The sequence below is a fragment of the Alloprevotella sp. genome, assembly GCF_057240785.1.
Map to the genome: position 1 here is coordinate 115,343 of NZ_DBHHRH010000002.1, position 57,671 is coordinate 173,013.

At 48.7% G+C, this 57,671-nt stretch carries 39 protein-coding genes (1 of these 39 cut by a window edge); 23 read left to right on the forward strand and 16 right to left on the reverse strand.

All coding sequences use genetic code 11. The features are described 5' to 3' along the window. Positions 1 to 158 precede the first annotated feature (158 nt). The 3 genes from ACO4R2_RS00795 to ACO4R2_RS00805 form a co-directional block, all read right to left on the reverse strand. Positions 159 to 680 (reverse strand): hypothetical protein, encoded by a 522-nt coding sequence (locus ACO4R2_RS00795; RefSeq protein ID WP_484768814.1) that lies wholly within the window; start codon positions 678 to 680, stop codon positions 159 to 161. Then, complete coding sequence (locus ACO4R2_RS00800) at positions 667 to 1,260, reverse strand: thymidine kinase (protein WP_484768815.1); 594 nt, start codon at positions 1,258 to 1,260, stop codon at positions 667 to 669. The genes ACO4R2_RS00795 and ACO4R2_RS00800 overlap by 14 nt, the downstream gene beginning before the upstream one ends. Positions 1,261 to 1,536: 276 nt before the next feature. Next, positions 1,537 to 5,388 (reverse strand): TIM-barrel domain-containing protein, encoded by a 3,852-nt coding sequence (locus ACO4R2_RS00805; RefSeq protein WP_484768816.1) that lies wholly within the window; start codon positions 5,386 to 5,388, stop codon positions 1,537 to 1,539. 704 nt (positions 5,389 to 6,092) lie between these two features. On the opposite strand from ACO4R2_RS00805, the gene ACO4R2_RS00810 reads away from it, so the two are divergent. After that, a complete protein-coding gene (locus ACO4R2_RS00810) occupies positions 6,093 to 6,578 on the forward strand; it encodes an ArgR family transcriptional regulator (protein WP_311490711.1) in 486 nt (161 codons plus the stop codon). A 78-nt stretch (positions 6,579 to 6,656) separates the two neighbouring features. Here ACO4R2_RS00810 and ACO4R2_RS00815 read toward each other — a convergent pair whose 3' ends face one another. Then, entirely contained in the window at positions 6,657 to 7,283 is a 627-nt protein-coding gene (locus ACO4R2_RS00815) for a TetR/AcrR family transcriptional regulator (RefSeq protein WP_484768817.1), read from the reverse strand. Between the two features lie 222 nt (positions 7,284 to 7,505). On the opposite strand from ACO4R2_RS00815, the gene ACO4R2_RS00820 reads away from it, so the two are divergent. From ACO4R2_RS00820 to ACO4R2_RS00840, 5 genes are all read left to right on the forward strand, one after another. Continuing rightward, the gene (locus tag ACO4R2_RS00820) at positions 7,506 to 9,809 is read left to right on the forward strand and encodes an NADP-dependent malic enzyme (RefSeq protein WP_484768818.1); all 2,304 of its coding nucleotides are present in this window, start codon (positions 7,506 to 7,508) and stop codon (positions 9,807 to 9,809) included. A 149-nt stretch (positions 9,810 to 9,958) separates the two neighbouring features. Continuing rightward, positions 9,959 to 10,447: a calycin-like domain-containing protein gene (locus tag ACO4R2_RS00825; protein ID WP_484768819.1), complete on the forward strand. Its 489-nt coding sequence runs from the start codon at positions 9,959 to 9,961 to the stop codon at positions 10,445 to 10,447. A gap of 117 nt (positions 10,448 to 10,564) precedes the next feature. Beyond that, positions 10,565 to 11,230 (forward strand): hypothetical protein, encoded by a 666-nt coding sequence (locus tag ACO4R2_RS00830; RefSeq protein WP_484768820.1) that lies wholly within the window; start codon positions 10,565 to 10,567, stop codon positions 11,228 to 11,230. 38 nt (positions 11,231 to 11,268) lie between these two features. After that, positions 11,269 to 11,463: a hypothetical protein gene (locus tag ACO4R2_RS00835; RefSeq protein WP_484768821.1), complete on the forward strand. Its 195-nt coding sequence runs from the start codon at positions 11,269 to 11,271 to the stop codon at positions 11,461 to 11,463. A 117-nt stretch (positions 11,464 to 11,580) separates the two neighbouring features. After that, positions 11,581 to 12,246, forward strand: a complete 666-nt coding sequence (locus ACO4R2_RS00840) for a hypothetical protein (RefSeq protein WP_484768822.1) — start codon at positions 11,581 to 11,583, stop codon at positions 12,244 to 12,246. A gap of 133 nt (positions 12,247 to 12,379) precedes the next feature. Here the strand turns inward: ACO4R2_RS00840 and ACO4R2_RS00845 are convergent, their stop codons facing one another. The 3 genes from ACO4R2_RS00845 to ACO4R2_RS00855 all read right to left on the reverse strand — a co-directional run bounded on the left by ACO4R2_RS00845 (position 12,380) and on the right by ACO4R2_RS00855 (position 18,545). Further along, a complete protein-coding gene (locus tag ACO4R2_RS00845; protein WP_484768823.1) occupies positions 12,380 to 12,904 on the reverse strand; it encodes a flavin reductase in 525 nt (174 codons plus the stop codon). A 64-nt stretch (positions 12,905 to 12,968) separates the two neighbouring features. After that, complete coding sequence (locus tag ACO4R2_RS00850) at positions 12,969 to 14,360, reverse strand: threonine/serine exporter family protein (protein ID WP_484768824.1); 1,392 nt, start codon at positions 14,358 to 14,360, stop codon at positions 12,969 to 12,971. 174 nt (positions 14,361 to 14,534) lie between these two features. Continuing rightward, positions 14,535 to 18,545 (reverse strand): glycoside hydrolase family 2 TIM barrel-domain containing protein, encoded by a 4,011-nt coding sequence (locus tag ACO4R2_RS00855; protein ID WP_484768825.1) that lies wholly within the window; start codon positions 18,543 to 18,545, stop codon positions 14,535 to 14,537. A gap of 758 nt (positions 18,546 to 19,303) precedes the next feature. Between ACO4R2_RS00855 and ACO4R2_RS00860 the strand changes: the two genes are divergently transcribed. From ACO4R2_RS00860 to ACO4R2_RS00885, 6 genes are all read left to right on the forward strand, one after another. Further along, positions 19,304 to 20,077, forward strand: a complete 774-nt coding sequence (locus tag ACO4R2_RS00860) for an ABC transporter ATP-binding protein (protein WP_484768826.1) — start codon at positions 19,304 to 19,306, stop codon at positions 20,075 to 20,077. A 97-nt stretch (positions 20,078 to 20,174) separates the two neighbouring features. Then, positions 20,175 to 22,247: a DNA topoisomerase 3 gene (locus ACO4R2_RS00865; RefSeq protein ID WP_484768851.1), complete on the forward strand. Its 2,073-nt coding sequence runs from the start codon at positions 20,175 to 20,177 to the stop codon at positions 22,245 to 22,247. Positions 22,248 to 22,326: 79 nt separating this feature from the next. Then, positions 22,327 to 23,025, forward strand: a complete 699-nt coding sequence (locus ACO4R2_RS00870) for an HAD family hydrolase (protein WP_484768827.1) — start codon at positions 22,327 to 22,329, stop codon at positions 23,023 to 23,025. Between the two features lie 128 nt (positions 23,026 to 23,153). Further along, a complete protein-coding gene (locus ACO4R2_RS00875; protein WP_484768828.1) occupies positions 23,154 to 24,062 on the forward strand; it encodes a M48 family metallopeptidase in 909 nt (302 codons plus the stop codon). Between the two features lie 79 nt (positions 24,063 to 24,141). Next, a complete protein-coding gene (recJ, locus tag ACO4R2_RS00880; RefSeq protein ID WP_484768829.1) occupies positions 24,142 to 25,860 on the forward strand; it encodes a single-stranded-DNA-specific exonuclease RecJ in 1,719 nt (572 codons plus the stop codon). Further along, a complete protein-coding gene (locus ACO4R2_RS00885) occupies positions 25,857 to 27,974 on the forward strand; it encodes a RecQ family ATP-dependent DNA helicase (RefSeq protein ID WP_484768830.1) in 2,118 nt (705 codons plus the stop codon). The genes recJ and ACO4R2_RS00885 overlap by 4 nt, the downstream gene beginning before the upstream one ends. Positions 27,975 to 28,900: 926 nt before the next feature. On the opposite strand, the gene ACO4R2_RS00890 is transcribed toward ACO4R2_RS00885, so the two are convergent. The 5 genes from ACO4R2_RS00890 to ACO4R2_RS00910 are packed head-to-tail and all read right to left on the reverse strand — an operon-like array spanning position 28,901 to position 33,423. Beyond that, on the reverse strand, positions 28,901 to 29,941 hold the full coding sequence (locus tag ACO4R2_RS00890; RefSeq protein ID WP_484768831.1) for a BspA family leucine-rich repeat surface protein: 1,041 nt from the start codon (positions 29,939 to 29,941) through the stop codon (positions 28,901 to 28,903). A 51-nt stretch (positions 29,942 to 29,992) separates the two neighbouring features. Continuing rightward, a complete protein-coding gene (locus ACO4R2_RS00895; protein WP_484768832.1) occupies positions 29,993 to 30,742 on the reverse strand; it encodes a toxin-antitoxin system YwqK family antitoxin in 750 nt (249 codons plus the stop codon). Then, positions 30,739 to 32,091 carry a transposase family protein gene (locus ACO4R2_RS00900; RefSeq protein WP_484768833.1) on the reverse strand — a complete coding sequence of 451 codons (1,353 nt, stop codon included), beginning with the start codon at positions 32,089 to 32,091 and terminating at the stop codon, positions 30,739 to 30,741. The genes ACO4R2_RS00895 and ACO4R2_RS00900 overlap by 4 nt, the downstream gene beginning before the upstream one ends. A gap of 13 nt (positions 32,092 to 32,104) precedes the next feature. Further along, entirely contained in the window at positions 32,105 to 32,443 is a 339-nt protein-coding gene (locus tag ACO4R2_RS00905; RefSeq protein ID WP_484768834.1) for a transporter, read from the reverse strand. Then, a complete protein-coding gene (locus ACO4R2_RS00910) occupies positions 32,440 to 33,423 on the reverse strand; it encodes an SPFH domain-containing protein (RefSeq protein ID WP_484768835.1) in 984 nt (327 codons plus the stop codon). Before ACO4R2_RS00910 ends, ACO4R2_RS00905 begins: the two co-directional genes overlap by 4 nt. 273 nt (positions 33,424 to 33,696) lie before the next feature. Here ACO4R2_RS00910 and ACO4R2_RS00915 point away from each other — a divergent pair, with 273 nt between their 5' ends. The 5 genes from ACO4R2_RS00915 (at position 33,697) to ACO4R2_RS00935 (ending at position 42,676) form a co-directional block, all read left to right on the forward strand. Continuing rightward, on the forward strand, positions 33,697 to 35,184 hold the full coding sequence (locus ACO4R2_RS00915; protein WP_484768836.1) for a glycoside hydrolase family 10-like protein: 1,488 nt from the start codon (positions 33,697 to 33,699) through the stop codon (positions 35,182 to 35,184). Between the two features lie 155 nt (positions 35,185 to 35,339). Beyond that, positions 35,340 to 37,787, forward strand: a complete 2,448-nt coding sequence (thrA, locus tag ACO4R2_RS00920; RefSeq protein ID WP_484768852.1) for a bifunctional aspartate kinase/homoserine dehydrogenase I — start codon at positions 35,340 to 35,342, stop codon at positions 37,785 to 37,787. A 369-nt stretch (positions 37,788 to 38,156) separates the two neighbouring features. Next, a complete protein-coding gene (locus ACO4R2_RS00925; protein ID WP_484768837.1) occupies positions 38,157 to 40,304 on the forward strand; it encodes a M3 family metallopeptidase in 2,148 nt (715 codons plus the stop codon). Positions 40,305 to 40,473: 169 nt separating this feature from the next. Further along, entirely contained in the window at positions 40,474 to 40,959 is a 486-nt protein-coding gene (locus ACO4R2_RS00930; RefSeq protein ID WP_484768838.1) for a 50S ribosomal protein L19, read from the forward strand. A 205-nt stretch (positions 40,960 to 41,164) separates the two neighbouring features. After that, positions 41,165 to 42,676 (forward strand): sulfatase-like hydrolase/transferase, encoded by a 1,512-nt coding sequence (locus ACO4R2_RS00935; RefSeq protein WP_484768839.1) that lies wholly within the window; start codon positions 41,165 to 41,167, stop codon positions 42,674 to 42,676. 223 nt (positions 42,677 to 42,899) lie between these two features. Here the strand turns inward: ACO4R2_RS00935 and ACO4R2_RS00940 are convergent, their stop codons facing one another. Beyond that, complete coding sequence (locus tag ACO4R2_RS00940) at positions 42,900 to 45,944, reverse strand: leucine-rich repeat protein (protein ID WP_484768840.1); 3,045 nt, start codon at positions 45,942 to 45,944, stop codon at positions 42,900 to 42,902. A 369-nt stretch (positions 45,945 to 46,313) separates the two neighbouring features. Between ACO4R2_RS00940 and ACO4R2_RS00945 the strand changes: the two genes are divergently transcribed. From ACO4R2_RS00945 to ACO4R2_RS00960, 4 genes are all read left to right on the forward strand, one after another. Continuing rightward, complete coding sequence (locus ACO4R2_RS00945) at positions 46,314 to 46,658, forward strand: MerR family transcriptional regulator (protein WP_311490179.1); 345 nt, start codon at positions 46,314 to 46,316, stop codon at positions 46,656 to 46,658. A gap of 7 nt (positions 46,659 to 46,665) precedes the next feature. Continuing rightward, positions 46,666 to 48,042 carry a DNA repair protein RadA gene (gene radA, locus ACO4R2_RS00950; RefSeq protein WP_484768841.1) on the forward strand — a complete coding sequence of 459 codons (1,377 nt, stop codon included), beginning with the start codon at positions 46,666 to 46,668 and terminating at the stop codon, positions 48,040 to 48,042. 88 nt (positions 48,043 to 48,130) lie between these two features. After that, positions 48,131 to 49,756 (forward strand): NAD(P)/FAD-dependent oxidoreductase, encoded by a 1,626-nt coding sequence (locus ACO4R2_RS00955; RefSeq protein ID WP_484768842.1) that lies wholly within the window; start codon positions 48,131 to 48,133, stop codon positions 49,754 to 49,756. Positions 49,757 to 49,910: 154 nt separating this feature from the next. Next, complete coding sequence (locus tag ACO4R2_RS00960) at positions 49,911 to 50,822, forward strand: glycosyltransferase family protein (RefSeq protein ID WP_484768843.1); 912 nt, start codon at positions 49,911 to 49,913, stop codon at positions 50,820 to 50,822. A 398-nt stretch (positions 50,823 to 51,220) separates the two neighbouring features. Here the strand turns inward: ACO4R2_RS00960 and rpmA are convergent, their stop codons facing one another. The 3 genes from rpmA to ACO4R2_RS00975 form a co-directional block, all read right to left on the reverse strand. After that, positions 51,221 to 51,484: a 50S ribosomal protein L27 gene (rpmA, locus tag ACO4R2_RS00965; RefSeq protein WP_183693503.1), complete on the reverse strand. Its 264-nt coding sequence runs from the start codon at positions 51,482 to 51,484 to the stop codon at positions 51,221 to 51,223. A 21-nt stretch (positions 51,485 to 51,505) separates the two neighbouring features. Further along, the gene (rplU, locus tag ACO4R2_RS00970; RefSeq protein WP_009348338.1) at positions 51,506 to 51,823 is read right to left on the reverse strand and encodes a 50S ribosomal protein L21; all 318 of its coding nucleotides are present in this window, start codon (positions 51,821 to 51,823) and stop codon (positions 51,506 to 51,508) included. A gap of 90 nt (positions 51,824 to 51,913) precedes the next feature. Continuing rightward, entirely contained in the window at positions 51,914 to 52,159 is a 246-nt protein-coding gene (locus ACO4R2_RS00975; RefSeq protein ID WP_484768844.1) for a hypothetical protein, read from the reverse strand. A gap of 30 nt (positions 52,160 to 52,189) precedes the next feature. Here ACO4R2_RS00975 and ACO4R2_RS00980 point away from each other — a divergent pair, with 30 nt between their 5' ends. Both ACO4R2_RS00980 and alaS read left to right on the forward strand, forming a co-directional pair. Further along, positions 52,190 to 54,859 carry a transglutaminase family protein gene (locus ACO4R2_RS00980; protein ID WP_484768845.1) on the forward strand — a complete coding sequence of 890 codons (2,670 nt, stop codon included), beginning with the start codon at positions 52,190 to 52,192 and terminating at the stop codon, positions 54,857 to 54,859. Positions 54,860 to 55,054: 195 nt separating this feature from the next. Then, positions 55,055 to 57,671 carry the 5' portion of an alanine--tRNA ligase gene (gene alaS, locus ACO4R2_RS00985; protein WP_484768853.1) on the forward strand. 11 nt of this gene lie beyond the right edge of the window, so 2,617 of the gene's 2,628 nt are visible here — the first part of the coding sequence; the start codon lies at positions 55,055 to 55,057; its stop codon lies off the right edge, out of view.

Consider the following 57,671-nt stretch of genomic DNA (forward strand, 5'->3'; position numbering starts at 1 on the left):
GCCTTTCTCTTTGCCAATTGTGTCTCGTTCTTTTATTCTTATTGCTTACTACTCTCCTATTCCGTTTTATGACTCAGTAGATTGCAAATCCCTTTTTGATAATGAAAGTGAAGCGTCTAAAGTTATCTTACAGAAGTTTCTGAAGGCGAGAATAAAACTTATTTGTCAGCCGACGGAGTATTTTTAAGCTGTTTCTTCTTCCATTTGGTGCGCAGCCAAATAATAAGGGCGAGGACGAGAAGAACAACTTTCTTTCCAAACTTCCAAGCAATGTAAATCCAAGCCCATTCTTGAGGGAGTTTTTCTAAATAAGTATCGAGAAAGAAGAAAGCAGCAAAGCCCATAGATATGATAATGATGAACCATGCTATCTGTATCCAAAAATTCTGATACCATTGCTTCGGTTTTTCGCTTTCTTCCGCATCTTTGTCTTTTCCCAAGAGATGATAAATAATGGCAAAGATGAGAAAGGCAAGGAGCATAAGAGCAATGACGATCAGCATTCTTGTGCTCGAGGAGGGATGCCCATACCCCATTTTTTCAGAAAGGAAATCGATCAAGAAAAACAATCCGAATGCGCTCCCAAAGGTTAGTAGGAAGATGCCGAACTGATAGAAGATATATTTCCAAAACTGATGTTTGTTCTGCCGATAGAGTTGTCTCAGTTTATTCCACTTCATGAGGATGATTGTTGATGGCTTTGCTAAAGCAATCGCGGCAGAGCGGTTCGTATTCATCCTTTTCGCCAAGCATCACCTGCTTTTCGCCTTTCACGATGCGGTGACTAAATTGTGCCAGATTGCCGCAGCGCACACAGATAGCGTGAACTTTCGTAACGTCCTCGGCAATAGCCATCAGTGCGGGCATTGGGCCGAAAGGATTACCTAAGAAGTCCATATCCAGTCCTGCCACAATGACGCGCTTGCCCGCATCAGCCATTTTCTTACACACATCTACGAGCGTTTCGTCGAAGAACTGCGCTTCATCGATTCCCACCACTTCAGCATCGGAAGCCAGCAGCAGAATACTATTTGGGGCATCCACTGGCGTTGATTTGATATCGTTGGAATCATGAGAGACCACGTTTTCTTCGCTATAACGCGTATCAATAGTGGGCTTATAGATTTCCACGTTCTGATGGGCAAACTGGGCGCGTTTCAGGCGACGGATGAGTTCTTCCGTTTTGCCCGAGAACATAGAACCGCAGATCACTTCAATATGTCCGTGGCGCATGTATTCGTGTTGAAAATAGTGATTCATTCCTCTGAGTTGATTTTCGGAGAGCGAAGATAATAAATTATTCTGTTTGTTTCTCTATAAGAGAGACTCTATGCTACTGATAAATTTCCTAAAATTATTGGGGCGCACAACTCATTTGATATTTCTTATTTGAAACAACCGTAATGAAACGTGCCATTATGGAGCGTTTCATATTCTATATATAGATTATTTCCTATGGATGTACCGCCCAAAAAGAAACAGCCACCAGTCGATAAAGAACTGGTGGCTGTTGGGAAGTATTCAGTCTTTTGTAATTCAGAAGGCGTTACAAGTGCCCAAGCTACGATCTACAAGAAGACCGTCCTTAGCTTTAAGGTTGAATTTGCCTGCTTTCTTAGCTTTGAGCTTGATGACGAAAAGTTTACCATCTTCCAGTAAGAAATTGTTACCGCGGTTCACAAAACAGGGGAAGAGCTCCTTCTGACCGTTAGTATGTAAACGGTCGTAAGTGAGGTTCACCATGTCTTTCATATTGATAAGTTCGATACCTTGGTATTCAAACTCACTTGTGCTATAAGGCAGAGCGAAACTCAAACCATTAACGCATTTCAGATCCTTACCGCTCACAGTGATACGAACCTCATCGCCAGCAGCGAAGCTGTTCTTGTCTGCTGTCAGGAGCAGTTTTCCGCTCACCTTGTCGCTCGCGCGTTGTGCCGCACCTCCGTCAAGCTGAGTTGTCACAATAGAGATGTCGTAGGCGTCAATAAGACCATTCTTATTGATGTCGCCACTGCTCACATAATCGAAGTCAGCATCACCGCGGCGCAGGCCTGTGTAGTTCATGTAGCTTGTCAAGTCGTTCTCGTCAATACGCTTGTCGTGGTTGATGTCGCCTTGCAAGATGCTTTCGCTACCTGGAACTTTGAACACATACATTTGGCGTCCGCTTGCGAAGTTGCCAGCGGCTTCCGTCACATTCAAGCGGATGTAGCGAGCTGAGGGATTGCCTTCGAAAGCAAAGGTCTTCGTCTCTCCATCGCGGTTCCACGTAAAGTCAATAGGCTTCGACCACGTTTGGCGGTCTGTGGAGTAAGAGATTGTTCCCTTTGTCAGCGTACCATTGCCGCCGTCTTCGCGTGGGAGATACTCCAGTTTGTCGAGTTCATTCACAGAGCGGAGATCCAGTGTAAGCGTAAAAGGCACTGCATCGCCTTTGCCCCATTTCGAGTGCCATGTTGAGCGCTGGTCGTAGTCGAAGAGTTTGTTAACTCCCATTCCGGGTTGGTTCTCACAAGTGGTTTGTCCCATGATGTTCTTCACGGCGAACTGATAAGGATCAGCCTTTGTGCGAGCTTTCACTGCGCACCAAGGAGAGAAACCCTCCTTGTTGACAGCGCGCACCTTAAAGCTGTAGTCAGTTTCGGGTTTCAAGCCGTCGAAGGTAAGTTCCTGGTCGGTAATTGTAGAATAGAGTTGACCGTCATACTCTATTTCGTAGTAGTCTGCATTCTGCACCTTTTCCCATGAAGGCGTGAGCGTGTACGTCTTTACGTTGTCGTCTGTAAACGTTACGTTGGGGACAGACAGCGGGCCAGAAGTTTTCAGCAGTGCACTGACGGGCGCAAATTCGTAACCTTTCACTTGTAGCTCTACTGTATTCTTCGTTACGTCAGTCTTACCAAGCTTGACGAGCAACTGCGGGTTCTTCGTAATCTCTTTTTTCTCAAATTCACTACCTGCTGTGGCGAAACGATTCAGATTAGGGTACGGATTGAAGAAAAAGACATTCTGACCATTTTCATAAGCCTGCAAGCTGGTAACCTTAGTGAGTTTCACATTCTTACCACCCACTTTAGCCACCACCTTTTTGGGGGCACGCGTAGCATTGATGAAGAATTCTGTTTCCTTGTTAGCTTCAAAGCCTTTATAGTTGCCTACAGTTTTCTCCACCTTCACGTTGAGTACATCCTTCACCAAGCTACTCATGATATCGGTGTGCGTAGCGTCACCCTTGAGATATGCCTGCGTTTCACCATCGTCGTCGTATTCCGTAAAGCAGTTTGCACCATCGGGATAAAGCTCGTAGGCGCGATAGTCCTTGCGGATTTCAGAAGGATTGTTGTTGGGGTTCGTCATCGGTATGATGGCGCCCGCTTTCACAAAGACGGGGAGTTTCCAAAGCGGCGCATCGTAGTTGTTGATAATGCGACCACCAAAGAAAATCTGTCCGTCGTAATAGTCCACCCATTTGCCTTCGGGCAGGTATATACCGTTGCGTATATCGTTGCCCTCCTTGTCGGCTTTGGTGTCCTTATAGATAGGAGCTACTAAGAAACTCGGACCGTAGAGATATTCGTACTCCGTCTTCGTGCCGAGCGTGTAGTCGTTAGGATAGTCGAGGAAGAGCGCACGAATCATGGGCTTGCCGTAAACTGCCTCCTCTGCGATGCTGTAAGTATAGGGCATCAGCATTGATTTGAGCTTCAGATAAGAGCGGTTGATACTCGTAGCGGGTTCACCAAGCACCATCGGATATTTCGGGTTTGCGCCCCAACCGTCCATATTGAGCTCCATCGGTGTAAACGTTTTCCATTGGAATTCGCGTACATTCACCGGCACGTTCTTACCGCCAAAGATGCCGTCCACATCGCTTGTGATATTGGGCTGCCCAGAAAGTCCCGAACCGATGAAGGTGGGGATGTGGAAGCGAATATATTCCCAGTCGCCTCCTGTTTGGTCGCCCGACCAGATTCCCGCGTAGCGCTGCGTACCTGCCCAACCATCGAGGCTGATGATAAAGGGGCGCGCATCGTGGCCGTACTTCGGCATGATTTCGCCTACATCGGCCACACCGTTGAGGCCGAAGCTGTAGCCGGCACCTACCCAAGCCACGTCGGTCTTTAAGACACGGACGCCTGCCACGCCTACTTCCTTTTTGATGTCGCGTTGTAGCAGAGCTTCAATGCCGTCTTTCGGGTGGAGATCGCTTTGTGTCCACAAACCAATCTGTACCCCCTTCGAGCGCGCATAATCGCCAAAGCTTTTCAAGTTGGCAATGTTGCCATCAAGCGTGGCTGTTTGGCCATAGCCTGCTCCGTAGCCGTCGTTAGGTAAGAACCATCCGAGCGGCATATCGTTTTTCAGATAGCGATCTATAGCGGCGCGAGCTGAAAACTGATAATTATTTTTCTCACCATTGAGACTTTCTTTGATACCTCCGTTGTCCTTTTGGCTCTCGTTGTAGCGTTTGCCGTCCTCATAAGCCATGAAGCCGTTTTCATTCTCCGTCCAGTAGTCACGATTATAGGCATTGAGATGACCTTCGTAGAAACCAAATTTTGGCAGTAGCACGGGATTTCCCGTCAGCTGGTAGAAATCGGAAAGCAAAGATGACGGTTCTTTATCTACCATGAGGAATACGTCGAGATAATTCTCCGAGTGGGAAAGCGTCACTTTCTTAGCATCTTCTGCTCCGAAATCGTAGCGACCAGGCTTGAAAGTATGCCACAAAAGGCCGTACCCCTTTGTTGACCAATAGAAAGGAGTGGGAGAAGCCACACCGCCATCCACCCAGTTGTTCGTGTTTTCGATGGCAATAGACTTTCCTCTATGGGAGAAACGACCATTTTGCACGCCGCCACCATAGAAATATTCATTGGGTTGAGCAGCAAATGTGAGGGTGGTTTTTGCATCCGTGATATTGGCAGCTGCCAGCTCGCGCACCACTTCTGTTCCCTCACCGTTGAGCACGGAGAGAAGCCCTGAAGTAGCATTTAGGCGAAGTTGTACTTTCGGCGTAGCAATGATATAGTAGCCATTGTCTTTTGTCAAGTTGATATGCTCCACGCTCTTTCGCGGATTGTCCACGAGGATTTGTGCGGGCGGCTGTGCCTGCGGATTGCGCACCTTTCCGCCCTTGTTGTCCTGGAACAGACGGAAGATGTTCTCACCGTAGAAGTCGATGGTGAGCACCTGTCCGTTCTGATAGCGCACCTCAAAGGTGGTAGCGTTCAGTTGATTCACTCCGCTGATTGCGCTAGCAGTCTGGCTGATAGTGACCATGGAGGACGGAACGAAGGCCATAGCCGGAACGCCGGCCACGAGCGGCAGAGCGAGCGCCAAAGCTGCGCAACGTCCTCGTCCTTTTGATGTGTAATGTTTCATCGGGTGTATAATTGTTATTTCGATTTTCCAAATTAGGCACAAATTTACAAAGAATATCCATTCAATACAAGGGGCGAGCAGCTTCCTCCCTTCGAGAGTGAGCGAGAGTTGAAGGATAAGGCCGCAAAACAAAGCTATTGCAGTGAGAGTTCTGCTGGATTATGAGCCGCATAAAGGCCATGATAGTTGCACAGCACTTTGTCAAGAGAATTCGTATTCTGCGGCTCTGAGAATCTCTCGAAATCAAAACCGAAATAGAGCGGTGCACCTGCAAGTCTTGCTGAGTTGCCCGTCCGATAAAGCTACCCATGGATACAATAAGGATATTTTGAAATGCAATAAGGCTGTCAGCTGACATCCTTATTGTATCGGCCGACAGGATAAGGAAAAATACGAGCGTTTTAATGAAGAAAGAGGGCGTTTTTGTGTTGTTGAGCGTCAAAAAGCAGGTATTTTTCCAAAACTTAAAGGTTAAGGTGGATATTTTAATGCGGTTTTTTGCTTCCTCCCCACTTTTTGCACGCTATATTGAGATAGTGGTTTGTCAAGTAATAGGGCGGTTTTACTTGTGGGAGATAAGATGTAGTTATCGAGCTTTTCGGACGAATAGGACACATAAAATTATAGCGAGATTTGAGAAAATCTGATATTGCCCAATTCTAATCTTTGCTTTATCTTTGCTATCCGAAACGGTAATAAGAGAAATGGCAAAGAAAATAACGCGGTTGGAGGCTCTGAGGATCATTCTTTCCAACAAAGTGGTGAGGTCGCAAGCTGACATACAACGCGAATTGGCGCGCGCAGGCTTTAAGGTTTCACAACCTACGGTGTCGAGCGATTTGCAGAAGCTTCACGCCTTGCGACAAAAGACGCCAGATGGCTACCAACTGATTCTTCCCAAGACAGAAGGTTACCGCCGACCGATACCTATTGAGGCTTTACCAGAATATTTACAGAACACGGGCGTTGTAGGCATCACCTTTTCGGGCACTTTGGCCGTTCTCCACACACGTCCGGGCTATGCGGCGGGGCTTGCTGCCGATATTGATAGCCATCATTTGCCTGAAGTGGCAGGTACGGTGGCGGGCTACGACACCTTGTTTGTGGCGCAAGCTGAAGGTATCGAACGCCAGCAGCTCATTGACGCACTCTCCAGCGTGATTCCCGCACTCAAGGCTGTGCTCTTATAAATTTTGAGAAATAACAATGGCGTCGGTCAACACTCATGAGATGTTGACCGACGCCGTTATATATCTTCAAAAAAATACTTATTCTTCTGATTTGTATTTGCCAACAAACTCGTTGAGCAACTCAATGCCTTTCTCGGTGGAAATACCGCGGAGATAAGCGATAGTGGAAGAAGAGAGAAGTTCAAAGAGAGGAACGGTGTTGTAAAACCCTTTTTCTATCAAGGCATCTATGATAGCCACACCCACTTCATAAACCATTTCTGGATTGATCTCGGAACGGAAAAGTCCCTGACTGATGCCGCGCTCGATAAACTCAAGGGCGTTGGCCTTGTTCTCCTTTCGATGGCACAACATATTCTCCCGCAGTTTGTCGTAGAGAGGAAGATCGTTGAGAAACTCTTTTGAAAATTTCTGGATTTCCATCATGTTGAGTTGGAGATCGCTGAGAATGATTTCTATGACGTTGTCAGTCTCCGCCATGATATTTTCAATTTGCTGTTGGTGCTCTGCCATCGCTTTTTGCTGGCACGCAAGGAGCAAGCTCTCTTTTGTATCGAAGAGTTGATAGAGTGTGCGCTTAGATATATGGAGCTGATGCGATACATCGTCCATCGTAACGGCTCGGATACCGCGTTTGTGAAACAGTTCCTGCCCCGCAGCAATCACTCGCTCCCGTAGTAACGCTTTATCATTTATCGCTTTCATTTGTTCCCTTAAATTGTATAATTCCAAATGTCTTATCCGCAAAGTTAAGATAAAAACTTCTGTATTAGCTATAAGTTTTAGTCTTTCTTTACTTTTAGCAGCAAGGATTTCTTCTAAAAAGAATGATTCTTGCAGTACATCTGTTAGTCAGTGGGTGCTTTCTAATGAAAAAATGTATCTTTGCAAAATAGAGATACATTATAAAGAACAAACCAGATAAGTATGGTGAAAATTACTAAAGAAGCTGCCTTGCATTATCATGCAATGGGCAAGCCCGGCAAGATTGAGATTGTTCCCACAAAGCCTTATCGCACACAGACAGATCTCTCTCTGGCCTATTCACCTGGTGTGGCTGAGCCATGCCTTGAGATTCAGAAAAATCCGCACGACGTTTATCGCTATACCAACAAAGGTAACCTCGTTGCTGTGATCAGTAACGGCACGGCCGTTCTCGGCTTGGGCGACATCGGCGCTATGAGTGGCAAACCCGTGATGGAAGGAAAATCACTCCTCTTCAAAATCTACGCTGGCGTGGATGCTTTCGATATAGAAGTGGACGAGAAAGACCCCGAAAAGTTTATACAAGCGGTCAAAGCTATCGCCCCCACTTTTGGCGGTATCAACTTGGAGGACATCAAAGCACCTGAGTGTTTCGAGATTGAACGCCGACTGAAGGAAGAACTCGATATTCCCGTGATGCACGATGACCAGCACGGCACGGCCATTATTTCGGCCGCCGGAATGCTAAATGCCGTGGATGTGGCAGGAAAGCGTATGGAAGAAGTGAAAGTAGTGGTAAACGGTGCCGGTGCAGCCGCTATCAGTTGTTCCCGTCTTTATTGTGCTTTCGGTGTGCGTAAGGAAAACATTGTGATGCTTGATTCTAAAGGTGTGATAACGGCAGATCGCCCCAATCTCACCGAACAAAAGCGCGAATTTGCCACCACTCGCACAGACGTACATTCCTTGGCCGAAGCAATGGTTGGGGCTGATATTTTTGTAGGTCTTTCAAAAGGAAATATCGTATCACAAGAGATGGTTCGCACAATGGCTAAAAATCCCATCATCTTTGCATTGGCTAATCCTGTGCCCGAGATTTCTTACGAAGAAGCTAAGGCGGCTCGTCCAGACGTGCTGATGTCTACGGGGCGCACGGACTATCCCAATCAGATCAATAATGTCATTGGTTTTCCCTATATTTTCCGCGGTGCGTTGGACGTGGCTGCTACGGCCATCAACGAAGAAATGAAAATGGCTGCGGCGCGCGCCATTGCCGAACTGGCTCGCCGCCCTGTGCCCGATATTGTGAATCGTGCCTATCATGTGCGCAACTTCACTTTTGGCCCTGACTATTTCATTCCGAAGCCCGTTGATCCGCGCCTCATCACGGAGGTGAGCATGGCGGTGGCAAAGGCCGCTATCGATAGTGGCGTGGCACGAAAGGACATCTCCGACTGGCGCGCTTATCGTCAGCACTTGCGCGAACTCATGGGGCAGGAAACTAAATTCACGCAGAATCTATATGCCGCGGCAAAGCTCCACCCGAAGCGCGTGGTTTATGCCGAGGGTACTCACCCTACTATGCTCCAGGCTGCAGTGCAGGCAAAGGAGGAGGGATTCTGCGAACCTATCCTTTTGGGTAACGAAATCAAGATTAAAGCCTTAGCGGCTGAATTGCATCTCGACTTGACGGGTTGCCAGCTGCTGAATCTTCGCGACGATTCGCAGATTGACCGCCGCCACCACTACGCCCGTCTGTTGGCCGAAAAGAAGCAGCGCGAGGGGTACACCTTGCAGGAAGCAATGGACAAGATGTATGAGCGAAACTACTTTGGCATGATGATGGTGGAAACTGGCGACGCTGACGCTTTCATTACTGGATTATACACCAAATATAGTAATACGATCAAGGTAGCAAAGGAAGTGATTGGCATACGGGAGGGCTACTCGCACTTTGGTACTATGCACCTGATTTCCTCTAAAAAAGGCATTTTCTTCATAGCCGACACGCTCATCAACCGCGACCCAGACGAGGAAACACTCTACGACCTCGCCAAGCTCTCGGCTTCAACGGTACGCTTCTTCAACCGCACTCCGACTATAGCCATGTTGAGTTATTCCAACTTTGGTTCGGACAATGAAGGCAAGCCTGCTGTCGTGCACGATGTAGTCAGTCGGATGCAACAAGAATTCCCCGACTTAGCGATAGATGGAGAGATGCAGGTAAACTTCGCCCTCGACCGCCAGCTTCGCGATGAGAAGTATCCCTTTACGCGCCTCAAAGGACAGGACGTGAACACACTTGTTTTCCCCACTCTCTCAGCGGCCAATTCGGCTTATAAGATGGTGAAAGCTATCAATATGGCCGATGATGGAGAAGTGATAGGCCCTATTCAGATGGGACTGAACAAACCAATCCATTTTACAGACTTCGAAAGCAGCGTGCGCGACATCGTCAATGTCACAGCCGTTGCGGTGCTCGATGCAACCGTACAGAGTAAACTCGAAGAGTTGCCCAATTTGTAAAAAGTTTCTTCTTGTATAAGAAAGGGAGTAATCGCTCGGTTGATAACTGGCTGCGGTTGCTCCTTTCTTTTATACCTAAAAAAGGGTATTGTAAGGGATAAGGAAATGCTTTATTTTTGCATCCGAATTTAATTTAACTTAAAATTTTTATGAAACTAACTAAATTTTTCGCCATTCTGGGACTCGGTCTCTGCTTGATGGCTACGAGCTGCTCAAAGGATGAAGACAAAGCTCTCACGGCTGAAGATGTTTGTGGTACCTATTCAGGTGCATTCACTGTTTCTTTAGGTGACGCTCCTTATGCTACTGATAATACAGAAGTGAAAGTGGAAAAGGCTGGAAACAACTTGGTGAACATCACCTTTACTGAAATTACGGGTAGCCCTGCAAGTCCTGGTCGTCCGGCTTCTAAGATGACAAATCTGAAGCTTACTAATGTGAAGTTGACGCTCAATGGTACTACTGCTTCTTTCGAGGCAGATCCTGTTGAAGGTGCTGGCATGATGAATGGTAAGAGTGCTGCCATCAATCATAGCAAAATCTCTGGTACGTTCGCCAATAAGAAGCTGAATCTCAATCTTGATTTCTCTTTCGGCCGTATGTACAAAATGATGAAAGCGCTTTTGAACGGTAAATAGGAAGGTACGAAGAAGTAATATTATCCTTATTCCATAAATGTTGCAGTCCGATGTAAGCAATGCTTGTCGGACTGCTTTTTTTATTACTTTTGCCGGAATTTTAAAAGATACACTCTTATGTTACACTCTTTACGCATGGTCCTGTTAGCAACCATTTTCTGTTTAGCAACATCCGCCTTCTCGCAAAGAGAGGCTGTTATCGGGATATCCCCTGACTACTCCAGTTATGCCACGCTAATCAGCCAACAGGATACCTCCCTTGTTTTTGTCACCGACCAGCGAGACACAATTTCACTCACCATTCTGAAAAAGCCGTGGAAGATGATGAGCCGGATAGGCACATTGCGCCCTGGCGATCGTTATGCTATTGTTGTTCATCCCGATGTGCTGCCAGGTGTAGTTTTTTCTTATTTGAATATCACACAGCTACAGCAGCGTTGGATTTCGCTTACAGATGGGAATAGATTAGATTTTTTACCTGGAGGAAGGTTACGCGGAAGTTCTTCGGTAGCTCTAAAAAATTATCGTATAGATGACTATTGGGGTACAATTTTCGTGAACTTCGATCACTTTTATCCCGCGGGTGATGGAACGTATAGGCGCACAGATGGAGAGGCCTTACTGGAAGTGAAAGAACTTACAGACACCACGCTCGATGTTGTTTTGAAACTGAGCGATTTATCCTATATAAAGCTGGACGATTGGCACATGAAATACCGATGCCAAACACCTGAGGAGCGACAAAACGAGCTGCTCAAACGCTATGGTGTAAGAAAGCAGTGATACAATAAGGGCGTCAGTTGACAGAATAAGGCTGTCAGTTGACGCTCAATGGTTCTACTGCTTCTTTCGCGGCAGATCCTGTTGAAGGTGCTGGCATGATGAACGGCAAGAGTGCTGCCATCAATCATAGCAAAATCTCTGGTACGTTCGCCAATAAGAAGCTGAATCTCAATCTTGATTTCTCTTTCGGCCGTATGTACAAAATGATGAAAGCGCTTTTGAACGGTAAATAGGAAGGTACGAAGAAGTAATATTATCCTTATTCCATAAATGTTGCAGTCCGATGTAAGCAATGCTTGTCGGACTGCTTTTTTTATTACTTTTGCCGAAATTTCAAAACCGATAGATTTATGTTACACTCTTTACGCACGGCTCTTTTAGCAGCTCTTTTCTGTTTGGCAACATCCTCCTTCTCGCAAAGAGAGGCTGTTATCGGGACATCCCCTGACTACTCCAGTTATGCCACGCTAATCAGCCAACAGGACACCTCCCTTGTTTTTGTCACCGACCAGCGGGACACGATTTCGCTCACCATTCTGAAAAAGCCGTGGAAGATGATGAACCGGATAGGCACATTGCGTCCTGGCGATCGTTATGCCCTCATTGTCCAGGCAAATGATCTGCCTGGTGTGGTCTATTCTTATGTAAACCTTACGCAGCTACAGCAGCGTTGGATTTCGCTTACAGATGGGAATACATTAGTGTTTTCTCCTGGTGGAGGATTATGTGGAAGTGCATCGGTATCCCTGGATAATTATCGGATAGATAATTTTTTTGGTACCATTTTCGTGAAATTCCATTACTTTTATCCCACAGGTAGAGGAACCTATGGAATAGAAGAATCAGAAACCTTACTGAAAGTGAAAGAACTTACAGACACCACGCTCGATGTTGTCTTGAAACTAAGCGATTTATACAAGAGCAAGCTGGACGATTGGCACATGAAATACCGATGCCAAACACCTGAGGAGCGACAAAACGAGCTGCTCAAACACTATGGTGTAAGAAAGCAATGATACAATAAGGGCGTCAGTTGACAGAATAAGGTTGTCAGTTGACGCCCTTATTCTGTCAGCTGACGCAATAAGGATATTGATGGGTAAAAAGAAGATAAAGATTGCCTTGCTTATCTCTCAGAATAGCAAAGGCCTATAAAGCAGTATCGCCCTTATAGGCGGCTTCGATTTCTAAGAAATAAACATCGTGGAGACCGCCACCGGGCCGATCGTTATACCAACGCTCGAGTTGTTCTTTATCGAGGAATTTCTCAGGCTCAAAATGTCCTTTGTACATCTTACGACAAACAAGAGTGAGACGGGCTTGCTCGAAAGTCACGGCATCGTCGGCCAGCGCAAGTGGCTTCAACCCTGTGGCTGCCACTTTGTCGAGATCACGCCCCGACTTACTCCCACAAACTTTATGCGCGGCACGCCCAGTCTCTCCCAAGAAAGTAAGCGTCAGGCGATTCTGTTGCTCCACAAAATCATGCGTATAACGCTCGGGACGGATAAAAATAATCGCCACGTGCTTTCCCCAGAGTTCGCCCAGAGCTCCCCAGCTCACTGTCATCATGTTAAAGTTATCCAGAGTACCCGCAGTGACGAGTCCCCACTCTTTGCCGATAAGTTCAAAAACGTTTTCTTTGCCTAACTCAGTAATATCAATTTGTTGCATAATCTTTCTTATAAATTAAAAGTTTCCAGCCGCTCCCCAACGGGAACGGCTGTTGCAGAAAATATTATAAATCTTCGAGATAAATGAAATCGCCACGATCCTTACGTGCCTCGATGAGTTTGTTAAACTTCATCCGTTTGTTACGATTGATAAAGCGACGGGCAAATACGTTTGGAATCGCCACACCGAGGGCTATACAGAAAATCATCATTGAGGCCGACACACCGTTGACTACTGCTGCGCTCATTGTCTGGTTGAGAGTTTCGTGGTCAACAGGCACTTGGATGAACGAATAAAGGGCGCGGTACATCAGCACACCTGGAACCATTGGGATGACACTCGAAATCGTGATAACATGGTTGGGGGTGTGAAGCCAGTGTACTGCTTTCAGCGCTATCAGGCTCACCAGTGCAGAGCCGGCTAAGCTACCGATGACGCCGCCTAAGCCCAACGAGAAAGAACAGCATTCGTCGGGACGCAGGCTTACGAAGTTGCGTGTACAAACTGCTATGATGGCTCCTAAAGCCGCCACCCAGAGCAGTCGCTTGGGGATATTGAAAATCATACTAAAGCCCATTCCAGATATGGCCGCTGCAAGAGCATATTCCCAGTAGTTGTGGTGCGGCACCATTGGTATACCCATAATGTCGGGCTTGAAACCGAAGGTTAGCCCGCAGAACATGAGGGCGAAAGCTATTCCGAAAGCCATTCCAACCATCATCATGGCCGTATTAGTTGCTCTGATGAGCCCCACCTGGTGATTGCCTTCCATCATATCGTCTACAAAATTGATCAGCGGTACTCCCGGCACAATGAAGAGTGCACACGCCAAGAGCGGATGTAGGGGCGTGGTTGTCCAACCGGGCAAGAAGGTAGTGAGCCAAGCCGCGAACGTGGAAACGAATGCTGCAATGGCAATGGACATATATAGATTCACTCCAGCTTTGAGCAGATAGAATCGTGCGCGAAAACCGAGATAAGCACAAATAGATGCTAAAAGAAATGCAATCCAGTCGCAGCCAAACTGTATGCAGAAGCCACCGCAGGCGAAAGCCGCACCAATAGCGGTGACGCGTGGACTATAGTTGCGAGGGCGTTCTTTAATGGTGTTCAACTCCTCTTCAAACTGGTCGATAGAATAATCCTCACGAACTGCACGGAACGTGAGTTTGCTGATAGCGGAAATAGCTGTAAAGTTGATGCCGTGCTTCTCGCAACGCTGAAACTTTGAGAAAGAATGTTCGGCATCGCTGAAATTCACCATCAGCATTTTGTAGTCGATGTAGATGTGAAGATTCTCTTCGGGCAATCCAAAGAAAGCTGCAGTTCGCTTCATGTTGCGCTTGATGCGGTCCGTATTTGCTGAACTTTCAACCAGTAGTTGTCCTGTACGAAGCAGAAGATCGAGTTTCCTACGCAAGTCATGTACTGAATTACTATGAGTGTTTGCTTCCATTTATAAGTTATTGATTTTTCGAGGTGCAAAATTACAAAATTATCGGCAGAAGGCAGTCACCAACACATGGCTTTCCCTTATCGGACAGTAGGAGGAAAACGAAAGAAGACTTATTGCAGTCACAGATGTGATACTGCAATAAGTCTTCTTTTCTATAATCTCAAGCAACGTGCCTTATTTGGCAGCATGCAAGCGCAACTTATAGTGCTGCGTCTTTTGTGCTACACGATATTTCGGTAAAGTATCCACATCTGCACCACAGGAGGCGTTACCCACACCGCGTGTGCAAGCATCGAGGTGCAGCACTACGGCAGGATAACGCTGGAGGTCTTCTTTATGAAGTGCCTCCATTAGCTGCGCGTCAGTATAGTTGAGCGCGGAGAAACTCACATCGCCTTCTGTTTCTACTCGAATGCCACGACCATTCTTATCGGTCAGCGTGAGTTCGCGAAGCAATTCTCGCCCACCCATAGACTGTGGCTTCATATAGCGCTCTCCGCTATTCTCCACCATGGTTGTGTAGCGCCCCATAAGGCTTCCATCGCGGCGGTCGTTATAGTTCTCCCAAGGTCCAAGGGCGTAATAGTTCATGTGCTGGAAGGTACTGTCGAGGTACACTACGATACCAGCGCGGCGAAGGTTTGGCGTCTTCGGCTGAAGGGTTACATCGACATCCACAACGCCTTCGGGATAGAGCGTGTACTTCAGCGTCTGACCGCAGAGAGAGCCGTCGCGCGACACGATAATTTGAGGCGTGCCTTGAGCAGATGTTTCGAGGCGCACCTCTGCCTTATCGGCCAATCCGTCGGACGTGTTGCCGAAGCGGTCGTTCTCAATCCATCGGTGGTTATTGAAAAGGAAACTTCCATCAGCACCTACCACGTGCGTGCTGCCGAGCGTGAGCGAACGAACAGCACCTGTCGTGCGATTGATTTCGATGGCCGATTGGCCGCTCTGATAGCGCACAACATTACCTGGGAGTTCCGTGGCCGTGGGTGCTGCCGATGAGTGGAGCGCAGGCAGAGAGCCGCGCGCAGTCAAGGCAAACTGCTGATGAGCCACCTCGTGTTCTTTAGCGGCATAACGCGTGGCAGCAGCTTCAAGGAGATGAAGCTGAAGAAGAACCTCATCGCCAACAGCGGCTGCAGCACGAAGTTTCACTTTCTTAATAGGAAGCACCAAAGTGAGGCTATCACCAGGAAGCACATTGGGCAGCTTCATAGTTTTCGTACTCACTACGTGGCCGTTCTTCATCACGTCGTAGCGCAGAACAAAGTTGTTGAGACTTGTGAAGTCGTAGTTGTTATAGAGGCGTACTGCCACCGTGTTCTTGTCCACATCCGTGCGCTGCTCTGCAAACTTTACATACTGGAAGGCAGCTTTCACTTCTTTGAGTTTCGCACTCTCCTGGCGCGTAGCAGGCAGAATTCCATTGCAACAGAAGTTGCCCTGATGAGGACCTGGATAGTCGTAGCCCGTTGTGAGGCGGTAAATGCCTTTCTTCATTAGTTGCGGATTGTAGATAGCTTGATCCACCCAATCCCAAATGCAGCCGCCGATGGTGGAGTTACTTTTCTCGATAACATTCCAATACTCCGTCAGGTTGCCGATAGCATTACCCATGGCATGGGCATACTCGCAGATGAACATCGGCTTATCAAGGTTGCTCGTATTCTCGTGCATCCAAGCCATACCTGGGTACATTTTAGAATAGAAATCGGAGAAACGAGAGCCACCATAAGGCTTGCCCGCGCGCGTTCCCTCGTAATGGATGGGACGACTGTCGAGCTCGCGAACTTTCTCGTAGCATTCTTTGAAGTTTGCCCCGTTTCCGGCCTCATTACCGAGACTCCAGAAAATCACAGAAGGATGATTGCGATCGCGAAGCACCATTCGTTCGTCACGGTCTACAAAGGCGGGAATCCAACTGGGACGGTCGGAAATGCTCTGGTTTGCGTGGTCTTCCAAATCAGCTTCTTCCATAACATACATACCGTAGTAGTCGCACAAGAAAGAGAGGCGCGGAGAGTTGGGATAATGGCTCGTGCGGAGCGTATTGACATTGTTTTGCTTCATCAATAAGATGTCGCGCTCCATCTCCGACAAAGTGACAGCTCGTCCATGAGCTGGCGATGTGTCGTGGCGGTTTACGCCTTTGAAGAAGACTTTCTTTCCGTTGATATAAACTAGAGAGTTGGCAACGCGAATATCGCGGAAACCGTATTTTGTACTGAAAGCCATCTCTTCGCGGTCGCCATCGAACTGCTGAATACGCACAGTGTAGAGGTTGGGGGTTTCAGCCGTCCACGCCACAAAGTGGGGCACGTGGAGATTGAGGTTAGCATCCGTCACATTGCCCGGCGTGAGAGCCACTTCAACACTTTTCTCACCCACCTGCTTACCTGCTGGATCGTAGAGCTTCACCACTACGCGGCGTGAGCCAGAAACATTGTCGCGGTTATCGAAAGTCAGATTGACATTCAGCGCGGCGTCGGAGAAGTTCTCAAAGAATTTCGCCGTCAGAACGTGGTCGCGAATGGCAGCTTTGGGTACATCGTAAACATATACGTCGCGGAAAATACCACTCATACGGAACATATCCTGACATTCGAGGTAGCTACCATCGCTCCAGCGGAAAACTTGCACGGCGAGGCGGTTGTGGCCGTCGGTGAGGTACTTGCTGACATCGAACTCAGTCACGTTGTTGCTTCCCTGCGTGTAGCCAACATATTGGCCGTTCACCCAAACGAAAGCAGCCGAGTAGATACCATCGAAGTGGAGGAATGTTCTGCGATTCTTATAGTCAGCTGGAGAGTCGAAGTAGGTTACGTAAGAACCCACGGGGTCTATCCCGTAGTTTTTACCGCCATCGTTGTAACCCGGACGGGCATTGATGAACGGCGGCGTATTGGAATGAGGGTATTCTACATTGCAATAAAGAGGTGTATCATACCCCTTCATCTCCCAATTAGAGGGAACAGAGATGGTGTCCCATGCAGCTTCGTCGAAACCATTTTTCCAGAAATCCATGGGGCGTTTGCTGGGCTCGGAAACAAGGTTAAACTTCCACACACCATTCAGCAAGCGGAAATGGCTGTTTCTTTGCGGATAGAGCCAAGGACTGTTGTAGAAAGCCTTGTCTGCCAGCATCTCCGCCTCTGTTGCGTAGGGGAAATAAGTAGCTACACCCCTTTCTTTATTGATGGCAAAGACGGTTTCGTCCTCCCATTCGTTTTGCTTGAACTTCGGCTTATCAGTCAGCTCAAAGCTAAACCACGCCTGCTGGTCTTTGGCATCGTATTTCACCAATTTGAGACGACCATTAATAAGGGCGTACATTGTGCCCTTACCTTTTGCGCCAGCAGAAATAAGGCGGTAAACATCTGTTTGCCCACTGACGGGTTCAAAGAAGAAGCGGGCGTTGCGCCATGTGCCGCGCTCGGCGGGCCACTGTAGCAGATAGTCGATAGCAGCATTATCGCCGCCATCGTCGAAGTTCTCGTCGTAGTAAGCATTCTGCACGGCATATTCGCCAAGTCCCGCCATCGCGATGTTCCAATACTGACCGCGATTGTTAGGATCAAGCTGTTCGCCAACGATGCGGGCATTGTTCTCGCCGCTGTTACCATTGCCAAGCACCACGTTTGCACCTGCTACGCTGCGAATACGGAAAGTTTGCGAATCGTCAAAACCTGCCACTTTTGATTTGCGGAGCGAGAACACCGTAATTCCTTCCGATGCTTTGCTTTCTGCATCCGTCAGGCAGAGTTGTCCCTTGCGTCCCGCCATCACCTTTTTGCCCTGCTTGTTGGTGGGCAAAAGAGCAACGCCTTGTTTTGTATCGACGAGTTTCCAGAGTTGAGCCTCATCAGAACCATTGATTTCGGCAGCTTTCAGCAGGCCGTCTTCATCGGAACGAATGGCCAAATGCCGAAAAGGATTGACCAATCGGACACTACCACTCAATTCTTCCACTTGCCAATACTGCGATGGATTGGTAGCATCGGCTTTTTGAACAACCACATTGCCTTGATTGTCGACAGAAACCACATCGGTGCCGTTCGCACCCACAAAGATTCCATAGAGTGCCCCTTTCTCGTAGCGCACTTGGGCTGTGAGCACATGGGCAAACAGCAAAAACGCCAGCACGAGTAGAGCTTTCAACGTTACATTTTTTCGATTCATAGGGATTGTAGAATTTTGCACAAAAATAAATATAAAACTTGGGATTTACAAACCACGCCGAAAAGGGAAAACCAAGAAGAGTGATGTCCACATAGATTTTAGCGATCAAGGCTGCCAATGTGAAAGCTACCCACATTCGTTGAAAACCTCGTCAGCAGTAGTCTATTGACGACCTCTTACGGACTTATTTTTCAGAGAAAGCATTCCCGTTTTTTGTTCGTTTTATTTAACAACGCATTTTCTCCTTCTGGAAACAAATCTTACAGAATGTGAGCGAAAACAGGCAAAAGAAGGCGAAAAAAAGAGAGGTTGAAACGAACAACCTCTCCTTTTTAGGACAAAAAGGGAGGAGAAAGCGCTTTTTTTGCATAAAACCAGTGAGCGAAAAGTACCGTAGAGCTATGTTTTTCCTTATTGTGTCAGCCGATACAATAAGGCTGTCAGCTGACATCCTTATTGCGTTTGAAAACTTCCTTATTGTATTTATGAACAGCCTTATTGGACGGGTTGTAGAAACAGAACCTATCCAACGATCAACTTACTGCAAGTTGGATTTCAAACGATTCTCAGAGCCGTAGACTGCGAATATTTTTGATAATATCAAAAAGGAAAAGACGCGCATCAAGGGTGTTGAAAGATAGAGCGACAAAGGTAAAGAGCGGGTATAGCTCCATCCATTTCCAATTCCTCACAACTCTTGCACCTCTGCTTTGGCGTTGCCCATGTTTGCCGTTCCGTCATTTTTCTATACTTTTGCAATGATGAACACCCCCGCACTCGCCCTCGAAAATCTCACCACCGGCTATCGGTCGGGAAAGACCCTTCACCCCGTAGGTCAAAGACTCACGGGAGAAATTGCCGTGGGCGAAATGACGGCACTTGTGGGGCGCAACGGCTGCGGGAAAAGCACGTTGCTCCGCACCTTGGCGAGTTTCCTCCCTCCCATCAGCGGCTCGGTACGCTGGCTCGGTCGAGAACTAACAGAGATGCAGCCGCGAGAGTTATCGCGCCTGCTGAGCATCGTCCTTACCGACCGCCCCGACACGGGCTTTCTCACAGTGCGCGAGATTGTGGAAACGGGGCGTATGCCTTACACCAACTTGACGGGACGCCTCACAGCGAAGGACAGAGAGGTGGCCGACAAGGCGCTCTGCCTGACGGACACGGCCGACTTTGCGCGGCGCCGACTCACGAGCCTTTCCGATGGGGAGAGGCAGCGCGTGATGATTGCGAAAGCCCTCGCACAACAAACTCCGGTCATACTCCTCGATGAACCGACGGCTTTTCTCGACTATCCGGGTAAGATTGAAATGTTGGAACTCCTCACACGATTGGCGCACGAAGAGCACAAAACGATTCTCATCTCTACCCACGACCTCGAACTCACCTTCCAAACGGCCGACCGCCTTTGGTTGCTCGGGCACGAGGGTATTCAGCAAGGGGCTACCCGCGAGATGCTGGAGAGCGGAGTATTGGAAAAAGAGCTGAAGTATGCTCCGCGCTTTGTGGCCGCAGCGAGTGCTGACCAATAAGGTGCAGCAGTCATTTAATAAGAATATTCAACAACAAGATATAAAGGTGCTTGCCTTCTCCCTCCCCCTCGGAGCGGAACGTGGCAAGGTTATAGCGATGATAGTTTGTATTGCCGAAAAGCCGAGCGTAGCGCAAGACATTGCGCGCATATTGGGAGCAACCATTCGTAAGGATGGCTACATGGAAGGAAACGGTTACCAAGTGACGTGGACTTTTGGACATCTCTGCGAATTGAAGTACCCCGAGGATTACACCCCCACGTGGAAGCCTTGGAGCCTCGGGCAACTGCCCATGATACCGCAGCGTTTCGGCATCCGCCTAAAACACGAGAAAAGCATAGAGCACCAGTTTGCTGTCATTAAAGAATTGTTCGAGAAAGCCGACACCATCGTCAATTGTGGTGATGCTGGCCAAGAAGGCGAGCTCATCCAGCGATGGGTGCTCCAGCTCACGGGCGTAAAAAAAGACGTGCAACGGCTCTGGATCTCAAGTATGACGGACGAGGCCATACGCGAAGGCTTCAACACACTCAAGCCGCAAACCAACTACCAAAGCCTCTACGAAGCGGGACTATGCCGCGCCATCGGCGACTGGATTCTGGGAATGAACGCCAGCCGCCTCTACACGCTGAAATACGGACGACGCGAGCGCGGGGCTACTCCGCTCTCCATCGGTCGCGTACAAACGCCCACGTTGGCACTTATCGTCAATCGACAACACGAGATCGACAATTTCACGCCCGAACCTTATTGGGTACTGACTACGGACTATCGCCAAACCACCTTTACTGCCATCACGACCGACCCCAATGAGGACGAACAGCCGGAGGACAGCAAGGGCGGCAAGAAGCAAGGTGCAGCACGGCGCGGCTTCACGAGCGAAGAAGAGGCACGCAACGCACTGGAGAAAATCAAGGATGCGCCGTTCGAGGTGACGAATGTGGAACGAAAGAACGGCACCGAAGCTCCGCCACGCCTCTTCGATTTGACCTCATTGCAGGTGGAATGCAACAAGAAGTTTGGCTATTCGGCCGACGAAACGCTGAAACTCGTACAGAGCCTTTATGAAAAGAAAGTGTCTACCTATCCGCGTGTAGATACCACCTATCTGCCCGACGATATCTATGGGCAGTGTAAAAACATTCTCAATGGCATTTCTGAAGCCTACGGCGAACTCTTGCAACCTCTCCGTGGGGCGCAACTCAAAAAGAGTAAGAAGGTGTTCGACTCATCAAAGGTGACGGACCACCACGCCATTATCCCCACCGGACAGAAGCCTAACAACTTGACGGACATTGAGCGTTCCGTTTTCGACCTCATCGCTCGCCGTTTCATCGCTGCATTCTATCCCGATTGCAAGTTTGCTACAACCACCGTTGAAGGCCAGGCGGCCGATGTGCCGTTTAAAGTGAGCGGCAAGCAAATACTGGTGGCTGGTTGGCGCGATGTGTTTGCACGCGACAAGAAAGAGGACGATGATGACGCCAAGCAGGGCGACGACGAACGCACGCTGCCCGATTTCAAAAAGGGCGAACAAGGGCCACACCAGCCAGGACTAACGCAAAAGATGACGCAGCCGCCGAAGCCCTACACCGAAGCTACACTGCTGCGCGCTATGGAAACGGCTGGACAGAAAGTGGATGATGACGAACTGCGCGATGCGCTCAAAGAAAACGGCATAGGTCGCCCATCAACGCGAGCCGCCATTATCGAAACACTCTTCCGCCGCAACTACATCCGCAAGACGCGCAAATCGCTCTTCCCTACACCCACGGGAACAGAACTCATCGGACTGATAAAAGAGGACTTGCTCAAAAGTGCAGAACTCACCGGACGATGGGAGAAACTCTTACGTGAAATAGAACGCCACGAATATGAACCGGCAGAATTCATCAACGGACTGAAAGAACAGATAGAACGAATTGTACACGACGTGCTTTGCGACAATAGTAACCGCCATGTGACGATGGAACTACCAACCGAAACAACCAGAAAGAAAAGTGCACCGGCAGCTACTGACGCAGCAACCGCCAAACCAAAGACGCCGCGCATCAGAGTGGGCAGCCAGTGTCCCGAATGCGGACAAGGTAAGGTTATCAAAGGCAAAACGGCCTACGGCTGCTCGCGCTGGAAAGAAGGGTGTACATTTAGAAAACCGTTTAAGAAATAAAACACTGAAGGCCTCTGTTATAGTAAAGAACAGAGGCCGCTTATTTACCAACAGCATACGCAAAAACTAAGACATATTTATGCAAAACTCCACGACTTCCTCTTCCGCAGCTACTACTCCCGCATCGCTCCTCGCACAGTGCCGCACCCACGAAGGCGGCATCCTCTTCGATTTCGATGGAACATTGGCCAACACGACACCAGGTATCGTTGCCACGTTGCGCGCCTCTTTCGAGGCGATGGGTCGCCCTGTCCCCGCGGAGGATGCCATGGTGAAAAGTATCGGTTTGCCACTCAACCAGGCGTTTTGCCGGTTGGGAGAATTTAGCAAAGAAGAGGCAGCTACGGCGGTGAGTATCTACGCCGAGCTTTTCATGACTCACGAGATTCCCACCATAGAGTTGTTTCCCGAGGTAAAGACCACGCTGGAGCAGCTCCATGAGCAAGGCATCAGAATAGCGATTGTAACTTCGCGCAATCGGCACAGTCTCGAACTCATCCTTGAGCGGCACGACATCCAAAAGTTTTTTGAAACCAACGTGACTTTCGACGACGGTATCACACCCAAGCCCGCTCCAGATATGGTATTGGCCCTCCTCGACAGGATGCACCTCGCGGCGGATTCCACCCTCGTAGTGGGCGACACCACCTTTGATATTGAGATGGGAAACCGCGCCGGTTGCCACACCTGCGCCGTGAGCTACGGCAACCACGATATAGCAATGCTTCAAACAGCTCACCCTGAATTTATCATCCATCGTTTGGGCGAACTGTTGTAAGAAAAGGAGGCAACGATCTATACCTAAAGCAGAGAAAAGCTATAAGTATGATTGTTTAGCTTGTATTTCTTGTGAAATGTTTATATTTTTGCAGATAATAGGAATAGAATACACTAAAGAAAAGAAATATGAAGAAGATACATTCTCTTTTGTTGATATTGGTAACCTCCTTGTTAGTAGGCTGCGGAACAACATCAACGGTGCCTCTCACTGGGCGCAAACAGAACTTACTCGTTACGGACGCACAAGTGCTGGCGTTGAGTAATCAGCAGTACAAAGAATATATGAGCAAAGCCATACCTTCCACCAATAAGCAGAACACAGAAATGGTGAAACGCGTAGGAAACAGACTGGCCACTGCTGTTCAGAATTACCTCATACAGAATGGCCGTGCGGAGGAGATAAAAAACTACGCTTGGGAGTTCAACCTCGTCCAGGACAAGAACGTCAATGCGTTCTGTATGCCTGGCGGAAAAATTGTGGTGTATGAAGGTCTTCTGCCATACACCAAAGACGAAGCATCACTGGCCATTGTTTTGGGACACGAGATAGCCCACGCTGTGGCGCGCCATAGTGCCGAGCAGATGTCGAAGCGCATGAAGGCGCAATATGGTGCAACAGCATTTAGTGCCATCTTGGGCGCAACCACCAATAGCTCTTGGCAAGCGCTGGGCAACGAAGTTTTCGGATTCGGCGCCAATAGCGTGCTGCGCAAATTCTCCCGCAACCACGAGAGCGAAGCCGACTACATGGGACTTATCTTTGCTGCCATGGCTGGCTACGACCCCACGGTGGCGGTGGCCTTTTGGCAACGCATGGCTGCAAGCGGAGGTAGTAAGCCCGCTGAGTTTTTCTCCGATCACCCCTCTGATGAACATCGCATTTTGGCCATTCAGAAGGATTTGCCAGAGGCGTTAAAATACTACAAGCCACAACAACATACTTCAGCTTCTGCCTTTTCTGTGTCCTCTCCTCAACGCAACCAAACTACACCTGGTGCAGCGAAGAAGAAGCAGACCACAAAGAAACGTCGATAAACTTTTGGGACACTGATTCGTCCATTTCTCGATTTTTTTCGTCCCTCGTCACGGACGTTTTGTTCTTAAAAAAACTCTCATGCAATATAAGTGGAACTACGTGAAGCCATCGCCGGAAGCAACGGCCGAAGCTGAAGAAGTAGCCCAACGTGCGGGAATTCACCCCGTCTTTGGGAAACTTCTCCTCGATCGTGGCATTCGGGAGCCGCAAGAAGTAAAGCGTTTCTTCAAGCCCCAACTAACGGATCTTTACGACCCGTTTTTGATGAACGATATGCAGCGGGCGGTTGGCCGACTCAACGATGCTATAGCTCGCAAGGAACGTGTCATGATCTACGGCGATTATGACGTTGATGGCTGTACGGCTGTGGCGCTCGTTTATAAATTCCTCCTCCAGTATTATGCCAATCTCGACTACTATATCCCTGATCGCTACGAAGAGGGATATGGCATTTCGAAGAAAGGTGTGGATTTCGCCTACGAAACGGGCGTGAAACTCATCATCGTGTTGGACTGTGGTATCAAGGCTGTTGAGGAAATTGCTTACGCCAAGGATTTGGGTATCGACTTCATCATCTGCGACCACCATGTGCCCGATGCAGTGCTGCCTCCCGCCGTTGCCATTCTGAATCCAAAGCGCACCGACAACCACTACCCTTACGACCACTTGAGCGGCTGCGGCGTAGGTTTCAAGCTGATGCAGGCTTTCGCCGTTAGCAACGGTATCGAGTTCAACAAACTCATGGAGTTGCTCGACCTCTGCGCCGTGTCCATCGCTTCCGATATTGTGCCCATCATGGGAGAGAACCGAATTTTGGCATGGCATGGTCTGCGCCGTCTCAACTCCAATCCCTCCGTTGGTTTACAAGCCATCATTGAGGTGTGCGGCCTGAGCGAGCGCGAACTAACACTGAATGATATTATCTTCAAGATAGGTCCGCGCATCAATGCGAGCGGACGTATCCAGAACGGCAAAGAAGCTGTCAAACTCTTGGTGGAACAGGACTATTCGGCAGCAGTAGAGATGGCAGAGCGCATCAACCTCTTCAATGAGATGCGCAAGGACATCGACAAACAAATGACAGAGCAAGCCGTCAACCACGTCAAAGAAATGCCCGATCTCGAAGAACGCAAGAGTATCGTGGTCTTTAATAAAGAATGGCACAAAGGCGTTATCGGTATTGTGGCTTCACGCCTCACCGAACAGTACTATCGTCCCGTCGTGGTGCTCACGGAGAGTGAGGGCGTAGCCACTGGCTCGGCGCGCTCGGTATCAGGTTTCGATGTGTATGGAGCTGTGCGTAGCTGTGCCGACTTACTGAATAATTTCGGTGGTCATACTTACGCTGCGGGGCTTTCTATGCGTGTGGAGAACGTGCCCGAATTTGCTCGCCGCTTTGAGGAATATGCTGAAAACCACATTCTCGACGAACAAATGGAAGCTACGCTCGAGGTCGACGCCGTGCTTGACTTCAGCGACATCACGTTCGACTTCTACCGACAGTTGCGCAAGTTCGCTCCGTTCGGACCTGATAATGCTCGCCCCACCTTTTGCACCCATCGTGTCTACGATTATGGCACGAGCAAGGTGGTGGGACGTGGGCAAGAACACATCAAGCTGGAACTTGTCGACAATAAGAGCAATACGGTGATGAATGGTATTGCTTTCGGACAAAGTAGTCAGGCGCGCTACATCAAGACGAAGCGCGCGTTCGACATCTGCTACTCCATCGAAGAGAATACGCACAAGCGTGGTGAGGTGCAATTGCAGATTGTCGATATCAAACCTTGCGAATGAAAAAACAAGTGCCTCCTTCTCCCTCCCAGTCTGAGGACAACAACTCACAACTCCCCGAATGGGCGAATGCCGCAGCAGCACCTCTTCCCTCAAAGGAAGATGAGGAGGGAGGCATACTCCCCTCGTCCAACATTCCTCTACCCGAACACATCGGCGAAACGCCCACCCTCAGCTCCTCTTCCCTCTCTCAGCAGAAGCTAACGGAGGAGTCTCTCTCGTCTCCCTCTGCTATCCTCTCCCACTATTGGCACTACCCCGCTTTCCGCGGCATCCAGTTGCCCATCATAGAGAGCATTCTATCTGGTCACGACACACTAGGACTTATGCCCACGGGCGGTGGAAAGAGCATCACCTTCCAAGTACCAGGGCTAGCAATGGAGGGCACTTGCTTAGTGGTTTCTCCCCTTATTGCACTGATGAAAGACCAGGTGCAAAACTTGCGCCGGCGAGGCATAACGGCCGCCGCCATCTATACGGGTCTTTCCCACGATGAAGTACTCCAAGTGTTGGACAACGCTATTTTCAACGCCTATAAGTTTCTGTATGTTTCGCCCGAACGCCTTGGCACGAAGCTCTTTCAGCAGAAACTTGCTCACATGCACATTTCCTTTATCACCGTTGACGAAGCCCACTGCATCTCCCAGTGGGGATACGATTTTCGCCCCTCTTATCTCCAGATTGCCGAGGTGCGCAAATTGCTGCCCGATGCTCCCGTGCTGGCCCTTACGGCAACGGCCACTCCCGAGGTTGTCGATGACATCTGCGCCCAGTTGGCATTCCGCCCCGACAGCGAAGTGCATCGCATGAGCTTTGCGCGGGATAATTTGGCATACGTCGTGCGCCGCACCTCTGATAAATTCCAAGAACTCCTCCACATTCTCAACAGCGTCCCTGGCAGCGCCATCGTTTACGAACGCAGCCGAAAGGGCACAGCCGAAACAGCTAAAGCCCTCAATGAGGCGGGCATCCGCGCGCTCTACTACCACGCTGGGTTGACCAATGTGGACAAGGACGTGCGGCAAAAAGCATGGCAGGACGATGATACGCGCGTCATGGTGGCTACCAACGCCTTCGGTATGGGTATCGACAAGCCCGACGTACGCATAGTGGTTCACATGGATTTACCAGATTCCATCGAAGCCTATTTTCAGGAGGCGGGGCGAGCAGGACGCGATGGGAAAAAGGCGTATGCCGTACTCCTATATAACAATTCCGACCATGGCAAACTCTCGCGGCGCGTGCCCGAGACATTTCCCGAGAAAGACTATGTGCGGGAAGTGTATAACAAGTTGGCCTATTTCTTCCAACTGGCGGTGGGCGATGGCTTCAATGTGAGGTATGAATTCAATCTCGACAAGTTTTGCTTGCGTTTCCATTGTTTCCCCGTTCCCGTTGTCAGTGCCCTCAATCTCCTCATGCGAGCTGGCTATCTCCACTATGAGGAAGAGAGCGAAAGCACCTCACGTGTGCAGATGCTCGTGAGTCGGGAGGAACTGTACCACATTCGCGACTATCCCGAGGGCAACGATGTGCTCAAGGCTCTCCTGCGCGATTATAGCGGTCTTTTTTCCGATTATGTCAATATCGAGGAAAAACGCTTGGCGATAGATTCAGGATGGTCGGAACATGAGGTGTATGAGATTCTGAAAGGACTCACGCGCCGCCGTATCCTCCATTATATCCCACGCAAGAAAACACCTTATATCACTTTCCTACAACGCCGTGTGGAGGGAAAGGATATTGTCCTCTCTCCCGAGGTCTACGATAAGCGCAAGACTGTCTACGAAGCGCGCATCAATAGTATGCTCAACTATGCAGCACATTCTGACACCTGCCGCAGCCGCTACCTGCTCCACTATTTTGGAGAAGAACAAACGGCCGACTGTGCACAGTGTGACGTATGCCTTGAGCGTGTAGCGCTCCTCAAAAATACGCCTCATCTGGATGCGCACATCCTCAACATCCTTGCCGACCGCCGCCCGCATCGCCTTGCTGATCTACAAGATGCACGCTTCCGTGCTGAAGACCTCGCGGCGACTCTCGAACAACTTGTTGAGGAAGAACGCATCACTTACCATAACGGGCGCTTCCGACTCAATGCGGAAGCACAATAGCACGCTCTCCAACGAAGATTTCAGCCACAAATCATCCACTAACTTTTTACGCCAGAAACCACCCACAGCACCTACTTCTGCTCCGCCGTCTCCCCCTCACAGATATCCTTATTGCGTTTAAGAATACAATAAGGATGTCAGTTGATAGCCTTATTGCGTCAGCCGACACCCTTATTGCGTCAGGACATAGAATAAACCTATCCGCACACGCCCTTATTGTGTTCACACCCACTGCGATGTAACGTATTCACTCACTGTCCCCGGCAGGGACACACCATGCTTAACCGCGGGTGATGCCCAAAGGGCGAACCCGTGGGAAAGGGATGCACAAACCTCCGACGCAGGAAGCGTCGCACAGCACCCACTCTCCTCCTCCCAGGATTTTATTTTTCGTTGTCACGTCGTCACGTTGTCACGCTTTGAGCATAACCGCCTGAGGATGTACACTTTATGAGGGTGACAACGGTGTGACAACAAAGAAAAATTGTTGTCACACACATAAGCTCCTCTCTATCAGCATCTTCGCCTCTTCCGTGACAACGTGACAACAAAAATCGAGTTTTTTCTATAGGAGGAGAGATAGATAATACTCCCTCTACGCTTTCAGTGCGACGCTTCCTGCGTCGGAAGTTAGTGCTGCCACCTGTCCACGGGTTCTTCCTCACCATAGTTCGGGCATCACCCGCGGTTACGTATGGTGCGCCTCCGCCGGAGGCGTGAGATACTTTGTTTTGCTGCAGCTGTGGTGGGAGAGGATGACTTTTGTGAGTGCCCTACAGTCCGTGGCTGGAGGCGTAAGATAGTCTGTATTACTGTGGTCGCGGTGGAATATATGACAAAAAATCTGCAACACCCAAAGGGGTATTGCAGATAGAGGGTTATTATATAAGCCGCTATTTGCGGAGAATTGCGGAAATAGGTAATGGCTATTTGCGGAGAATCTTCTGAGTGGTACCGTTGGTCATGCGGACAATATTCAGTCCACGCTGCAACTCGTTGAGCCTCTTCCCTTCAGGAGAATAGATTGCCTTGATATTTTCAGCATTGGAGTGGGTGGTGAGGATGCCCGAAATTTCTTTTTTAGAGAAATATCCTGTCGTGGGATTCGCCATTGAGACATCGACCTTGTCTTCATCATAGGCTACTGCACCTTTGAGATTTGTACATCCCAAGAACATTTCATCAGAAATTTCACACGTCCAATCATCATTGCAATAAAGAGTTTGTAGCGCTGCACAATTCGTAAACATATACATCATTGCCTTTACCTTCTTTGTATCGAAGTGGGAAAGGTCGAGCTTAGAAAGTTTCTCACAACCATAGAACATAGCACTCATATCCGTTACCGCAGATGTATTAAAACTCGAAAGATTGAGGTCAGTAAGAGCCGAACAAGAATTAAACATATCGGACATCTCTTTCACTTTCTTTGTATCGAAGTTGGATATATTGAGCGTGGTGAGCTTTCCGCAACTGGCGAACATAGAAGACATTGTGGTCACGGCCGATGTATTGAAGCTTGAAAGGTCGAGACTGGAGAGGCTTCCACAATAGGAGAACATGGCATTCATTTCCGTCACCTCAGAGGTGTTGAGGTTCTCCAGTCCTTTGATTTCTTTCAGATTAGGGAAGTATAGGAACCAGCGATCCGTTGCTGTTGGGCGAAAGTCCTTGAACGAGGTATCGAAGACCGCCTTGAGCACCTTTGCTTCAGGTTCATCCCACGTTCCAGTCCAAGCGTGATACGTGTTGTAATTTTCATCCTCTTTCTCCTGCTCTATCCCCCACACAGTGCCTGCGCGAGAAGCTCTCTGAGTATCGTAGTAGAACGTGAGAGTTGTTTCATCACTACTTTTCACCACATAAGCTTCTTTGCTCTGAGCTTGAGCTGACAGAGGAAACGCGAATAAAGCCATAACTCCAGCGAGGAGCACAGCACAAATGTTTATTATTTTTTGTTTTATCATAATGCTTGCTTTTTCAAGGGAACTAGTTAGGTTATTGAGATTAGAGTAGTTTTACTTAACCACTATAACGCCGTTTTCTGTGGTTTGCAAACGAGGCTTGCTCTTCTGAACCACGGGATGTTGCTTTTGCGGCTTTTGCGATTTTGAGGCTTTGCGACGAGCAGAGGCAGAAGCAGAACGCCTTACGACGTGAGAAGCTTGTGGACGTGACTGAGTTTTGGGTGTTTCTTCGCCACTTTCCTCTTTCGGTTGTTTGAACGGCACGAAAGTTTTTTCCATTCGGGAGTATTGAGGATACTTTGGATCCGTAACAATTCGCTCATAATAGATACCATCATCAGCTATTGTTGTATCAGCCACAACCCATCCGTCTTCGTAACGAGTGCGCTTGGATATTTTCCCATCTCTCTCAAAGGTATAATGCATCCCTTGGAACTCATCATTCTGATAAGTGGCGATGATATAAACCGGTGGTTTATCATGGGAATCTTCCGGCTCGTAGTATTTCACGTATTTGCCTTCTTTCTTACCATTGCGATATTCGGTGATACTGCTCACAATGTTATAGAAATTATAACGAATGAGTTTTCCATCCTCCAGTCCGTCCTTATAGTCGCACTCTTCAATCAAATCTCCCTGCTTGGAATAAACTTTCCAATGTCCTTCAAATTTTCCCGTTTTTTTGTCTTTGAATCCCGTGGCACAGATTTTTCCATCAGGATATCGATCTTCAAATTTCTTGATTTGGGCTTCAGCTGAAAGTGAGAGAAAAAGCAATAGGAACAGAAATGTTTTTTTCATTTTGTTGGAAGTTTATATTCGGTTGGGAAAACGTACAGATTCTCATACTTACCGTTGGCCAAATCAAAGCTATAGCAATAGGCGTCGTTCGACTTGTCCCGATAAGTGGTCTCTACTCTCACCCAGATTTTTTTATTATTACGGGCAGCAGGGCCTACTCTGAGACGTTCCTCGAGAGGCTTCGTCCAAAGGATCTGACCATCAGTGCGGCGCAACTGAAATACAGTGTTGGCATCCTCAGCTATCGTGGGCGTGTAGGTTAGGAGAATGTAGCTGGCATCTTGATAAATAAGAGTAGTGTGGAAAGCCACAAAGGTATCGGATATAGGCGCATAGTTGATAAGGCGATGGTCACTATCCCATACACAACTCATATCTTCGGGGAAATAGTAAGAGTCCTGCGGATCACCAAGGTGGAACTTAACATGTAATTTCCACAGTCGGTTCTTCTTTTTATTCTCTGTACGCTGCAACCAATAGTAGACACTATCGCGCACTTCGCTTTGCAGCGCTGAAGGAGGCAGCGTTCTAGCATACTCGAAAGCTTCTTTGGTGTAGAGTCGGTCAGTGCCGGGGAAATAGTAATATGTGTCAGCCATATTGTTAGTGACCAAGAATCCCTCTCCTGCATCCTCTCTGATAAATTCCACTTGCGATAGTCCTGTATTCATCGCAGTCTTTTTAGCAAAGAGCGATTTCGTCACCTCCTTGAGCGTTAGTGAAACAGGGTCTATTTCATAAATATAGCGCGGCGAGACGATGATATACCAACGGCCTACTTGATGGAAATAGCGTATGTTATCAGAATTAAATGAAAAACCGTTGAGCTTATTTGCATCTTCACTAGAAATCAGCAAGTGATCGGAGAGAATCTTTCCAGACTGGGCATCACGAAAACCATAATAATAGCCGTCAATATATTTCCCTTTATTTGCTACATCACTGTCGTAGCAACGGCGTGTGAGATAGAAAAAACAGACGTTTTCTCCTCGCGACATGGGAAAGATATACTTATAATCCTCATCTACTTCCACCGTAGTATCTTCATTCAAAAGAGAGGACGGTGAAGATGAGGAATGTCTAAAAAGCATTGAGCCAAAGACAACAATGATGGTCACGATACTCACTGCTGCAATGGCAAATAGGTTGATCAGTTTTGAGGGACCGTTAAGATTTGGAATAGGAGGCGGACTATAATCGTAGCGATGATTTACATTGATATTAATATCATCATCGTCAATGAAAAATTCCGTTCCACAATTTTTACATCTAAAGCGCTTACTGTCCAACTGATCGTGCTTCTCACTTCCACAGTTGGGACATTTCACTGCTCGTATTTTTGTAGCCATTATATCGTTATGATTATGCCTTCTTTGAGTAATATATAGTGAGATAAGTCAGCACACACTGTGCAGCCGTTAGGGCTACAAAGAGAATGATCCACCAGTTGTCCGTCAGACGAGCGGGAGCAAAGAAGCCACTAAAAAACTCCATTATACCCACTACTAAAAAAATCATGCCGAGACTCAAACGGTGAGTGCTCTCAGCTCCCATTTGGAACAAGATGCCTACTAGCAGAGCGTTCACAAGGATAGCTAAGCTCGTCATGAGCATATTGGCAAATGGGTAGGCGGACAAGAGGAGCCCTGCAACTATATTTACAATCAGCGGAGCTATCGCTGCAACAATTACTTTTTTCATAATTGAGAGAGGATTTCGTTTTTCTTTTTCTCGTATTCTTCTTCCGTGATGAGCTGTTCATCGAGCAACTTTTTGAGTTTGCGCAATCGCTCTGTTGAATCGTCCGCTACTTGTGTTTTAAACACATCTTTCGCCAATTGAACGCCAGCACCGAGTTGCAAACCAGCACCAGCCAATCCGCCTTCGTTGCGCGCAGCATCGCGAAGAGCTTCCAACTTCTGCATACTTACATAGTCGAGGTCGACTTCCGCAGCTGCTCTCTGTTCGGCCGTCATATTGGCAATACGACCGATGCGCTCCATCGTATCCTCATCGAAGGTGACAGAATTGACGCGAAAATCAGTTAGTTCCAATCCTAATTGTTCCAACTCTGCAGCTGTTCGTTCTTTCAATTCGTTCGATAAGTCCATCAAATGACTGTCTACTTCACGATAGGGATAAGCCTTTTCCGCTAAGAAAGAAGAAAGAGGAGTAACAATACGCGATGATACTAACTCTTGCACGTCAGCAACACTATAATTGCTCATCGTACCCAACAACGTTGTAAACATACGCCCGGCATCGGCAATCTTTATAGAGAAATTACCACATGCCCCCAACGTAACGGGTAGTTTATAATCTGGCTCAATATATTTGACGGGAGAAGCCGTACCCCACAATACATTTACCACCTCTGCCGTACGGAAGAAATAGAAACGCATTTTGTGTTCGCTCTCAGAGCGTTGCGCCAAATTGAGCAAAGACGTGATGAAAGGATGATTGGCGGTTTCCATCGAGTAGACATCAGGCTCTGTCAGTACGCCCGATACTTTACCGTCGTACACTACCACACAGCCCTGACCTGGAGCCACAATCAACTTACTTGCATTCTTAATTTCGTCCGTTGTCGTCTCCATCAGATGGAAGAGCAGCTGCCCGTTTTGCTCCTTCCATTCCACAACTGTTCGCAGTTGTCGCTTGAATAAATCTCTCAATCCCATATATGATTATCGTTTTATACAACAACGCTCTTCTCAATAAAAACCTAAGAGCTCGTTGCTGTTTCATGTGATGCAAAAATAACGATTCACGCCGATAACTACAAGTTTCAACTTCATATCTATTATTGTTTACGAAAACCAATCATTTACGTCTTACCTCTTGGTCTCACAAAAGAGCAGAGACAGACAAGAGTTGCAGAGCGCGGGGAGAGAGCTCTAAACTTTTCTATCTGCTATATTTTCACTAATTTAGCCGACAAAATTTGAAACGATATGAAGAGAATCTTTATTTTGCTGCTGACGCTGTGCATCTCAGCTGTGATACTGGCGGGCGTGCCGATGCCGAAACGCGAGTTTCGCGGAGCGTGGATACAGATGATAAATGGGCAGTTTCAGGGTATGAGTCGCGACCAGATGCAAGCTAATCTTACGCATCAGTTGGACGTGCTTCAACGCTGCCATGTCAATACCATTATTTTCCAAGTGCGAGGTGAAGCCGATGCGATGTATCAGAGCAGTCTCGAACCTTGGACGCGTTTTCTCTCGGGGCAACAAGGCGTAGCACCGCAACCGCTGTGGGATCCTTTGGCGTGGATGGTGAATGAGTGTCACCGTCGTGGTATGGAACTCCATGCGTGGATCAATCCTTATCGGGCTAAGACGAAAACGACGAAGGAACTTGCGGCGAACCATCCTGCGCGCATTCATCCAGAGCGGTTTATCAGCTACGATAATCAGTTGATTTTCAATCCAGGGCTGAAAGAGAATCGCGACTATATCTGCACGGTGGTGAAAGACATCGTGAGTCGCTACGACATTGACGGACTTCATATCGACGACTATTTTTACCCCTACCCAAACGGTACGCGCTTCGACGACGAGGCTACTTTCCGCCAATACGGCAATGGTTTTACGGATTTAGGCGATTGGCGTCGCTTCAACGTGAACCTGCTTATCGAACAGCTTTATAAGACTATTCACGACACTAAGCCGTGGGTGAAGTTTGGTGTTTCGCCCTTTGGTATCTACCACAATGCAAAGAACGGTGGTGTGCCAGGTTCGAACACCAATGGTTTGCAAAACTACGATGATCTCTATGCTGATGTGCTCTATTGGATTAACCGCGGTTGGGTGGATTATAACGTTCCACAAATCTATTGGGAGATTGGACACAAGGCGGCTGATTATGACACGCTCATCCGTTGGTGGAGCAAATATGCTTCGGCGCGTCCGCTCGTCATCGGACAGGATGTGGAGCGCACCGTGCGCGCTGCCGATCTTCAGAATCCTGCGCAAAATCAGATGCCTGCCAAGTTTCAGTTGCAACGCACCCTACCAGGAGTGAGCGGTTCTTGTCTGTGGTATAGTGCAGCTGTTGTTCGCAACGAGGGCAACTATGCTGGAGCATTGGAGCAATATTATAACCGCTACCCTGCTTTGCAACCGTTGATGCCGTGGATCGACAAAAAAGCGCCAAGGAAAGTGCGCCATCTGAGTGTTCGCAAAGCTCCCGATGGAAATTATCTCTTCTGGGAAGCACCCAAAGAAAAAAGCGAGATGAACAAGGTACGCAACTATGTGGTGTATCGCTTTGCGCACGGCGAGAAAGTGAATACAGAAGATGCTTCGCACATCTTGACCATCACGCCACAAAACATTCTGAAGCTCCCCGTTGCTGATGGAAAAACCCGCTACACGTATGTAGTAACGGCTCTCAACCGCTTACAGAACGAGAGTAAGGGGAAAAAGAAGAAATATTAAGACTCAGAAACAAAAGGCTACGATACCTCCCCTCCTTTCCCCTCATGGGAAGGAGGGAACGGTGGCTTTACGAGTGAGATAAATACTAAACCGCAAAAACTAAAAACTTCCTCATCATGTTCTCTCTGGAAAATGAAGAAGAGGTGTTTTCCAATATGAAAGTTCTAAAATTTGGTGGATCCTCTGTGGGCACTCCCGAGAGCATCCTCAACGTAAAAAATATAGTAGAAGCAACAGCACACCCCGCGGTGGTCGTTGTCAGTGCCCTGGGTGGCGTTACGGACCAACTCATTGCCGCATCGCGCATGGCAGCAGCTGGCGATTCGGCTTATTCCGAAAGTGTCGACTCGCTGATGGAGCGCCACCACAAGATGGTGAATGCCGTTATTGAACCACGCCGCCGTCCGCAGTTATTAGAAAATCTCGACCACCTGCTAACAGATCTCCGCAGCATCTTGCATGGTGTATTTCTCATTCAGGATCTCACGCCGAAAACGGCCGATGCCATCGTGGCGTATGGAGAACGCTTATCATCGCTCATCACGGCAGCTTTGTTGGATAATGCTTGTCATGTTGACAGCCTGGATGTGGTTTGCACCCGTGTGCAAAACGGCAAAACGCTCGTAGATTTCGACCTGACCAATCGCCGGATAGTGGAGCACTTCGGGAAGCATCCAGGACTCTTCGTTTGTGGCGGTTTCATTGCGAAAGATGCCGAAACGGGACGCATCACCAATCTCGGGCGCGGTGGCTCCGACTACACGGCGGCCATCATCGCGGCTGCTCTCAATGCTGAAGCCTTGGAGATTTGGACGGATGTTGATGGATTTATGACAGCCGATCCGCGCGTTATCCCTACTGCCTACACCATTCCGCAGTTGTCCTATAACGAAGCAATGGAGTTGTGCAATTTCGGTGCAAAGGTGGTCTACCCTCCCACCATCTACCCCGTTTGCACAAAGAACATCCCCATCTACGTAAAAAACACCTTCCATCCCTCCCACGCTGGAAGTGTCATCAGCAGCGATATGTCGCTCACGGCCAATGATGAGTCCACCTTCAACGCGCCCATTCGTGGTATCAGCTCTGTCAATCGCACGAGCGTTGTCACAGTGAGCGGCCCAACCATGGTAGGTGTCATCGGTGTAAACCGTCGCATCTTTGCTTGTCTGGCGCAGAATGGTATCAGTGTCTTCATGGTGGTACAGACTTCTTCTGAAACAAGCACATCGCTCTGTATCACACCGGAAGACGGACAGAAGGCGTGCAAGGTTCTCGATGCTGAATTCGCTATTGAGATTGAGGACGGAGCGATGAACAAGGCGCAACTCGAAGAAGGACTGGCCACCGTGGCCGTTGTGGGCGAGAACATGAAGCGCACACCGGGCATCGCTGGAAAACTCTTCAGTGTGTTGGGGCGCAATGGTATCTCTGTCAGTGCCATCGGGCAAGGCTCGTTTGAGATGAACATCTCGTTTGTCATTCAGCAGGAGATGCTGAGCAAAGCTCTCAATGTGCTCCACAACAGTTTCTTCCTTTCCGAATATCAAGACGTCAACGTCTTTGTTTGTGGCACGGGAAATGTGGGCGGAAGCCTCCTCCAGCAGATTGCAGCCCAGCGCGAGCGTCTCATGAAAGAACGCCGCCTGCGCATCAACCTCGTGGGTGTCAGCGGAAGGAGCCAGTCGGTGTATCATCCTGAGGGAATCGATGCTGCCCACTACAAAGAAGCCATGCAGAATGGTGAACCGGGTGGTATTAACCACATGGTGGAACGCATCGTTGAGATGAACAGTTTTAACTCTGTTTTTGTGGATTGTACGGCTTCTGAAAATGTGGCTCGGCAGTATGAAACCTTGCTCAGCCACAACGTGAGCATCGTGGCAGCCAACAAAGCTGCGGCCTCATCCGATTTCGATCGCTACATACTCCTGAAGGACACCGCTCGGGAACGCGGAGTGAAATATCTCTTTGAAACCAACGTTGGGGCGGGGCTTCCTATCATCAACACCATCAACGACCTCACAGGTTCGGGCGACAAAGTGTTGCGCATCGAGGCTGTGGTGAGCGGCACACTCAATTTTGTGTTCAACGCGCTGAGTGCCGATATTCCTCTTTCTAAAGCGGTGCGCATGGCGCAGGAGCAGGGCTACAGTGAACCCGATCCACGCGTCGACCTCTCGGGAAAAGATGTTATTCGCAAACTGACAATCCTTGCGCGCGAAAGTGGCTACCGCGTAAATATGGAGGACATCGAAGCGCACCTCTTCATCCCCAATTCGCTCTTCGAAGGTTCGCTCGAGGAGTTTTGGGAAAAGCTCCCAGGGCTCGATGCCGATTTTGAAGCGCGTCGTCAGCGCCTGGAAGCCGAAGGCAAATGTCTGCGCTTCGTTGCCACTTGGGCCGACGGTAAAGGCGAGGTGGGCTTGCGCGAAATTGACCAAACGCATCCTTTCTATCATTTGGAAGGCTCCAACAATATCATCTCGCTCACCACAAGTCGCTACCACGACTATCCCATGCTCATCAAGGGCTATGGAGCTGGGGCGGAAGTAACTGCCGCAGGTGTCTTTGCCGACATCATGCGCTGCGCCAACTTTTAGCTGGAACTAAAAGGAGGTTGCATTTGAATCTACTCTTTCTCTCACCAGAGAAAGAGTTTTTTTGTCGTAACATTGTCACAGCAAAAAACAACTCTTAGGAAGAGAGCGACTCCAAGTATTCTCCGCTTTCCTTTTCTTTTTCTTCACTACAATAAGGGTGTCGGCTGACACAATAAGGATATCAGCTGACAGCCTTATTGTATTTCTAAACGCAATAAGGATATTTGCGTTGGCAGTGCTTTTGTGCATTACTTGCACTATATCCATTTGCAAGATTTTCTATTCTAAGGAAATTTATGTAAGTTCGCAACATCAATTTGCTAAAAGTTGAAGAACGGAAGATACACACCTAATATAATCCAAAATAGTATGCACACACAGCTCAAACACCTTCTCTTTGCGGCGGGAATCACTTGCTTTACGCTGACAGCGCAGGCACAGCCGAGAAAGTTGCAAGTAAAGAAGACCGTCCAGGCGGTAAATCCACTTATGAAACCAAGTACATTACCCTACAATGCGCCCGACTTTAGTAAGATCAAAGGCGACTACTACCTACCGGCCATCCAAGCAGCCATAGCTGCGCAAAGGCAGGAGATTAAAAAGATTACCGACAATAAGCAAAAGCCCACCTTTGCCAATACCATACTTGCTTACGAAAGGAGCGGGCAGATGCTGAATCGTGTGACCGGTATTTTCAACTGCGTGACAGAAGCCGACAAGACGCCCGACTTAGAAAAGGCCGAAGCTGCCGTCATTCCGATGATGACCAACTTTGAAAACGAAATCAAGTTTAACCAAAAGTTTTTCCAGCGCATCAAATACGTCTACGACCATGAGTTGAACCAACTCAAGGGTGAAGATAAAAAACTTCTGGAAGAAGTGTATAAGAGTTTTACCCATGCTGGCGCACTGCTCCCCAAAGATAAGATGGCGCGTATGCAGGAGATTAACAACCGTTTGGCAAAACTCCAACAAGACTTTGGGAATATGCTCCCGAAGGCCGCTAACGAGGCTACTGTTTGGGTTAACGATGTGAAAGAACTCAGCGGGTTGAGTGAAACGGACATAGCACAATGTAAGAAAGATGCCGAAGGGCGCGGCGGCAAAGCTCCTTACTGCATCGTCATTACCAACACCACGCAGCAACCAATTCTTGCCAGTCTTGAAAATAGAGCCTTACGCGAGCGTGTTTACAATGCATCTATTCACCGCACAGATGGTACGGGAGCTTACAACGCTTTTCCTATTATCGTTGAAATAGCACGCCTGCGAGCAGAGAAAGCTGAACTGATGGGCTTCAAAGATTATGCCTCTTATTCGCTGGAGAATACGATGGCTAAGAATACGACCAATGCGTATGCCTTCCTGCATCAACTCATCGCGGCTTACCAGCCAAAGGCCAAGGCTGAAACAAAAGCCATCGAAGATTATGCAAGGCAGACCGAGGGTGCCGACTTCCAATTGCAGCCCTACGATCGCTTTTTCTATTCCGCTAAGATGAAGAAAGCGCAATATAGTTTTAGTGACGATGACGTGAAACCTTATTTTAATTTGGACTCCGTTCTCGTCAATGGTGTCTTTTATGCTGCCCATCGTGTATACGGCTTAAACTTCCGCGAGCGCACGGATCTACCAACGTATCATAAAGATATGAAAGTCTTCGATGTGCTTGATGAGAACGGCAAGCAGTTGGCACTGTTCTATTGCGACTACTTCCGCCGACCAACGAAGCGCGGCGGTGCTTGGATGAGTGCGTTCTTAAAACAGAGCAGCGACCGCAAACAGTTGCCTCTCATCTATAATGTCTGCAATTATGCCAAGGCGCCCGAGGGGCAACCTACGCTCCTCACTTGGGACGAGACGCAGACGATGTTCCATGAGTTTGGACACGCTCTGCATGGTATGCTTTCCAATTGCAAATACAATACGCTTAGCGGCACATCCGTTTCGCGCGACTTCGTTGAGATGCCTTCACAATTCAACGAGTCGTTTGCCAGCATACCCGAAGTGTTCAACCACTACGCACGCCATTATAAGACGAGTGAAGCGATGCCCGATGCCTTGCGAGAGAAGATGCTCGGCTCGCTCAATTTCCAGCCGGCCTATGCTCTCGGAGAGAACTTAGCTGCTACCTGCCTTGACATGGCTTGGCATTGCCTCTCTTCAGCCGAAGTCCCAACAGCTGAGGATGCACAGCAGTTTGAGACAAAGGTGCTGAAAGAGATCGGTTTACTCAACACACAGATTCCGCCCCGTTATTCCACGTCTTATTTCAACCACGTTTGGGGCGGCGGTTATGCTGCTGGCTATTATAGTTATTTGTGGAGCGAAGTGTTGGCGGTGAATGTAGCCGACTATTTTGAGAAACATGGTGCACTGACGCGAGCTGTTGGCGATGCCTTCCGCACTAAGGTGCTGAGTCGTGGTAATACGCGCGACTTGATGTTTATCTTCTCCGACTTTACCGGCCTTTCGGCACCCGACGCTAAGGGTTTGCTGAAAGCACGCGGCCTTTAAGCCGAAACTCCCCTTCAAGCTCTTCGCTCCACCGCCTTTTATTTAATGAGGCAGGTAGGAGCGAAGAGTTGCTCGTTTTAACGCCCCTACCGATTGCCTCAAAGGGGGCTTTCATTCTCTCCTGCTGATGAAAACTAACTCCTTTATCTTCTCTTCTTCCTGTGTAGAAATGAAAAGACTGCTGCTCATAAGCATCCTTGCACTAACTTCGTTGAGTACCTCTGCTCAGATATGTGTCATTGATGGGCAACTCGTTCCCGACTCTCTCTTACGTGTAAGCGTTGACGAGATGCGCTCCGACTCGGCAAAGCAGATTGTTTCCAAGCGCTTAGGTTGCCTTTCTCCCTTTGCCATTAATACCATACAAATACTGCCTAAAGAAAAGCAACAGGCCTTCTGCAAGCCGCCATCAGATATTATCGTGATACGAACCAATACTTTAGCTCAACTACAATGGGTCGTAAACGGGAAGGTCGCAAAACCTAAGAAACTACTAACAATAATTGATTACAAACTATCGCCTACGTGCTTAGAAGCAGCCCTGCCCAAAGGAGTAAAACCCCAAAAGGTTATTTCTATACAAATATTGGTGCCCAAGGCTTATACCATTAGACCAGAGGCGAGACCAACCGTAATTGTAGAAACCCAAAAGTAGGCCGAGTGGATGCTAAGGTGTGCGACTCATCGGAGGGAATAAGGAAAAGAAGTGCATATCTAACTCTGTTCTCTCCCCTTCCTGAGTTTTTATATCTCCTCCGGCACATATCCTTTTGAAAGAAAGAGGGACAAAAGAATTAAACGTTTAGCTATGTGGTTTTGAAAAACCATTTTTTGTATCTTCGCCACAAATCTTCACACTTATGAAATCTAAATTTCTTCTTCCTTCTCTCAGTTTGCTGGCGATGGCTGCTGCGGCACAGCGCGCAGATCGTCCCAATGTGTTGCTCTTAGTGGCGGACGATTTGGGTTATGGCGATTTATCGTGCTATGGTGCAAAGCGCGTTTCTACACCTGTTGTCGACAGTTTGGCAAGTCGCGGCGCTCGCTTCATGGATATGCACGCTTGCGCCAGTACGTCCACTCCTTCGCGCTATTCCCTCTTGACGGGTAAGTACCCTTTCCGCCGCGAAGGCACTGATGTAGCACCCGGTGATGCGGGGCTTATCATTGAACCGCAGGAGTACACCTTAGCAGATCTCTTCAAGGAAGCGGGCTATCGCACGGCTGCCATCGGAAAATGGCACTTGGGATTGGGAGCTGAAACAGGAAAGCAGGATTGGAACGGTAAGCTCGATGTGACTCCTGCCGATATAGGCTTCGACTATCATTACCTAATGGCGGCAACGGCCGACCGCGTGCCGTGTGTGTTTATAGAACAAGGGCGCGTGGCCAACTATGATGCGTCAGCACCCATACAAGTGAGCTATCGAAAGAACTTCCCCGGTGAACCAACGGGGCGCACCCATCCCGAGATGCTCAAGCTCCTGCCCAGCCATGGTCACGATATGTCCATCGTCAATGGCATCAGTCGCATAGGCTATATGAAAGGCGGCGGCAAAGCCCTTTGGCGCGACGAAGATATTGCCGACTCTATCGCTGCCCACGCCATCAATTTCATTTCTCAAGAGGCGAATAAGCCTTTCTTCATGTACCTCTGTACCAATGACGTACACGTTCCACGCTACCCTCACGAGCGTTTCCGCGGTAAGAGCCCGATGGGGCTGCGCGGCGAAGCCATCTTGCAGTTCGATGAAACCGTCCGACAGGTGGTGACGGCTTTACGCGAGAAGGGATTGGACAAAAACACGCTCATCATCATCACGAGCGACAACGGCCCTGTGCTCGATGATGGTTATCGCGATGAGGCTTGGAAACTGGCGGGTAGTCACAATCCATCGGGCCCTTTCCGCGGCGGGAAATACAGTAGCTACGAAGGTGGCACTGCTGTTCCGTTCATTGTTTACTGGCCCAAACATGTCAAAGCGGGCTCAACGAGCAACGCACTCTCTTCACATATCGACTTGGGAGCTTCGCTTGCGCAGCTGATTGGTGCAAAAGTTCCTCAAGGGGCTTTTCCCGACAGTCGACAACACCTGAGGCAGCTACTCGGCAAATCGCACCGCAATCGCAACTTCGTTGTTACGATGCCCAACAATCGCAGCGTTGACCTCCGCGTGGGGCGTTGGAAATATATCCCTGCCAGTCGTGGCTACGCCGAAGCTTGGCAAACTCACATTGAGACGGGCTACCAACTCAAGCCGCAACTCTACGACCTGCGCCGCAGTCCCTACGAGGGGCAAGAACTCTCCTCTCGCTATCCGCGCCTGGCTCACCGCCTGCAGAAAGTACTAGATAAGATTGTGAAGCAATAAAAAAACTCCTTTATCTTACCGGTTACATCCTCGAAGCTTTGAACCCATAAAAATATCCTTATTGTGCCAGCTGACACCCTTATTCTGTCAGCTGGCTTCTTTATTGTATTCGCAAATGCAATAAGGAAAAGTCGGTGTATTTCTCCTCTATTTGGAGAAATACACCGACTGATTAAAAGGGATTTTGCTCTTCTTCGACGTGACGCGAAGAATGTAGCATTGATTAAAGCACTATTTTCTTCACAATTTGCTTACGCCCTTGACTTACAACTACGATATAGGAGCCGTGAGCAAGAGAGAAAGAGATAGAATTGTGTGCCTTCTTTTCGGCTAATTTCTTGCCTTCTGTGCTATAAACCAAGATGCGCGCGTTATTAAGACCAGAAATATTCAGCATTTCACCTTGCGTAGAGAAATGTACGTTATCGAGTGCAGCACTCGTTACAGAAAGTACTTCGAACTCTTCAATGTTCGTGAAGGTCTTCCAACCTGGTGCTTGACTGTAAGCTTCTTTTGTACCTTGCGGGACATACAACGTAGCTGCTTCGATGTCAACAATATCAGCGAAAGCTGATTCATCGAGTGCGGGAGGCGTTGTGCTATAAGAGTATACCTTTGCGATAGACTGACAGCCGCGGAACGCATTAGCGCCGATAGTTGCATCTTTGGGCACATTGAGCGTAACAATAGCCGAGCCTTGCAGTGCTTGCTCGCCAATATAAGTAACGCCCTCTTGCGGCAGGTTGAAACTTGCCAATCGGAAGCAAGCTTTGAAGCAGAAGTCACCGATTCGCTTCAGTGCCTGACAATGCTCAATCTTCAGATCTACCAAATTGGCTGCACCGATGAAAGCATAGTCTTCCAACACTTCAACATCAGCAGGAAGCACGAGCTTTTGCGGCAGGAAGTTGAAAGCAAAAGCATATTTCTCGATTTTCTTAATATCATTCGGGAGTTCGATAGGCTTTGGTTCTTGTCCCGGTTGTACAAATGAGGGATAGTGCATCAGAGCACGATCGGCCTTGCGGATGAGCATTCCGTCGACAGTCTCGAAGTAATCGTTACCGCCCAGAATTTTCTTGATAGGAATAGCAAAAGTGAATGCGCCCGTACGCACCTTTTCTACCGAAGCGGGGAGCGAGAAAGTCTCTTTTTGATAAGCTGTGGCTACTTGTACCAACTCTTTGCCGTTTTTTGTATAGACTACGTTGTCTACAGAAGAGAAGTGTTGGTTTTCAGGTACAACAACCAATTTCTTCAACTGACCACAGAACATAAAGGGAAGTTCGCCGATACTTTCTACCTGCGCAGAAATCGTCAAGCCAGTCAGACTTGAGCCCTTGAAAGCAAAGTCGGCAATATGTTTCACATTGTTAGGCACAACAACATCACCTACAGCATTCCATTTCACCAGTGTATCGCCAGCAATGACGGGAGCGTGGTCATCTTCTTGGTGTCCTGATACCTCGCAAACCAAGCGAACAGAGAGATCGCTCGTCACATTATTGATGCGCAACTCTTGATCTTTTTCCGTTCTCTCTTCATCATTAACAATCCAAGTACCTACTTTGTATCCGGTTTTCGGAAGAGCCATGAAGATAATATCTTTGCCACTGGCTATAGCTTCGCCACTGGCAACAGGCGCTCCCTCTGCTGTACGAGCTGAGATGGAACCATTGCCGCTAAGCTCTTCATAGTTAATAACAACAGAACCTTCGTTGCGCTCAAAGCGAACGAGGAAATCGAGAGTCTCAGTCGGCGTAATCGTCCACGTAGTCTTACCTTTCAGTTCGTTCTTCTCAACGTACTTACCGTCGCGATCTTCAAAGAGCCAATCGGTCACGTTGTAGCCTTTAACTGGCGTTGCAGTAAACGTAACGCTCTTGCCGGTCGGAACAATCTCGCTACTCTTAATTTCTTTACCATCCATTACGGCTGTAACCGTACCGCCAGCAGGCGTTGCCGACTTAAAGAATATGCGATTACCTTCTGGGAGTTTGTTGCAATATGCCACAATATTAAGGTCTTGATCTACCGACTTAATCTCAAGAACTTTCGCGTTTTGAGGGTCACCGTCAACCCTATTTCCATTCACCGTCCAGTGAGAGAATTCATAAGTCGTGAATTTATAGCGGCACTCCATTTTAAGTGTGCTACCTTCAGCCACTTCCCCTCCGTTTTCAACAGTGACAGGTCCCGTTGTCCAAGCCTCGATAAAGCCTGAACCTTCCGGTTCCACCTTGAAGTTTACGCGATATTTCTTCAGTTCGCTTGCTGGCGCACCAACGATAATCTTCGCTTTCTTATAATATTGTTCCAATGCCGTTTTCACCGTTTCGTTGGCTACATAGATCGTCAGCGAAGTTTTATCAGCTGGTCCGCCATTGTTGTAGTTGCTAAAAGCTGTAAACTGTGTACTTTCGTGAATATCAACGAGCTTTATACCGCCGATTTGGCTAAATGACAAGAAGCCTACGTTTTCTAATTTGGGCAGATAGATGCTTTCCAAAGCATCAGCAGAGAGGAAGCTAGATTCGCCAATCGTTGTCACAGATTTACCAATGATTGTTTGCAGCGTCTTCACATTCTGAGCAGCACCGTCAGCAATGGTCGTTGTTTCATCGGGTAGCGTGATCTTCGCAAATTGTGGGAGAATGATTACAGCTTCCGCCTTGTCTTTTGAAAGCACTGTACCATCCGCCACCACATAAGCTGCTTGCGCATTTGTGATCTTAAATTCAGTTATGTTCGGGTCGTTGTTGAAAGGATTCTTTTCAATCTTTTCCAAAACGCCGCCTAAAACAATCTTCTGGAGTGAGGAGCAACTGAAGAATGCGTTCTTGCCAATGCGCTTAATGGCTGGCATTTCGAGCGTTGTGAAGCCGTTGTTGTCGCAAGAGGCAAAGGCGTCTTCACCTATTTCTTCAACATTCGGCATCTTTACCGACTTAATGCCTTTGCATTCTTTAAAGGCTTCTTTGCCGATTTTCTTCACTTGGTTGAAGTCGACAGAGGTGATTTCTTCGTTGGAAGAGCGACGCGATATGCCAAAAGCGGGAGCTCCTCCCCATTCATCTTCTCCGCCACCCCACTCACCACTGGTCTCATGGAAGCAATTCGGAGCAATTTCAACTACACCATCAGGAATCTTAATGTCTCCCGATGCCATTGGCCAACTTATCAGCACGCCATCTTGGATGTTCTGCGCTTTGATGCCAAAGGTCGAGGCTATCAAAGAGAACAGAAAGAAAAGAGTAAACTTTTTCATTTGTAATAATTAAGTTAATATTCTATTTTGTCTGCTTTGCTCGCAAACTCTTGGTATTGCTTCTTTAAAAAATCATTTACAGCCTCACCATATTGACGACAGTTTACAAGACTAAAAGTATAGCGTTTACAAAAATAAGTAGTCGTTTTGATTTTTTCAAACATTTCCTTATAAAAGTGCACTTGTCCATATTCCATCAAGGGTTGCAATAAGACAGCAAGATATGAGAAAGTACCTCTATTTGTTCAGATACTATTTTTGTATTGCTACGAGGATTAGACCTCTCTTTCTCCTCAAAAAGCATACGGAAATTGGGGAAGTTAGTAGGAATTTAGTAATTTCGCCTAATAAACGTAAAATGCTCTATTTATGCCCGATAATACAGGAAAGGACTTGAAAATGTTTTATTCCATCTCCGAAGTTGCGGAGATGTTTGATGTGCAGCCCACACTGTTGCGCTATTGGGAGAAACATTTTCCGCAAATTGTTCCGAAACGGCTGAATCGCAATGTCCGCCAATACACGCAAGATGAAATCAATAAGATTCGGGTGGTGTATAACCTGGTAAAGGTGCGCGGATTAAAACTCGATGCTGCTGCCAAGCTGATCAAGAAAAACCGCGGAGGAGAGGAGAAAAAAACAGAAGTGGTTACACTCTTGCAGGATATCCGCGAGGAGTTGCTCACCATCAAAGACAAACTGAATCAACTGTAAGAGAGTTTTGAAATCGAAAACAGTCTATGTCTGCTCCCATTGTGGGGCAGATTCTCCTAAATGGATAGGTAGATGTCCCGCTTGTGGAGAATGGAACACCTATAAAGAAATGACCATCCGACCGATGAGTGCTTCTTCGGCCGAATCAATTGCTGATACCGCGCTGGGGCGAGGCTTGAAGCGCAACAAGCCCATCCCTCTGGTGGAGGTTTCGGGAAAGGAACTTCCACGCTTGGATATGCACGATGCTGAATTGAATCGCGTGTTGGGTGGCGGCCTTGTGCCGGGTTCTTTGGTGCTTTTGGGTGGCGAACCAGGCATCGGCAAATCCACTCTTCTCTTACAAACTATCTTACACCTCCAAGAGCGTGTGCTCTATATCAGCGGAGAGGAAAGCGAGCAGCAAATCAAGTTGCGCGCCGACCGCTTGGGCATATCTCCCGCCAACATTTTGCTGCTCTGCGAAACGAATATGGAGCAGATTTTTACGCATATCAAAAACGTGGAGCCGCAGCTCATCGTGGTTGACTCGATACAGACGATGACCACCGAGTTGCAGGAATCAGCAGCGGGGAGCGTGACGCAAATTCGCGAATGCGCCGCAGCTCTCCTCAAATATGCTAAAGAAAGCAGCGTCCCCGTGGTGCTGGTGGGTCACATCACGAAAGATGGCGCCATTGCTGGACCAAAGGTGCTCGAACATATTGTAGACACCGTTCTTCAGTTTGAAGGCGACCGCCACTACCTCTACCGCATTCTTCGCAGTATCAAAAACCGCTTTGGGAGTACTTCCGAACTCGGCATCTACGAGATGCGCACAGAAGGGTTACGCCCTGTGGGTAATCCCTCCGAACTGCTGCTCACTCAAGCCAACGAGGGACTGAGCGGGGTGGCCATTTGTGCTGCCATCGAAGGCGTTCGCCCCTTTCTCATCGAGGTGCAAGCACTCGTCAGCACGGCTGCATACGGTACTCCACAGCGAAGCGCGACAGGTTTCGACCTCCGCCGACTCAATATGTTGTTGGCAGTTTTGGAAAAACGCGTAGGGTTCAAACTCGGACAAAAGGATGTGTTTCTCAACATTGCCGGTGGTATCCGCGTGACAGATCCGGCGATCGACTTGAGCGTCATTGCCAGTGTGCTCAGTAGCAATGTGGACACCGCCATCGAACGTAGCGTTGCTATGGCAGGAGAAGTGGGACTGAGCGGTGAGATCCGCCCCGTCACACGTATTCAGCAGCGCATTGCCGAAGCTTCTAAACTCGGATTCCAGCAGTTCTTATTGCCCGAACAGAGCATGAAAGGCCTCGACATAAAAGCACCTGGCATCGAACTTGTGCCTGTTCGCACTGTCACGGAAGCCCTCCGCGCACTGTTTGGATAAGGATTTGAGCACAGACCTCTCGTGAGTTGAAGCAACTGAGAAAACCATTGTTCACGGTGCTTTTTCTCTTGTAAAATAGAAACTAAGTATGCAAAAACAAATACAATTACGCGTAACGCCCGATGTAGCTTTTCAGCCCAGCGTGTTGCGCGAATATGTGGCTCGCGAACTCGCTTGCGATGGGCGCACTATCAAGGCCGTCCACATTCGCAAGCGGAGCATCGATGCGCGCCAACGTTCCGTTTTCGTGAATCTTTCCCTCAATATATACATCAATGAAGAGCCGCCAGCTCTCGATTATGAGCAAGTGGCGTATAAGGATGTTTCTCACGCCGACCGCGTCATTGTGGTGGGCGCAGGTCCTGGTGGACTCTTTGCCGCCTTGCGCCTCATCGAACTCGGATTACGCCCCGTGGTGCTCGAACGCGGAAAAGATGTTCGCGAACGGCTCAAAGATATTGCACTCATCTCACGCGAGCACAAAGTGGATGCCGAGAGCAACTACTCCTTTGGAGAAGGCGGTGCGGGGGCTTATTCCGATGGAAAACTCTATACGCGCAGCAAGAAAAGAGGCAACTCCGATAAGATTCTCCGCGTTTTCTGCCAGTTTGGAGCATCTACCGATATTCTTGTCGATGCGCATCCACACATCGGTACAGACAAGTTGCCGCGCGTGATAGAGAACATGCGCAATCAGATTATCGAAAGTGGCGGCGAAGTCCACTTCCAAACGCGTGTTGATGCTTTCCTCTTCGAAGGAGACAAAGTGATAGGTGTTCAGACGGCAAAGGGCGAACACTTCCGCGGTCCGGTTATCTTAGCCACGGGGCATAGTGCGCGCGACGTGTATCGCTATCTCTACCAAGCGGGAGTGGAAGTGGAAGCCAAGGGACTTGCCGTGGGCGTCCGTTTGGAACACCCCTCTCAGCTCATTGATAGCATTCAGTATCATAATCGCAACGGGCGCGGGCGTTTTCTTCCCGCAGCCGAATATAGTTTTGTCACTCAAGCCAATGGGCGCGGCGTTTACAGTTTCTGCATGTGCCCTGGCGGCTTTGTAGTGCCAGCAGCGAGTGGGCCAGAACAAATCGTGGTGAATGGTATGAGTCCGAGCAACCGCAATGGAGCGTGGTCCAACTCGGGAATGGTAGTAGAAACTCGCCCTGAAGATATCGACGGCGAACTAGCTCCCTTCATGGCTGAAGCTATGCAAGACGAACATTTCGCTGCGGCACACGCCGACTTCTCTAATCCAGAAAATCCGCTACGCCTTATGTACTTCCAGGAAGCACTGGAAAAGGCGTGTTGGCTGCAAGGGCAACGGCGTCAAACGGCTCCAGCTCAGCGCATGGCCGATTTTGTGAACAATCGCCTTAGCTACGATCTCCCCAAATCGAGCTACGCTCCCGGCGTGGTTTCTTCACCGCTCCATTTCTGGATGCCGAAGTTTATCAGCTCCCGCTTGCAGGAGGGCTTCCGCTATTTTGGTCAGCGCAGTCGCGGCTTCCTCACCAACGAAGCTCTCGTCATTGCTGCCGAAACCCGCACGTCGAGCCCCGTCCGCATCCTTCGCAACCCCGAAAACCTGCAACACATCCGCATTGAGGGTCTCTTCCCCTGTGGCGAGGGAGCAGGCTATGCCGGAGGTATCGTATCAGCCGGTGTCGATGGCGAACGATGCGCTGAGGCTGCAGCAGCCTATTTGGGGAAATAAGCCCGATTGCAACAGAAGGAAGTAAAGAGTGAGCCTCTAAAATCCGCTGAAAGTTGTAATAAATCACATTAAAGACAAACTATTTATAACGGAAAGTACTACCTTTGCGTCACGAAAATAGAATAATTACTAATTTTATCTACTATAAAACCACATGAAACCAACATTATTCCTTTTGGCTGCTGGTATGGGCAGTCGTTATGGTGGTCTGAAACAATTAGATGGTCTTGGCCCTCACGGCGAGACAATCATGGACTATAGCATCTACGACGCTATCAAAGCTGGCTTCGGCAAGCTCGTGTTCGTTATCCGCAAGGACTTCGAAGAGGATTTCCGCAAGGTGGTGCTTTCTAAGTACGAAGGCCACATCCCCTGCGAGGTTGTATTCCAAAGCCTCGATAAGTTGCCCGAGGGCTTCACTGTTCCCGAAGGCCGCACTAAACCCTGGGGTACAAATCACGCTGTCATGATGGGTAAGTCAGTGATTAAAGAACCGTTTGCTGTTATCAATTGCGACGACTTCTATGGTGCTGATGCTTTCCGCGTGATGGGTAAATTCCTCTCCGAACTACCCGAAAATTCTGAGAAGAAGTACGCCATGGTGGGCTTCCGCGTTGGCAATACGCTCTCCGATTTAGGTACTGTATCTCGCGGCGTTTGTGAGAACGACGACCATAACCACCTCACCAGCGTTGTAGAGCGCACAAAGATTCAACGCCTCGACGGCGTGGTGAAGTATCTCGACGACAACGGCGAGTGGGTAGCTATTGAGGACAACACCCCAGTATCAATGAACTTCTGGGGCTTCACTCCCGAATACTTCCAGTACTCCGACGAGATGTTTAAGGAATTCCTTTCCGACCCGAAGAATCAGGAAAACTTGAAGAGCGAATTCTTCATTCCCTTAATGGTTGACAAACTCATCCACAAGGACGGAGCCACTTGCGAAGTTCTCGACACCACCAGCCAATGGTTCGGCGTGACTTACAAGGAGGATCGCCCCGAAGTAGTTGCTAAACTCGCTAAATTACACGAAGAAGGCGTTTATCCCGAAAAGATGTTCTAAAAAGAACTCCATAATAACAGTATCAGAGAGCATATCCCCCATTGCGTGGATATGCTCTTTTTCGTTTATTAGTGCTAACATTCTCCTACCAGAAAAAACTTGGAATTTCTTGTCACGTTGTCACAGAACGAGAAAATAAGCTGAAAAACAGCTTCTTATAGGGTGTGACAACAAAAAACAACAGACAGAGAAGAGCCTTCCTACCTATAAATGCCCGCAATCCTTATTGCAGCCTTCACCACAATAAGCGTATCAGCTGACGCAATAAGGCTATCAGCCGACATCCTTATTGCATTTCCAAATACAATAAGGACTTATATCATTCCGAAGTAAGTACAAAAAAGAGGGCATCGAGATTGTTCGATGTCCTCTTTCTTAAATTGTTAGTTACCTTAGCTTTAAGCTTCAGCTTGGGGCTCTACGGAAACAACGCTGCGGTCGCGATTACCACGACGGAAAACAACAACACCGTCTGCCAAAGCATACAGAGTGTCGTCCTTACCCTTAGCTACGTTCTTACCAGGATAGTGAACCGTACCGCGCTGGCGAACAAGAATGTTGCCTGCTACGCAAGTTTGGCCACCCCAAATCTTAACACCTAAACGCTTTGAAGCTGATTCGCGGCCGTTCTTAGAACTACCAACACCTTTTTTATGTGCCATTTCTTAAAATAATTTTAGGGGTTAAGCAATAACTTGTTTGATTACCAACTCAGTGAACTGATGACGATAGCCGTTGAGCTTGCGATAGCCCTTACGACGCTTCTTATGGAAAATAAGAACTTTGTCACCCTTAACGAGCTTGGAAGCTACTTCTGCAACTACCTTTGCGCCGTCAACAGTGGGAGCGCCTACAGTTACCGTGCCGTCTGCGTCTACCAGCAGCACCTTGTCAAATTCAACAGTTTGGCCGTCTTCTGCATTCTGCAAGTGATTGACGAAGAGCTTCTTGCCCTCTTCTGCCTTGAACTGCTGACCGTTAATCTCTACGATTGCGTACATTATAAATTATTGTTTAAACGGATTTTTCCGGGAGGCGGAAGAATCTATCGAATATCCACGCTGTTCGGTGCTGTGTGGCAACACGTCCCTTTATTTCTCTTCGATTTTCTTCACTTTTTCGGCCCCTTCGGACTCAATGCGGGTGCAAAAGTAGTACTTATTTATATAAAAACAAAATCTTTTGGCGCGGAAAATGCTTTTAATCAGCGAATTTCGCCCCATCATTTTTAGTTTTTCCACATAAAAATTCAGAAACGTGTATACGCTCGTAACACCTTTACTTATCCAACTTACGCACTTTCCGCTTTCTTTTTTAGAATTTCCTGTAATTTTCATATCTTTGCTGCAAAGAAAGACTGATTCTCTATGAAAAAAATTCTGATGATGCTTTGGGCTACTCTCTGCCTGCAAGCTACAGCACAAACGGCGAAAGAAGTGCAGGCCGATTTCCAACAGCGCTTCAAAAATTCAGTTTGCACACATCCGCAAGAGGCGCTGAAACTGGCGAAGACACCGCAGGAACGCGATGCGCTCCAATTTCTGTATGCCTACATGGACTGGCCCGATGTGACGGATTATGACCCACAGTTCATGCTGGATAATGCGCGCTTAGCGCTCCAAACTCGCACTGATTTTCCTTGGGGGAAACAAATCCCCGACCGTGAATGGCTGCATTTTGTTTTGCCCGTTCGCGTCAACAATGAACATCTCGATTCATTCCGTATAAAAACCTACGAAGTGCTCCGAAAACGTGTGCGCTACATGAATTGGCACGATGCAGCTCTCGAAGTAAACCATTGGTGCCACTCGGTGATGACCTATCGCCCTTCAGATGCGCGCACCTCCAGCCCTCTGGCTTCCATGCGCACTACTACGGGGCGTTGCGGCGAGGAGAGTACGCTGGCGGTGAGTGCTCTTAGAGCCGTGGGCATACCGGCGCGCCAAGTGTACACCCCACGCTGGGCGCACACCGATGATAACCACGCGTGGGTGGAGGCTTACGTCGATGGAAAATGGCAGTTTCTCGGTGCTTGCGAACCAGCTGCTGAATTGAACATTGCGTGGTTCAACCAGCCCGCAGCACGTGGTATGCTGATGAATACTACCGTCATGGGACGATATCAAGGCGACGAACAAATCCTCCAACAATATCCGTTGCAAACCACTATCAACGTGACCAACAACTACGCTCCTGTTGAGCGACGCAGCGTACGCATTGTTGATGAAAGAGGGCGCAAAGTACGCGATGCTAAGGTGCGCTTCGGCCTTTATAATTATGCTGAATTTTATACGCTCTATTCCACTCAGTCGGATGCTCGCGGTGAGGCCTCACTCATCTGCGGAAAGGGCGATCTCCTTGTTTGGGCAGCAAAGGACGGACGCTATGGTTTTGCCAAAGTTTCGCCGAATCAGGGTAAACACCCCACAGAGATACGCCTTACTCATAAAGCGGGCGATCGCTTTGAAACTGACTTAACTCTCACTCCTCCTCCCGTGAGCAACAACTATCCGAAAGTGTCGCCCGAAGCCGAAGCTCTCAACAATAAGCGATTGGCGCAAGAAGATGCTCAGCGCATGAAATGGCCTTCAGTCTGGCCAAACGAGAAGAAGGTGGAGGAAGTGGCCGAAGTATTAAACTACGATGCTGCCCGCTTGCAGCCGCTCTTCAAAAAATCGGAGGGAAACTTCATGGCGCTCTACGATGTGCTTGAACATTTCAACCAAGAAAAGAATGTATGCATATTATCGAAGAATTTGACGCAAAAAGATCTTGTTCTGTACGTACTCGAAAGTTTGACAGACAAAGACTTGCGCGACTTTGATGAGCGGGTTATCATCAACCACATCGAACAAATCGAAAAGCAGTTGTCTACACCGAGCGCAATGAAAGTGGGCGAAGAGGACTTCCAACGCAACTCACACTACGTGCTCTGCCCTCGCATCTCAACGGAAGATCTCACACCGTGGCGCGAAGAGCTGGCTCAAACAGTGGAAACGATCCGAACATTCACTCATACCGACGAACAAGTGGCAGCAATCATGCAGAAACTAAATAGCGTGAAGACTGACACCACACCCGCTTCGCGCTTCGTCCCACAAGCTCCCGTCACGGTGCTATCCTCGCAGCAAGCCTCAGCCACTTCCAAAGGTATCTGCTTCGTGGCAATGTGCCGCACATTGGGCATTCCCGCCCGCCGTGATGAAGTGACGAGCAACTTCCAGTATTGGGATGGAGAATGGAAAACAGTAGATTTCGGTCCAACGCAAGCTGCCGCTAACTCTCAGTTGTCAAAGCTTGCTCTCTCCTATTCTCCGCGCCGTTTCATGGAGAATCCGTCCTACTATTCCCACTTCTCTCTCTCACGCCTCGAAGATGGACTACCAAAACTGCAAGGTTATGACGAGAACGCTACTTGGGCGGAAACATTCAAAAAGGGCGTAGAAGTGGAGCACGGCGATTATCTGCTCACTTCCGGCACACGTTTAGCCGATGGTAGTGTGCTCTGCCACATCAGTGTGTTCCCCGTAGCGGCCGACACCACGGTGCAGCTCGTTATGCGGGAGGATGCCAGCCAGGTGAGTGTCATCGGTTCTTTCAACGCTGAGAACATCTACCACGACCTTGAGGAAGCTAAGGAGAAGAGCGTTCTCTCCACCACTGGGCGCGGCTATTTCATCGTTGGATTACTCAAAGCCAACAACGAGCCGAGCACCCATATTCTCCACGATATTGAAGCCAGTCGGGCCGAACTTGAAAGCTGGGGACGCGCCATTTTGATGCTCTTCCCCACGGCAGCAGAATACGATTCCTTCATGAAACGTCGCAGCGAATTTCCTAACCTGCCGAAGAATCTCCGCTTTGGTATCGACAGCAAACAGCAAGTGGCCAACGACCTCTTTGGTAGCGGCCTGACGCAAAGCCCCGAACGCCCCGTTGTGATTATCGGCGACACGTTCAACCGCGTTGTATTCTTCAGCCAGGGCTACACCATCGGCATGGGGCAGCAACTCACAAAGACTATCGGTAAACTCTAACGCGACGCCTTTAACGGTGTAAAATTTCCACAAGCCCACTCCGCGAACACATTCTTCGCGTGAGTGGGCTTGCCTTGTTTTCTTCGGGCGCCAGTAAGGGCACAGAATAAGGAAAACAAGGTGTGGAACTTTGCGTTTCAGCCACTTTGCAGTATTTTTGCACCTTTAGAAAAAGAAAACTAATAAAAATACAGAATAATGACAGCAAACGAAATTCGCGAGTCGTACAAGAAATTCTTCGAAAGCAAGGGACACACGATTGTACCTTCTGCTCCGATGGTTGTCAAGGACGACCCCACGCTGATGTTTACAAATGCCGGCATGAATCAATGGAAAGATATCATCCTCGGCACGCGTGATCCAGAACCGCGCCGTCGTACAGACTCACAGAAGTGTCTGCGCGTGAGCGGCAAGCACAATGACCTTGAAGAAGTGGGTCACGACACTTATCACCATACTATGTTTGAGATGCTCGGTAATTGGAGCTTTGGCGATTACTTCAAAGAGAAAGCGATCGACTATGCTTGGGAGTATCTCGTCGATGTTCTTCACCTCGACCCGAAAGACCTTTACGTCACCGTATTTGAGGGCTCTAAGGAAGAAGGCCTTGAGCGCGACGACGAAGCAGCCAGCTTCTGGGCTAAGCATGTTCCAGCCGACCATATCATCAACGGCAACAAGCACGACAACTTCTGGGAGATGGGCGACACAGGTCCCTGCGGTCCTTGCTCCGAAATCCATGTCGATTCCCGCTCAGCAGAAGAGAAAGCAAAAGTTCCAGGGCGTGAACTCGTTAATAAGGATGATCCCCAAGTTATCGAAATCTGGAACATCGTATTCATGCAGTACAACCGCAAAGCGGATGGCACTCTCGAACCACTTCCTATGCACGTCATCGATACGGGTATGGGCTTCGAACGCTTAGTACGTATGCTGCAGGGTAAGAACTCCAACTACGACACCGATATTTTCCAACCCATCATCAAGAAAGAGGAACAACTCTCCGGCTTTACGTACGGTAAGGAAGAAAATGTTGATGTGGCCATGCGTGTGGTTGCTGACCACCTCCGCGCCATCGCTTTCTCCATTGCTGACGGTCAGTTGCCCAGTAATGCGAAAGCGGGTTATGTGATTCGCCGTATTTTGCGCCGTGCAGTGCGCTACGCCTACACTTTCCTGAATCAGAAGCGGGCTTTCATCTATCAGCTCATCCCTACCTTCGTAAAAGAAATGGGCGGTGCTTATCCCGAACTTGTTGCACAGCAGGAGCTCATCACCCGCGTTATCAAGGAAGAGGAAGATAGCTTCCTCCGCACTTTGGCAACAGGTATCAACCTGCTCGACGGACTTATTCGTGAAACCAAAGCAGCTGGTAGCGACACACTTGATGGTGCTAAGGCTTTCACGCTTTTCGACACTTACGGTTTCCCCTTCGATCTCACGGAACTCATCTGTGCTGAGCAGGGACTCAAGACGGACGAAGAAGGCTTCAACGTTGAGATGCAAAAGCAAAAAGAACGCGCTCGCAACGCTGCAGCAGTAGAAACTGGCGACTGGGTAGTGCTCCGCGAAGGTGAAGACAAGTTTGTGGGTTGGGACGAGACAGAGGCCGACTGCCATATTCTGCGCTATCGCAAAGTGCAGCAAAAGAAGCAGACCTACTACGAACTCGTGCTTGACACTACTCCGTTCTATGCGGAGATGGGCGGCCAGGTGGGCGACAAAGGTATTCTCCGCAGTGCGAACGAAACAGTTCAGATTTTCGATACGAAGCGCGAGAACAACCTCCCCATTCATCTAACAAAACAACTGCCCGAAAATCCGGCAGCTGATTTCCGCGCAATAATCGACCTCGAAGCGCGTCGTGGCAGCGAAGCCAACCACACGGCCACTCACCTCATCGACCAAGCCCTCCGCGAGGTTCTCGGTAGCCATGTAGAACAAAAGGGTTCGCTTGTTACTCCCGACTATCTGCGCTTCGACTTCTCTCACTTCCAGAAGGTGACGCCCGAAGAATTACGTAAGGTTGAACAAATCGTCAACCGTCGTATCCGCGAGGACATCCCCTTGCAGGATCATCGCAACGTACCTATGGAAGAAGCTAAGCGTATGGGCGCAATCGCTCTCTTTGGTGAGAAATATGGCGACGAAGTTCGTGTCGTACAATTCGGCAACAGTGTAGAGTTCTGCGGCGGTTGCCATGCCAAGAGTACCGGTCGTCTCGGTTTGTTCCGCATCGTGAGCGAGAGCAGTGTAGCTGCTGGTGTTCGCCGCATCGAAGCTCTCACCGGTAAGGCAGCAGAAGAGAGTGTCTATATGCAACAAGACTTGCTGACGAGTTTGAAAGAACTCTTCAACAATGCTAAGGATCTCACGGCAGCTATTCAGAAAACCATCGAAGAAAACAGCGGACTGAAAGCTCAGGTAGAGGACTTCGTGAAGCAGAAGGTGCAGCAAATCAAGGCGAGCCTCCTCGAACGTGCTGAAGATGTCAACGGTGTCAAGGTGCTTAAGAGCGTACTCCCCATGAGTATTTCTCCCGATGCTGCCAAAGACTTGGCTTTCCAAGTGTCAGGACAGTTGCCCGAGAAGATGCTCTGCGTATTGGGTTCAAGCTATGAAGGCAAACCGCTCTTAACGGTGATGATCAGCAAAGACCTCGTGAAGGACAACGCCCTTAATGCGGGACAAATGGTGCGCGAAGCAGCCAAACTTATCCAAGGTGGCGGCGGCGGTGCGCCCCACTTTGCCACAGCAGGCGGTAAGAACGTTAACGGTCTCGAAGCTGCTGTTGAAAAAGTGCTTGAATTAG

What these genes read in the sequence shown, in the direction of transcription:
- ACO4R2_RS00795 (WP_484768814.1), bottom strand. Translation starts at nt 680, where the DNA reads ATGAAGTGGAATAAACTGAGACAACTCTATCGGCAGAACAAACATCAG.
- ACO4R2_RS00800 (WP_484768815.1), bottom strand. Translation starts at nt 1,260, where the DNA reads ATGAATCACTATTTTCAACACGAATACATGCGCCACGGACATATTGAA.
- ACO4R2_RS00805 (WP_484768816.1), bottom strand. Translation starts at nt 5,388, where the DNA reads ATGAAACATTACACATCAAAAGGACGAGGACGTTGCGCAGCTTTGGCG.
- ACO4R2_RS00810 (WP_311490711.1), top strand. Translation starts at nt 6,093, where the DNA reads ATGGCAAAGAAAATAACGCGGTTGGAGGCTCTGAGGATCATTCTTTCC.
- ACO4R2_RS00815 (WP_484768817.1), bottom strand. Translation starts at nt 7,283, where the DNA reads ATGAAAGCGATAAATGATAAAGCGTTACTACGGGAGCGAGTGATTGCT.
- ACO4R2_RS00820 (WP_484768818.1), top strand. Translation starts at nt 7,506, where the DNA reads ATGGTGAAAATTACTAAAGAAGCTGCCTTGCATTATCATGCAATGGGC.
- ACO4R2_RS00825 (WP_484768819.1), top strand. Translation starts at nt 9,959, where the DNA reads ATGAAACTAACTAAATTTTTCGCCATTCTGGGACTCGGTCTCTGCTTG.
- ACO4R2_RS00830 (WP_484768820.1), top strand. Translation starts at nt 10,565, where the DNA reads ATGTTACACTCTTTACGCATGGTCCTGTTAGCAACCATTTTCTGTTTA.
- ACO4R2_RS00840 (WP_484768822.1), top strand. Translation starts at nt 11,581, where the DNA reads ATGTTACACTCTTTACGCACGGCTCTTTTAGCAGCTCTTTTCTGTTTG.
- ACO4R2_RS00845 (WP_484768823.1), bottom strand. Translation starts at nt 12,904, where the DNA reads ATGCAACAAATTGATATTACTGAGTTAGGCAAAGAAAACGTTTTTGAA.
- ACO4R2_RS00850 (WP_484768824.1), bottom strand. Translation starts at nt 14,360, where the DNA reads ATGGAAGCAAACACTCATAGTAATTCAGTACATGACTTGCGTAGGAAA.
- ACO4R2_RS00855 (WP_484768825.1), bottom strand. Translation starts at nt 18,545, where the DNA reads ATGAATCGAAAAAATGTAACGTTGAAAGCTCTACTCGTGCTGGCGTTT.
- ACO4R2_RS00860 (WP_484768826.1), top strand. Translation starts at nt 19,304, where the DNA reads ATGATGAACACCCCCGCACTCGCCCTCGAAAATCTCACCACCGGCTAT.
- ACO4R2_RS00865 (WP_484768851.1), top strand. Translation starts at nt 20,175, where the DNA reads ATGATAGTTTGTATTGCCGAAAAGCCGAGCGTAGCGCAAGACATTGCG.
- ACO4R2_RS00870 (WP_484768827.1), top strand. Translation starts at nt 22,327, where the DNA reads ATGCAAAACTCCACGACTTCCTCTTCCGCAGCTACTACTCCCGCATCG.
- ACO4R2_RS00875 (WP_484768828.1), top strand. Translation starts at nt 23,154, where the DNA reads ATGAAGAAGATACATTCTCTTTTGTTGATATTGGTAACCTCCTTGTTA.
- recJ (WP_484768829.1), top strand. Translation starts at nt 24,142, where the DNA reads ATGCAATATAAGTGGAACTACGTGAAGCCATCGCCGGAAGCAACGGCC.
- ACO4R2_RS00885 (WP_484768830.1), top strand. Translation starts at nt 25,857, where the DNA reads ATGAAAAAACAAGTGCCTCCTTCTCCCTCCCAGTCTGAGGACAACAAC.
- ACO4R2_RS00890 (WP_484768831.1), bottom strand. Translation starts at nt 29,941, where the DNA reads ATGATAAAACAAAAAATAATAAACATTTGTGCTGTGCTCCTCGCTGGA.
- ACO4R2_RS00895 (WP_484768832.1), bottom strand. Translation starts at nt 30,742, where the DNA reads ATGAAAAAAACATTTCTGTTCCTATTGCTTTTTCTCTCACTTTCAGCT.
- ACO4R2_RS00900 (WP_484768833.1), bottom strand. Translation starts at nt 32,091, where the DNA reads ATGGCTACAAAAATACGAGCAGTGAAATGTCCCAACTGTGGAAGTGAG.
- ACO4R2_RS00905 (WP_484768834.1), bottom strand. Translation starts at nt 32,443, where the DNA reads ATGAAAAAAGTAATTGTTGCAGCGATAGCTCCGCTGATTGTAAATATA.
- ACO4R2_RS00910 (WP_484768835.1), bottom strand. Translation starts at nt 33,423, where the DNA reads ATGGGATTGAGAGATTTATTCAAGCGACAACTGCGAACAGTTGTGGAA.
- ACO4R2_RS00915 (WP_484768836.1), top strand. Translation starts at nt 33,697, where the DNA reads ATGAAGAGAATCTTTATTTTGCTGCTGACGCTGTGCATCTCAGCTGTG.
- thrA (WP_484768852.1), top strand. Translation starts at nt 35,340, where the DNA reads ATGAAAGTTCTAAAATTTGGTGGATCCTCTGTGGGCACTCCCGAGAGC.
- ACO4R2_RS00925 (WP_484768837.1), top strand. Translation starts at nt 38,157, where the DNA reads ATGCACACACAGCTCAAACACCTTCTCTTTGCGGCGGGAATCACTTGC.
- ACO4R2_RS00930 (WP_484768838.1), top strand. Translation starts at nt 40,474, where the DNA reads ATGAAAAGACTGCTGCTCATAAGCATCCTTGCACTAACTTCGTTGAGT.
- ACO4R2_RS00935 (WP_484768839.1), top strand. Translation starts at nt 41,165, where the DNA reads ATGAAATCTAAATTTCTTCTTCCTTCTCTCAGTTTGCTGGCGATGGCT.
- ACO4R2_RS00940 (WP_484768840.1), bottom strand. Translation starts at nt 45,944, where the DNA reads ATGAAAAAGTTTACTCTTTTCTTTCTGTTCTCTTTGATAGCCTCGACC.
- ACO4R2_RS00945 (WP_311490179.1), top strand. Translation starts at nt 46,314, where the DNA reads ATGCCCGATAATACAGGAAAGGACTTGAAAATGTTTTATTCCATCTCC.
- ACO4R2_RS00955 (WP_484768842.1), top strand. Translation starts at nt 48,131, where the DNA reads ATGCAAAAACAAATACAATTACGCGTAACGCCCGATGTAGCTTTTCAG.
- ACO4R2_RS00960 (WP_484768843.1), top strand. Translation starts at nt 49,911, where the DNA reads ATGAAACCAACATTATTCCTTTTGGCTGCTGGTATGGGCAGTCGTTAT.
- rpmA (WP_183693503.1), bottom strand. Translation starts at nt 51,484, where the DNA reads ATGGCACATAAAAAAGGTGTTGGTAGTTCTAAGAACGGCCGCGAATCA.
- rplU (WP_009348338.1), bottom strand. Translation starts at nt 51,823, where the DNA reads ATGTACGCAATCGTAGAGATTAACGGTCAGCAGTTCAAGGCAGAAGAG.
- ACO4R2_RS00975 (WP_484768844.1), bottom strand. Translation starts at nt 52,159, where the DNA reads ATGAAAATTACAGGAAATTCTAAAAAAGAAAGCGGAAAGTGCGTAAGT.
- ACO4R2_RS00980 (WP_484768845.1), top strand. Translation starts at nt 52,190, where the DNA reads ATGAAAAAAATTCTGATGATGCTTTGGGCTACTCTCTGCCTGCAAGCT.